Origin of the sequence: Actinopolyspora alba, assembly GCF_900112765.1 — a bacterium.
GTDB classification, from domain to species: Bacteria; Actinomycetota; Actinomycetes; order Mycobacteriales; family Pseudonocardiaceae; genus Actinopolyspora; species Actinopolyspora alba.
This window is the reverse complement of record NZ_FOMZ01000007.1, coordinates 173,015-229,797: the sequence shown is the minus strand read 5'-3', so window position 1 is coordinate 229,797 and position 56,783 is coordinate 173,015. Positions and strand designations below refer to the sequence as shown.

Below are 56,783 nucleotides of genomic sequence, written 5' to 3'. Positions count from 1 at the left end.
TCGACGGTGTCCACGGGGTCGCCGACTTCGTCGAACAGCGCGTCCTCCGGAACTCCCAGCCGCAACCGATCCGCGGTGACTCCGCTGTCGGCGAGGATACTCCGGAAATCGTTCACCAGGTCGGGATCGCGGAAGTACCTGCCGGACAGATCGACGGCGACGACGGGAGCGCGCTCGCCCAACCCGCGTAGCCAGCCACGGGCGTGTTCACATACCTGTCGCAACAACCAATCACTCAACCGTGTGATCATCCCGGTGTTCTCGGCCAGCTCGACGAAGCGTTCCGGGGCGAGCTCGCCCAGATCGGGGTGATCCCAGCGCGGTTCGGCGTGCACGGCCACGACGTGATCGTCGTCGAGACTGCGCACCGGGTGGTACTCCACGAAGAACTCGTTGTTGTCCAGCGCGGCGGGCATGGTGGCCGAGAGTTCGAACCTGCGACGCGCGGCGCTGTTGCGCTCCGCGTCGTAGAGCACCCACTGCGCCTTGCCCTCCTCCTTTGCGCGGTACAGCGTGATGTCGGCCTCACGCAGCAGCAGTTGCGCGTCGGTGCCCGCGACCGGCTGTTCCACGACTCCGGCACTGGCGGATGCCTTCAACTCGTGTCCGCCGATCCGCACCGGCCTGCGGACCTCCTCCAACGTCCGCTCGACGAGCGGCACCATTCCGCCCGGCCCGTCGGTGTCCGGAACGAGCAGCACGAACTCGTCGCCACCCATCCGGGCGGCCAGCGCACCACGCTGCTCGGCGACCTCCTTCATGCGCAGCGCCACGCTGCGCAGCAGCTCGTCGCCGATCGGATGCCCGAGACTGTCGTTGATCGTCTTGAAACCGTCCAGATCGAAGTAGCAGATCCCGACGCGACGGCCGCCCGCCCCGGGAGCCAGGGCCTTGTCCATTCCCGTGTTCAGCCGGGTCCGGTTGGCCAGCCCGGTCAACGGATCGGTGGTCGCCTGCGTGTTGAGCCGTTCGTTGAGCAGTCGCAGGTCGGTGATGTCGGCGTAGAGCACCACCTGGTACTCCGGTTCACCGTCGGCGTCCCGCACCAGCGCACCGGACACCTGGGTCCACACCAGCGTCTCGTCGTCGGTGGTGAACGGAACCTCCACCATGAACCGCTCGTACACCTCCGCCAGGAGCGCGTCCTGCTCGTCCCGGAAACTCTCCCGATACTCGGGATCGCACAGCTCCAGGACGTGACACCCGAGCAGTTCCGAGGCGTCGGTGCGGAAGATCGTCCCCATCGACTCGTTGACTTCCTGCACCAGGCCGTCCAGCCCCACGATGGCGATCCCCAGCGCGGAGGAGTTGAACACGGCCCGGAAACGTGCCTCGCTGGCCCGCAGTGCTTCCTCGGCACCGTCCCGCGCGTCACGCACGGCCCGCTGCACGAGATCCTGATCGGCGAGCACACGCCGCTTGACGGCAGCGGCGAATCCCTCACCGAACGAAGCCAGCAGTTCGTTCATCCGCTCGGCGGTGTCGCCGTGAACGAGTCCCAGCTCCCTAGCCAACCCCGGCAGCCGCGAGCCGAGCAGTTCGAGCGTGCGACGCAGCGCGAGGGGGTCGACGAGGTGAACCCGGACCAGATCGGCGGCCAGCTCGTTCACGTTGCCGGCGTCGAACGAATCCGCTGCCAGCGCTCGCAGCAATCGTTCGGTGCGCTCTTCCAGGAATTCCCACAGTTCGGGGCGCCCCATCGGCACGTAACTCGTGCCGATCACCACGCGTGCCCACCCTCGGGCGAACTCGGCCACCCGAGAGTCCCGCTCGGGCACGACCGCGGATTCTTCGGGGGTGGAACCACGCGCTTCCGAAGAAGTGTCGTTCATCGGGCTACACCTTGTGTCCGAGCGCGCCGTAGACCAGCGAGCGCGCCGGGTCCTGCCAACGGTCCTCCTCGGTGTCCGGACGCCACTCCGGCACGTAGACCAGGCCCGGGTCCACCAGTTCGAAGTCCGCCAGCAGCTCCCGGATCTCGTCGTGGCTCCGCGAAGTTACCGGATTGCTGCTGTCGGCGTAGAGATCGATGATGCTCTGCAGTAACTCGGGGTGGTGGTCACTGGTGACGTGCGAGAAGCCGAGGAAACTGCCCGGAGCCATCCACTCGTGGTAGCTCCGAAGGATCTCGGCCGGACGCGCGGAGTGGGGCACGAAGTGGAACAGGGCGACCATCATCACGGCTATCGGCTGTTCCGGATCCAACAGCCGCGCGGCCTGCTCCGATCCGAGGATCCCGTCGATCTCGGCCAGGTCGGCCTGGACCACGTCGGCACGGTCGTTGCCCTCCAGGATCGTGCGACTGTGCGCCACGGCCACCGGCTCGTTGTCGACGTAGAGCACACGGGCCTCCGGGTCGAGCTCCTGGGCGATCTCGTGCACGTTGCCGACGGTGGGGATGCCGGAGCCGATGTCGAGGAACTGCCTGATCCCCTGCCGCAGGCAGTACCGAACGGCCCTGCGCAGGAAGGCCCTGTTGTCCTGCGCCAGCGGTTTGACGTGCGGGACGCGGGACTCCACCTTCCGGGCCAGTTCGCGATCCACTTCGAAGTTGTGCGAGCCGCCCAGGTAGTAGTCGTAGCATCGCGCCGCGCTGGCCTTCTCGAGATCCACGTCCGAGGGCAACCGACTCGGGTCGGTCATGGAAGCTCCTTTGGTCGTGGGCCACCAATGGCACCCCCCGATACCTCGGCCCGTTCGTGATTGGTCCGTTCGGTTCACGGTGCGTCCACCCCGCCCCGGCTTCACCGGAAACACCACCGAGAGATCAACACGAATCCTATCCCTCACCTACCGCGCCTGATCACTCACGGTCGGTACTAGCTCCCCGTTCGATATGCCACTACTCCGATCGGGGGTGTAACCAGCGTCACCCGTCCACATCGCGGGCCAGGCGCTTAGGTATGCCTAAGCTGTTTCGGGAGGGTCGTATTCGCCGGGCGACCGACCGCGAGCCGAGGTTCTCGGCGAGTCGGAACGGGCGCCGGACAGGCCCCGCCCACGAACCGACCTCAGTCAGCAACGCGAGGGCACCGCGCCCAGGAGGACCGCCGTGAGCCATCCGCTTCGAGTAGCCGTGATCGGAGCCGGCCCCGCCGGCGTGTACGCCTCGGACATCCTGACCAAATCGGAAACACCGGTCGAGATCGACCTGTTCGACAGAATGCCCGCCCCGTACGGACTGGTCAGGTACGGAGTCGCACCCGACCATCCCCGCATCAAGGGCATCGTCAGCGCCCTGCACAAGGTGATGGACAAACCGGAGATCCGGTTCTTCGGCAACGTGGAGTACGGCGTGGACTGCAAGCTGGCGGACCTGCGGCAGCACTACGACGCCGTCGTGTTCTCCACCGGAGCCGCCGACGACCGGGAACTCGACATTCCGGGGATCGACCTGCCGCACAGCCACGGCGCTTCCGAGTTCATCTCGTTCTACGACGGGCACCCGGAAGCACCCCGCGACTGGAACCTCGACGCGAACGGTGTGGCCGTGCTCGGCGCGGGCAACGTGGCCCTGGACATCGCGCGCGTGCTCGCCAAGCAGGCGGACGACCTGCTGAGCACGGAGATCCCGGACAACGTGTACCGGGCGCTGCGCGACTCCTCGGTGACCGACGTGCACCTGTTCGCACGGCGCGGTCCCGCCCAGACCAAGTTCACTCCGCTGGAACTGCGCGAGCTCGATCACCAGTCGGAGATGGAACTGATCGTGCATCCCGAGGGATTCGAGCTCGACGAGGCCAGCGAAGAGGCCATCAGGACCAACAACCAGGTCAAGTCCGTGGTCAAAACGCTGCAGGACTGGGCGCTGCGGGATCCGAAGGGCAACACCCGGCGGCGGTTGCACTTCCACTTCCTCCGGCGACCGGTCGAGGTACTCGGAACGGACCGGGTCGAGGGACTGCGCACCGAGATCATGGAACTGGACGGCAACGGCTCGGTGAACGGTACCGGCGAGTTCGAGACCGTCGAGGTGCAGTCGGTCTACCGCGCGGTCGGCTACCTCAGCTCCGCGCTGCCCGACGTCCCCTTCGACAACCGCTCCGGCACCATCCCGCACGACGGGGGACGGGTGCTGGACATCGACGGGGAGCACATCCCCGGCGTCTACACGACCGGCTGGATCAAGCGCGGCCCGGTGGGACTCATCGGACACACCAAGGGTGACGCGCTGGAGACCGTGAACAACATGCTGGCCGACGTCAGCGAGGGTGCGGGCCACGACGGGGATGCCGTCCCGCGCATGCTGTCGGAGCGCGGGATCGCCTACACGACCTGGCAGGGCTGGAACCTGCTGGACGAGCACGAACGCGCCCTCGGGGAACAACGGGGGCGGGAGCGGATGAAGGTCGTCGAACGCGACGAGATGGTGCGCGTCAGCCGCGACGGCGACAGCTGACGAAAACACCACCTGACGCGGTGACACGCCGCGCCACCGTGCGCCGGGAGCTCGACCGGAGTCGGTAACGCTCCTACCGTCCGACCGGAAGGTACGCCCGCGCCGTTCCCACACGTGCGCGGGCCGGTCGGATCGTGGAGCGGAGCGGCGATGGGCTGGGACTGGTTCTGGGCACCGGAGTACGGCCCGGCACGGTTCGTGGCACAGCGGTTGCTCGCGCTGTGCTACGCCATGGGCTTCCTGTGCGTGATCAACCAGTTTCCCGCCCTGCTCGGTTCACGGGGACTGACCCCTACCCCGCGGTTCCTGCGCCATGTGGGTTTCCGTCGCACCCCCAGCCTGTTCCACCTGTACTACTCCGACCGGTTCGTGCTGTGCTGCGGCTGGTTCGGGCTGTCGCTGAGCGTGGCCGCGTTCTGCGGGCTGGCCGACCCGCTCCCGCTCTGGGGCTCGATGGCGGTGTGGTTCGTGCTGTGGGCGCTGTATCTGTCCATAGTCAACATCGGCCGGATCTGGTACGCCTTCGGCTGGGAATCGCTGCTGCTGGAAACCGGTTTTCTCGCGGTGTTCCTCGGACCGGCCCACACCGAACCACCCGTGTTGGTGATCTGGTTGCTGTGCTGGTTGCTGTTCCGGGTCGAGTTCGGTGCCGGGCTGATCAAAATGCGGGGCGACCCGGCCTGGCGTGACCTGAGCGCGCTGCACCACCATCACGAGACCCAGCCGATGCCCGGCCCGTTGAGCCGGGTTTTCCACCGGCTGCCCGGTGGACTGCACAAGGTGGAGGTGCTGGCCAACCACTTCACCCAGCTGGTGGTGCCGTTCGGGCTGTTGGCACCGCAGCCGGTGGCCACGATCGCCGCGCTGATCATGATCGTGACGCAGTGCTGGCTGATGCTCAGCGGCAACTTCGCCTGGCTGAACCTGATCACCATCACGCTGGCGTTCGCGGCGATGGACACCACGCTGCTCGGTTGGATACCGGTGGACGCGCTCACACCGGGTTCAGCACTCGGAACCGCCGGTCCGATGTGGTATCGGGCGACGGTGCTGTCCCTGACCGTGCTGGTCGTCGTGCTCAGCTACTGGCCGATCCGCAACATGATCGGACGCGGCCAGGTGATGAACCGCAGCTTCAACAAGCTGCACCTGGCCAACACCTACGGCGCCTTCGGCAGTGTTACCCGGGCTCGGTTCGAGGTGGTACTGGAGGGCCGCGGCGAGGACGACGAGTGGCGGGAGTACGGTTTCCGGGGCAAGCCGGGGGACGTGACGAAGCGTTCGCCGCAGGTGGCGCCGTATCACCTGCGGCTGGACTGGCTGATGTGGTTCGTGGCGATCTCGCCGTCCTACGGGAGAGGATGGCTGGAACGGCTGCTGGTGGCGATGCTGCGCGACGAACGTCGGATCCTCTCGCTGCTGCGGCACAACCCGTTCCGGGAGACCGCCCCGCGCCACGTTCGCGCCCGACTGTTCCGCTACCGGTTCAGCACCGCGGCCGAGAAGCGCGAGTCCGGCGTCTGGTGGGTGCGCGACCCGGTCTCCGAACTGATCCCCGCGGTATCACTGGACGACGTTTCACCGAACGACTGATCGAAGCGCTCAGAGATCCCGCACATCGGCCACCACCCCAACCGGCCACCACCTCACCCGACAGCGGCCTCATCCGACAGCGGTGAACGGGAGAGTCGTATCGGGTGATCGGCGCGAGATCGCTGCCCTACCGCAGGATCCCGCGACGCCGAACTCCGGTCCATCACCGGACCGGGCGTCGTTGTTCGTTCGGTGTCCGGAAAGGACACCACGAACCGCTCCCGATCGGTGCGGGAAGAACCGGGAACAGCGGAACCAGTGCTTCTACCCGCTCGGGCCGGGCCACTCGGGATCGGACCGCCGGGCCGGCGCGTCCACCGTCGCACACGGAATCCCCGAGAATCCGGGAAAGCTCGGGGAATTCCGGTGGCCGATCGGTCACTCCCGAGCGAGCCAGGAGTCGGGTTCGAAGACCTCGTAGTGGATGTCCGTCTCGGCGACCCCGGCGGAGACCAGCTGCCGATGTGCCTCGCGCATGAAGGTGGACGGGCCGCACAGGTAGGCGTCGGTGCCCGGCGGGATCCGCAGGCCCGCCAGATCGGGCAATCCCGTCCGTTCTTCCGGCCAAGGTCCTTCGGGGACCTCGTACCAGACGTGCGCCTCGGCGTTGTCGAGCTCGGCGACCAACCGCTCGAACTCGGCGCGGAAGGCGTGCCTGCTCGGGGATCGGTCGGCGTGCACGGCGATCACCCGCCGGGCGGAATCGGTGGCGACGAGGTGGCGCAACATCGCGATCACGGGGGTGCACCCGATCCCGGCGGAAGCCAGCAGCACCGGGTCACTGCTCTCCTCCAGGACCACATCGCCGAACGGAGCGCTGAGCCGCAGGACGTCTCCTTCGCGGATGTGATCGTGCAGTCGGTTCGAGACCTCACCGTCCGGTTCACCATCGACTCTCCTGACCGTGATGCTGAGCGCGTCGGCCCGCGTGTCACCCGTCAGGCTGTACTGCCGGATCTGCCGCGCACCGTCCGGCAGTCGGACTCGGACCGAGACGTACTGCCCGGGCCGCCATTCGGGCACCGGCCCACCGTCCACCGGGCGCACCAGGAACGTCACCACCTCCGGGGTCTCGAAGCGACGAGCGTCGACGCGGTAATCGCGCCAGGTGTCGCCGTCCGGAGCTCCGGCTGCCGCGTACAGCTTTTCCTCGCGGGCTACCAGGGACTCGGCCATCAGCCAGTAGACCTCGTCCCAGGCCCTTACGACCTCGTCGGTCGCGGCGTCGCCCAGTACTTCGGCGATGGCGGCGAAGAGATTCGCATGCACGACGTCGTACTGGTCCCGGGTGACGCCCAGCGAAGCGTGCTTGTGCGCGATGCGCGAGAGCATCCCTTCGGGCGAGGTGCCCGGTCCGTCGACCAGTGCGGAGGCGAAGACGGTGATCGAACCGGCAAGCGCCTCACGCTGCGTGCCGTTCGCCTGGTTTCCCCGGTTGAACAGCTCGCGCAACAGTTCCGGATGGGCGGCGAAGAGTTTGCTGTAGAAACGAGCGGCGATCTCGCTGATGGCGCCGCGCACGACTGGCAGAGTGGCGCGGACGGTCTCGGCTGACCTCTCGGACAACATCGCGAACCTCGAATTTTCATCTCAGATTCGTATTTGACTGCATGCGAAGCCGCACCCCGGTACGTATCAGCACCGGGCTCGTTCACGGGGCGATCAGTCGGTCGACCGCGCGGACAGGCTCAACAGGACCGGACCCGCCGGGGCGGTGACGAGATCCTCGACGGCGATCGGGTCCAAAGAGGCGAAAAAGGCTTCCTGCGCGTCCCGCAACGCTGTGCGCAACCGACACGCATCCCGCAACGGACAGGGCGGGTCCTCCTCGCAACCGACCACGTCCCCCGCCCCCTCCAGCTCCCGCAGGAGCCACCCGACCGAGGCGGACCGACCTGTCACTGTGAGCCACAGCCCTCCACCTCGGCCACGACGCGCCTCCACCAAACCGAGACGCTGCAGCCGAGTGACAACCTTCGCCGCGTGACTGTACGGAACGGCGACGGCGGCGGCCACCTCACGAGTGGTCGGCGTCGTCTCCTCCAGCACCGCCAGCCGCATCACGACGCGCAATGCGAGGTCGGTGCTCTTGGTCAGTCGCATGGCTGGAGACTAACCAAATACGAATCCTGGATTCCACTTCGAGTGAGCGGAACCACGCGAGAGCGATCGGCACTTCCAGCACCACCCCCCCCTTCCGAGCGATCCGGCCGTCCGAAACTCGTCTCACGAGGAACCGGGGCGCGGACTGCTCCGCCGTACCTTCTCAGCCTCGGCGTTGGGAGCCGGTGGGGTCCGTCGAGCGAACCCGGCAGAGCGAACCCAGTCGAGCGAGAACCCGGCTCACCAGTCCGGACGCAGCGGCATGGGGCTGATCCCGCCCTCCGAACGCACTCCCAGCATCTGGTGCAGCTGGATCTCGTTGCTCTCGAAGGCCAGCCGGGAGGCCGCCATGTACAGCCGCCACACCCTGGCTCGGGCGTGCCCCACCTCGGCCACGGCCTTACGCCAGTTGCGCTCCAGGTTCGCGCACCAACCCGCCAGCGTCAGCGCGTAGTGCTCGCGCAGGTTCTCCTCGTGCCGCACCTCCAGACCGTGGTCGTGCATCCGGGACATGAGCTCGCCCGGCGGCTCCAGCTCACCGTCGGGGAAGACGTAGCGGCTGATGAACTTGCCCGCCTTGGCCGGGTAGGAACCGTCGGGACGGGTGATGCAGTGGTTGAGCAGCCTCCCACCGGGGCGCAGTTTCTCCCGCAGAAAGCTGAAGTAGTCCGGCAGCTGCTCCCGCCCGATGTGCTCGGTTAGCCCGATCGAGCTCACCGCGTCGAAGCCGGATTCCGGCACGTCTCGGTAGTCCTGGTAGCGGACCTCGGCCAACTCGCCCAGTCCCCGGTCGGCGATGAGCCGCTGCGCCCACTCGGCCTGGGAACGCGAGAGCGTGACCCCGATGGCGCGCACCCCGTAGTGCTCGGCCGCGTGCAGCACCATTCCGCCCCAGCCCGCGCCGATGTCCAGCAGCCGCATGCCCGGTTCGAGTCCGAGCTTGCGGGCGACGAGATCGTGCTTGGTGTACTGCGCCCGCTCCAGACTCGCGTCGGCTCGCTCGAACACCGCGCAGGTGTAGGTCATCGAGGAGCCGAGCACCCACTCGTAGAACAGGTTCGACACGTCGTAGTGGTACGAGACGCTTTCGCTGTCCCTGCGTTTGGAGTGTCTCCTGCCGCCGCGAGCACGGTTCTCCTGCTCCGGCGGCCGAACGGGCCACCAGAAGCGGTAGCCCGCGAGCCTCACCGCCAGCTCGGCACGCAGCTTCCAGGGAACGTCGGACATCACGACGGACGGAAACGCGGCCAGGGCGGTGTACATGTCGCCCTGCACTTCGATGTGGCCGTTGATGTAGGCCCGCGCCAGTCCCAGTTCCCCCGGGGCCGTGGCCAGGTGTGCCAGTGCCAGCGGAGAATTGACGACTATGGCCGATGAGCAGCCGGAAGGGCCGCTCCGGCTGCCGTCGTAGGCGCGGAACTCGATCGGCAGATCCTCACCGAACAGACGTGCGAACACGGCTGCCAATGCCATTGTCGAACCCTCCATATCGACCTGACAACGACGACCGGCCCCCGGACCGGTAGTCGTGGGGGAAACCGAGCGCGCTCAGGTTCCCAGCACACACTTGTCGTAGAGATCGGGCAATTTGCCCGCCTCGTCGTAGCGCTGTTTCAACCGCTGGTACGTGGCTCCGTCGTAACGGCGCCAGAACTCCTCGGGCTCGTAGTACGCGGTCGAGTACAGCGACTTGTGCCCGTCGAGCTCACTCACCTCGGCCTCGATGGCCCGGTTGTGCGTGCCGACGGATTGCCCCTCCCCCAGCGGCACCGTGGCCCAGAACCCGACGTTGACGTAGAGCGTCGCCGGGTCCATGGGGTAGAGCGGCCAGCCCTGGCTGTCGCGCAGCCGCACCGGACACAACCACACCGGACTGATGCCGATCTCGCGGTGGAAGAACTCCAGGAACTCGGCCAACCGGTCGAGCGGGATCTCGACGTCCTGAATCACCGGTTCACGGCTGGGGCGGCCGCGCAGCCGGTAGAACCGTTCGGACAGCCCGTGGCGCTGGTCGAGGGACACGAGCCTGCGGTAGACGTCCGACCGCAGCAACCGGCGTGGCCAGAACGGGCGGATCGCGGGGTGTTGCGCGCCGAACGCGCGGGAGCACCAGAACCAGTCGGTGTCCCAGCGCCACAGGTAGTCGTGCGTACGCAGGTGATCCACCTCGCGGGCGCGAATCGAGCGGTAGTAGATCCGGTTACCGGTGTAGTCGCTGGTGTAGGGCGCTCGCGAGGTGAAGGTGCCCAGCGTCAGATACAGCTCGTTCGCGCCGAACACGGTGCCGTCCAGAAAGTCCACCCGCTGCTCGTTCCAGTTTCCCGAACGGCCGATGCGCTCGATCGCCTCGGCGCAGGCCGCTGTGGAGTCGAAAGGTACGTGCCGCAGCCGCACGTAGTCCCGCACCGGCTGGAGTTCGATCAGCAGCCGCAGCGCGTAGCCGAGCGAGCCGTAGGAGTTCGGAAAACCGCGGAACAGCTCGGCGTGCTCGTTGTCGGGCCGCGCCAGCACGACGCTGCCGTCACCGGTGAGGATCTCCATCTCCAGCACGGATTCGTGCGGCAGCCCGTTGCGGAACGACGACGCCTCGATCCCCAGCCCCGCCACGGCACCGCCGATGGTGATCGTCTTCAACTGCGGCACGACCAGCGGCATCAGCCCGTACGGCAGCGTCGCGGCGACCAGGTCCTCGAAGGTGGTCATGCCCTGGACGTCGGCGACCCGCCGGTGCGGATCCACCCGAAGCACCCTGTCCAGGCCGGTGACGTCGAGCCCGCCGCCACTGACCGGCGCGCGGAACCGGAACAGATTCGAGGTGGACTTGGCCAGTCGGACCCGTTCGGACGCGGGGATGCGGCCGTAGCGCGCGGCCAGCGCGGCGACTTCGTCGGAGTGTTCGACACGATCGGATGCGGCGGGCGGATCGCTCTCCATGATCTACGACTCTAAGCCGCACCGCCGGTACGGGCATCCCGATTCGCGAGAAACGTCCGAGAATACGCAAACCGTCCATGCGGTACTACTCCGGGGGCACCAGGCCCTGTCCCGACATCACTCGGAACGACGCAGCGCCCAGGCCCGCAGGCCACGGAAACCGGAGACCTTGTTCGGCCCGAGCGAGGTCAGCACGAAATCCGACTCGGAGCGCAATCCCGCCGCGCACTCGCGGTCCACCAGCACCGACGAGGGCCTGGCCAACGTGGTCAGCCTGCTCGCGATGTTGACGGTGGAGCCGTAGACGTCACCGAACCGGGCCAGCACCGTGCCGTGAGCCAGGCCGATCCGCAACGGCGGCAGGTCGGGTTCCCGCGCGACGTTCTCGTTGAGCGAGAGCGCTATCTCCGCCCCGTCACGAACCGTGTCCGCCACGAACAGCACCTCGTCGCCCACGGTCTTGACGATTCGACCGTGGTTCTCGGCGATCACCCTGGTGACCAGGTCCTCGAAGTCGTCGATCAGCCGCGCCAGTTCGCGTTCGCTGTAGTCGCGCACCAACCGGGTGTAGCCCACGATGTCGGCGAAGCCCACCACCACGGTCGGTTCTTCCGGCCCGGTGTCTGCCTCGTCGAGTTCCCGTGCGGCGATGGCGGAGAGGTGCCTGCGCCAGACGTAGCCCTGCAGGTTCTCCATCACCGGAAGGATCGCCTCGGCGACCTCGGCGGTGGTTTCGATGTCGGTGGCGAAGGTGTCGCCGAGCACGGCCTTGAAGATCCCCAGCTGCCACTCGGCCAACCGCGACATGGTCTGGGCCAGTGAACGCGCGACCGCGGTCTCCAGCTCCGGCGGAATCACCTCGGCCGATACGAGCTTGTCCACCGTTCGCATGGCGTCGACGTCGAAATCGGTGAACACCACGGCTTCGGGAGCGACGTGCGCGAAGCCCATCGCCTGCCAGAGCCGCTCGGCCCTGGCGAGTTCGACGCCGGCCAACCGGGCCACGTCGGCCTTGCGGTAGCGGGGCTCACCGCCGAGCAACGCCCGCTCAACCGGATTGTCCGGCGCCACCAAATCATCGTGTGGTTCGAACGACGAGCACATCGCACTCCGAACGTCGGGATACCTCCGAGGGCACCGATCCCAGGATTCGTCCTTTCAGCGTGTTCAGACCGCGACTGCCGACCACCAGCAGATCGGCCGAGTGACTTTCGGCGGTCTCGATCAGCGAGTCGATGGGCGGTCCCAACACGGACACGGTATCGACACTGCCCGCTCCGGCGGAACGGGCGTGATCGGTGGCATCACGCAGACTGTCCTCGGCGGGCGCGGAACCGACCACCTGGAAGGCCTCCTGCCCCATCTCGTCCTGCGCGCGCTCCACGTCGCGCCTGCTGTTGGGATAGTACGCGCAGACGATCACCAGTTCGGCGGAGTCACCCGCCAACCGCGCCGCGCGCCGGACGGCGTGCATCGAAGGGGACGATCCGTCGGTTCCGACGACCACCTTGCGGTAATCAGTCATCGATCTCTCACTCTCCGCCCCACCAGGACTGCTCGGACGTTCGAAGAGGTTCGCCGATCGGCTCACCGGACGGGTCGCGCGGCGGATACGACCGCACGAGCGGTCGGTGCGGCACCGGACGCGCCCGGGGAGCACACGCCCGGTCAACGTTTCGATCGGGAAACATCAATAGCTCAACGACCGCGCCCCGGAATCGTCACGGTGGTTTCGCGCCGTGGCCACCTCACCCATCACCGACCGGGAACTCGGAACGCCGAGCGGGGCGGGCGCGGCCCGCTCAGCCCCGTGGCCGGGACTCGGTTTGCCGGAACAGCGACAGTTGCAGCTGAACACTCAGCCGTTCCGCGGCATCGTCGAGGTCGATGCCGCTGATCTCGGCGGCCCGTCGGACACGGTGGCGCAACGTGTTCGGGTGCACGTGCAGCGACAGACTGGCACCTCGGACATCGCCGAAGAACTCCAGGTAGCACAGCAGCGAGCGGGCGAACTCGGTGCCGTTGTCCGCGTCGTGGGCGCGCAGGGTCGCCAGCCTGGGATCGCGTACCCGCTCGTTGTCCCGCAGCATCGTCAGCACCTCGCTGAGCAGCACCCGGGAACGGACGTCGTCGATGGTGGCGACCTCGGCGGTGTGGTCGTGCCCGAGCGCGTCGAGGATGCGGTCGGCCTCGATGCGGGAGACCGGAACGTCGTCCAGCGTGGCGACGACCGAACCGATGCCGGCCTGGACACCGGAGCGGAGCTGGCCCCGCGCCGCGGTGACGATCTCCTGGGCCAGTCCGGAAACCGCCGATTCGGCGTGCCGGTCCGGCAGATCGGGCAGCAGTACGTACACCCGGGAACCGATCGTGGTCACCAGCGCGCTGCGCCGGTAGGAAGCGGCGTGCACCGAGATCAGACTGGTCATCTCGGCGCGTTCCAGCTCGATCTCGGAGCGGTTGGACACCCCGGTGTGCTCCCTGGGGCGCAGGGTCAGTACCACCACCACGGCGGATTTTCGGGGATCGGCACCGATGTTGGCCGCGGCCGAGTTCCCGTCGATGCGGCTCTCCAGCAAACCGGTCAGCAGGTTCTCCCGGAACCGGGGAGCCATGGTCGACTCGCTGCGCTGGCGGATCAACTGCAGCGCGGCCACCCGTGCCGCACCGATCAGCGACCGGTCGCTGTGCTCGCTCAGCCCGCGAGCACCCTCCTGCACCCAGATGGTTCCCAGCGGCTGCGCACCGGCGTGGATGCCCACTGCCATCCGTCGCCGAATCCCCAGGTCGGGGCGCGGCTCGATCCGGACGACCTCCTCCCCACCGCGCAGCCGTTGGTAGATCCCCCACTCCCGCAGCATGGCCAGGTAGGACTCGGGACCGCGTCTGCCGAGAATGGACAGCCTGCGCAGTTCGTCGACCTCGTCGTCGGAGCGCGAATAGGCGAGCACGCGGTTGGCGGTGTCCTCGATGCTGACGATGCCCTCGGTCAGCGCCGCCACGGTCTGGGCCAGTGAGAACAGGTCCCCCAGCGCCTCCCCGACGTCGGCCTCACCGGTCAGCCGGGCGTTCTCCACCGCCGACCGGGCGAACGACTCCAGCTGCTCCCACCGCACATCGGGACGCACCCCGAGCAGCGCGATACCGCCGCCGATGGCCGCCTCCCGCAGCGCACGGGCGTCCTGATCCGCGTCGACCTTGACCGCCACGGCCGCGGCACCGGAACGGGCCACCCGCCGCACCAGTGGCACCGCCGAGCGGCCACGGGTACCGATCACCAGCACGAGATCCCCGGCTCCCGTTCCCGGTGCCTCCTCCGGATCGAGGATGACCACGTCGTGGACGGCGACGTCGAACCCGCCCGGGGCCGCCAGCACGTCGACCAGCGGTTCGCCCACCGCGATCAACAGCTGCCGCAGCGCCACCCCGGTGGTACCCGGCTGCTCGTCGTTGCCACCCGCACTCGCCGAGTACCACCCATCGGCAACCGGTTGTTCGATCGACCAATCCATCACCGTCAACGATAGCCGCTCGTACAAGCCGACCGGGCGCTCGAACTTCTATCCTCGGCAATTGGAGGGGCCGGTAGCGACACGTCCGGCCCACGATCGACACCGACGTCGCGCGAGGAGGCGTAAGGTCATGGATGCCATCACTTCGGTCCCGGTGCCGGCCAATGAGCCGGTCAAGTCCTACGCCAGGGGAAGCGCCGAACGGGAGTCGCTGCAGCGGCGTCTCGCCGAGCTGCAGGCAGCGCCGATCGAGTTGACCACGACCATCGCGGGCAAACAGCGGATGGCGAGTGGTGAACGGTTCAACGTTGTCCAACCGCACAATCATTCCCGCGTTCTGGGCGTTTGTGCGCAAGCGACCAACGCCGATGTCGCCGAGGCGGTGCAGGCGGCCAAGGACGCGGCCGCGGACTGGGCGGCGATGCCCTTCGACGAGCGCGCCGCCGTGATGCTGCGCGCGGCGGACCTGCTCTCGGGCCCGTGGCGGGACACCATCAACGCCGCCACCATGCTGGGGCAGTCCAAGTCGGTGCACCAGGCCGAGATCGAGGCGGTCTGCGAAATGGCGGACTTCCTGCGGTTCAACGTGCACTTCGCACGCCGCATCCTCGCCGAGCAGCCCAACTCGGTACCCGGCGAGTGGAACCGGATGGAGTACCGCCCGCTGGACGGGTTCGTCACGGCGATCACCCCCTTCAACTTCACCGCGATCGCGGCCAACCTCCCGACCGCGCCCGCGCTGATGGGAAACACGGTGGTCTGGAAGCCGACCCCGACCCAGCAGTTCGCCGCGCACTTCACCATGCGCATGCTGGAGGCAGCCGGGCTGCCGCCGGGAGTGATCAACATGGTCACCGGCGACGGACAGGCGGTCGGCGAGGTCGCGCTCACCGACCCCGACCTGGCGGGACTGCACTTCACCGGGTCCACGGCCACGTTCAAGAAGCTCTGGAAGACCATCGGCGAGAACCTGGACGGCTACCGGAGCTACCCGCGCATCGTCGGGGAGACGGGGGGCAAGGACTTCGTCGTCGCGCACCCATCGGCGGATTCCGACAAGGTGGTCACGGCCCTGGTTCGCGGCGCCTTCGAGTACCAGGGGCAGAAGTGCTCGGCGGCCTCGCGGGCCTACGTCCCGCGCTCGCTCTGGGAATCCGGCATGCGGGAGAACCTGGTCGAAGCCACCCGACGTGTCACCTACGGTGACCCGACCGACTTCTCGCACTTCGGTGCGGCGGTCATCGACCACCGCGCTTTCGCCAAGCACAAGGCCGCGATCGACCGGGTGGCGGACGAGCCGTCGCTGGAGATCCTCGCGGGCGGCGAGTACGACGACTCGGTGGGCTACTTCGTGCAACCGACCGTCATGGTGGGAACCGACCCCTACGACGAGGCGTTCACGACCGAGTACTTCGGACCGATCATGGCGGTGCACGTCTACGAGGACAACGACTACGAGCGGATCCTGGGAATCGTGGACGAGACCAGCCCCTACGCCCTGACCGGAGCGGTCTTCGCCGACGACCGGAGCGCGATCGGGCAGGCCCACGAACAACTGCGCCACGCGGCGGGCAACTTCTACGTCAACGACAAGCCCACCGGCTCGATCGTGGGAAGGCAGCCGTTCGGCGGCGGACGCGCCTCCGGGACCAACGACAAGGCCGGCTCGATGTTCAACCTGCAGCGCTGGGTCAACCCCCGCGCCGTCAAGGAGACCTTCGACGCCCCCACCGAGCACACCTACCCGCACCAGGGCTGAGCCCGGCCACGATCCGCGAGGAGATGAAAGATGCTGCGCAGTGTGATGCTGACCGCGGCCCGGTCCGGTGCGATGCGTGGGCTCGTGGAGGCCAATCCACTCACCCGGACGGTGGTGGACCGGTTCGTGGCCGGGTCGGACTCCCGCGAGGCGATCGGGGTGACCGCTCGGCTGGCCGAGGAAGGGCTGCAGGTCACCCTGGACCACCTCGGTGAGGACACCACCGACGCCACGCGGGCCGACGACACGGTGCGGGCTTACCAGGGGCTGCTCTCGGAGCTGCACCACGCCGGGCTGGCCGACCGCGCGGAGGTCTCGGTCAAGCTCTCGGCGGTGGGGCAGCAGCTCTCCCCGGACGGGGAGAAGATCGCGCTGGACAACGCCCGGCGGATCTGCGAGTCCGCGGCCGCCGTGGGCACCACGGTCACCCTGGACATGGAGGACCACACGACCACGGACATGACGTTGCGGACGCTGTCCGACCTGCGCGTGGACTTCCCCTGGGTGGGAGCGGTCCTGCAGGCCTACCTGCACCGCACCGAGCAGGACTGCCGGGACCTGGCCACGGCGGGTTCCAGGGTCCGGCTGTGCAAGGGGGCCTACTCCGAGCCCGCATCGGTGGCCTTCCAGGACAAGCAGGAAGTGGACCGGTCCTACGTGCGCTGCATGCGGGCACTCATGGCGGGCGGGGGGCACCCGATGATCGCCACCCACGACCCCCGCATGATCGCCATCGCCACCGAGCTGGCCCAGCGTCACGGGCGTGGTGCCGACAGCTACGAGTTCCAGATGCTCTACGGCATCCGGCCCGCCGAGCAGCGCCGCATCGCCGCGGCGGGACACAATCTGCGGGTTTACGTGCCCTACGGCGAGGAGTGGTACGGCTACTTCATGCGCAGGCTGGCCGAACGCCCGGCCAACATCGGGTTCTTCCTGCGCTCCCTGCTGACGCGCTGACCCCGCACTCCCGTCCGGCCGTCGCCCGGTCACCGTCGCCCGAGGGACGGCCGGACGGGTTCTTGGCAAGCGGCTACCGCCAACGGGGCGGCGCGCGCCCCCTGGGACGAACGAGCGCTGGAGGGAACGGTGCGGGCACGGCACCGCGTTCCGCGCGAACTCATCCCCGCCCGAGACCTCCCGCCGCGGATCGGCCGATCGAACGCGTGTCCCTCACCGTTCGTTCGGCTGATCCGCCGTCTGCCCGGCCGCCGGGGTACTCGGTGCGGGTCGGCCGAGGATCGAGTGAGCGCTGAGTCCCGTGATCAGCCCCCAGAAAACCGAAGCGATACCGAGGATCGACACCCCTGAGGCGGTGACGAGGAAGGCGATCAGCGCGGCGTTCCTGGTCGCGGGCTCGGCGGTCGCGGTCGCCAGCGACCCCCCGATGGTGTCCAGCAGGCCGATACCGGCGATCGCGGTGATGAGCGCGCCGGGCAACGCGGCGATGAGGCTTCCGAGCGTGGCGCCGAAAATCCCGAGCACCAAGTAAAGCACCCCCGAGACGATGCCGGCTCGGTAGCGCTGGGCCGGATCCTCGTGCGCGTCGGGCCCCATGCACAGAGCGGCCGTGATCGCGGCAAGGTTGATACCGAAACAGCCGAACGGGGCGAGTACCGAGTTCGCGAGGCCGGACCAGGACAGGATCGGTGATACCGGTGTCCGGTACCCGTGAGCCCGCAGCGTCACCACACCTGGCAGGTTCTGCGAGGTCATCGTGATGACGAACAGCGGGATCGCGAGGCTTATGGTCGTGGCAGGCGACCAGGAGGGCCACACGAAAACCGGCGTTGCGAGGGCCAGGCGCACGGTATCGGGCTGGAACGAGCCCTGGACGACCGTAAGCAGCGCCCCCGTCGCCAGCGCGATGAGCACCGCGTAGCGCGGTAGCAGCCTCTTGCAGAGCAGATAGCTCACCAGCATCGCGAGAATCAGCCAGAGGTGGGCGCGCATCGCGGTGAACAGGTCGATGCCGAACCGCAGCAGTATGCCTGCCAGCAGCGCCGAGGCGATCGGTGCCGGGATGAGGTTCACAGCGCGCTCGAACCATCCCGTGACTCCGACGAGCACCGTAAGGACCGAGGCGATCAGGAAGGCCCCGACGGCCTCGGACAGCGGGGCGTCTCGTGCGCTTGTGGCGAGCATGGCGGCGCCGGGGGTCGACCAGGCCATGACCACCGGTGCTCGATAGCGTAAGGAAAACGTGATCGAGGTGACGCCGATGCCGACACCGAGCGCGAGGATCCACGAGGAGATCTGGGCCGGGCTCGCGCCGACAGTTCTGGCCGCTTGGAAGACGATGGCCACCGAGCTCGTCACACCGACCAGTGTCGTCACACCTCCTGAGGCCACCGCGGTCATCGGAAGCGTGTCGGGCAGACGCTGACGCAAGCGCACGGGCGATCAGTCCGATCGTCGAAAGCAATTCGTTCTGTTTATAGAACGCAGTCATGCTAGGAGGGCGCGATGGAGATGGTCAAGGTCGTCGGGGCGAACCTGCGTGCGGCGCGCGATCATCGCGGCCTGTCGCTGTCCGAGGTCGCCCGTCGTGCCGATCTCGGCAAGGGGACCCTGTCCGAACTCGAGGCCGGGCAGCGCAACCCGACACTGGAAACCCTCTACGCCCTGGCCACGGTGCTCGGTGTCCCGCTGGGCCTGCTGCTGATCGCGGAAACCGAATCCCCGACCGCGACGACGCTGGTCGCACGAGGGACCGAGCACGCCGAGCTCTCCGGACAGGCGGTCGACGTACGACTGGTCGACCGCACAAGCAGCGGTGGTCAGGTCCTCGAGATCTACCGAATCCACGTGCGAGCCGGGAAGCGGTACGCGTCCCCCGCCCACCGTCCCAGGGTTGTCGAACAGCTCCTGGTGCACTCCGGAACACTGACGACCGGCCCGGCGTCGGCCCCCGAAACACTCGGGCCCGGCGACTACATCCGCTTCGACGGGGGCGTGGACCACGTCTACGCGGCACCTCACGTCGATGTGCACGGCACACTCGTCATGCGCTACGGGGAAGGCTGAATGACGTCCCACCCCGCCCGACCATTCGGACGGGGCCCGATCAAGAGCAGCCACACCACCCGGAACACAATGAGGCCGCGACCCCCGAAACGGAGGTCGCGGCCTCGTGACAACCGCTGAGTTCCGTGATGGAACCGGTGCGCGATACTGGGATCGAACCAGTGACCTCTACCGTGTCAAGGTAGCGCTCTCCCGCTGAGCTAATCGCGCGAGGCGGAGGCGGGAATCGAACCCGCGTACAGGGCTTTGCAGGCCCTTGCCTGAGCCACTCGGCCACTCCGCCGAAGCCACCGGCGACAACGTCGATCGGACGAGCCGCTCGGCCACAGAGCGGATGACGGGATTCGAACCCGCGACCCTCACCTTGGCAAGGTGATGCGCTACCGCTGCGCTACATCCGCACTCACGACGAGACCGAAATCCTCCGCTCGGCGCCTCCGCCGTGTTCGGTCAAAACTCTAGACCACGCCGTGAACGGCGATCGAACCGGGGGGTCCGTGCCGACAATCAGCACGACAGCGGGCCGGAGCCCGCCGTCACCACCACGGGTCGTCACAACGCGGAATCACGGGCGACGCACGATCACGAGAGGTCGTGCGGCAGCAACCTCGTGATCGCCTCGTCGATACTGACCCAGAGGCCCTCGTTGCCCGGCACCACCACGTCGTAGGTGCGATCCAGGAAGTCCGCCAGCTCCTGGGCGGACGCCTCGAACACGGCGTGTCCCGAGGGCGAGCTCAGCTCGATCACCACGACCTCGGGGTCGTCGGCGGCGGGCCTGATCGCCACATCACCTTCGCCCGCGTGCGCGATCAACCCGTCGGCCAGCAGATCACGCGCGAACACCCACTCGACCCAGCCGGCACGGCCGGTGCGGAACGCCGCGACGACGGCGTAGGGGTCCCGAGTGTCGTACCGCAGCTCCACCTGAACCGGAACGGCGGGCGTCTGCGGGGCAAGCAGATCGAACACCGCTGTCGAACGAAGGGTCACATGATCGTTACGCATCGTCCTCGCCTTCCTAACTCCCTCCCGGTCGCAGCGAAGTCGACCGAGCTACACAGTTGTGACGGTTATCCGGGTCCGTTCGCTCGCGACCAACGAATAGATCACCCGTACGGGGGAGAATTAATTCGCTGAGCTACTGCAGAACTCCGTAGCGTAGCCAACAACTCCGGGTGGCGGAGAAATTCCGCGATTCATCAACACGAGTCTCACCACCTCGAAGAAAACCACCGATCCCACCGATCCGCAATCGGCGTCCCGGCCGGTTCCGCGGCAACCCGAAATAATGCTTCCGAACCCTCTCGCGCGGCCCACCCGCACCACCCCCGGTCGGGCGCGTGTACGAACCCGTCGACGACGTCCCCGGACGGCCACCACAACGCTCAAGGACTGAACCGCTCGATGCCTCGCGGCCACCACGGGACGCTGTTTTCAGGATAGTCGATAGTTGTACGACAAGCCGTTTCACACAAGAGCCCCGGGAGAGGCGCACCACAAATGTTCACCGAAACGGGCTAATATCAAATACTCCACACTCGGGTTTTCACGCCTGCGCCCGAAACCCAAAAGCGAGACCGGCGTCACAGTGTGATATACACGATCACATCATCGTCGCACCCGGGACGGAACACCCGGAACGAAAATATGCGCCGCACGAGCCACTCTACAGGCACTGCCGCACCACGTAGGCTGAGACACTGACGGGGAGCCCCATGTGGCGCCGGTAGAACGACACGGGGCCGAGAGCACCCGGGAAGCAGGATCGGTCAGCAGGCAGGTGTGTTCTGAGTAAGACAGCAGAGCCCGGTTCACGACACCACGAGAACGAACCGCCGCACGCACACCTCTCGGGCTGGCGCGCACGTGTGCACCGCTTACGGGAGCACTTCCGCGCGCGCCGGGAGCGAATACGCGCCAGACCGGCGCTGAACACCCTCTACCGTTTCGGTCTCGGACTGCTCGGCGGGATGGTGCTCCTGCTGGGCATAGTGTTGATTCCCTATCCGGGACCCGGCTGGCTGTGCGTATTCGCGGGCCTCGGACTGCTCGCAACGGAGTTCGCCTGGGCACGGCACGTGAACATGTTCGCCAAGCACCACTACCAACGCTGGGTCCGCTGGCTGTCCCGGCAGCATCCGGCGGCAAGACTGGCGGTGATGACGGCCACCGGCCTCATAGTGGTGGCCACCCTCTGGCTCATCGGTGCTTTTGACCTGGTCGGAGACTTCCTCGGTCTGCAGTGGAGCTGGCTGGCCTCCCCCCTGTTCCAGGCGTGAAAAGGATCGTGTAAGCTTCTTGTTGTCGCTGCGGCAGGCGGCAACGGGCGATTAGCTCAGCGGGAGAGCGCTTCGTTCACACCGAAGAGGTCGCTGGTTCGAACCCAGCATCGCCCACCGAAGTCGGCCCGGGATGGGATCATCCCGGGCCCTCCACTTTCCGAAGATTCCCTCTCATTCTTTCGGGTAACTTGCGGCACCGCACTGTAATGTGCGTGTTTTATTCGTCTTCCGCGACTCGGACGAGTGTTGACAACTCGCACCGTTCCCGGTCCGTGAGTGATATCGGACGGAACGTGGTCACGCACCCGTGAAGTCAATCTTCAACCGGTCTCCGGCAACGAGTGGCCGCCGACTCGTGATTCCTCCGACACCGGGGTTGTTCCCGATTTTCACACAAGTCGTTTCGGATGAGGATTTCCGACATCGGTACGGGGTCGATCGACGAGAGTTCGGATCATCCCCTCCGAGTCCCGTTCGATGACGTGCTTCGAATCATCACTTTACGACTCTTCGTGTTCACCCAAGAACCGAACGTGACTTTAAGATTTCGCGGGATCACCCGTCCCCCGATGCGAACGGATCGGTTCCACCGATGTCAGTGTCGCCGACCGTGCCGGTGACGAGTCGATTGACGATTGGACCGCGAACGAGCATTCCGGCACGAATCCGAGAACAGGAAGGGTTTCACTCCGGGCTCACGAAGCCACGAAGCCTCCCGCTGTGCGGCCCTCCGAAAGTCACCGCGGGGCCGCTTCGGTATCACCACGTCGAGCGATCCGGCCGGCTGTCCCGGCGCGGGACAGCCGGCAAAGCGCTTGCGGTCAGTCGCCGAGCGAGGTGGCCCGGCGCACCAGTCCGTGCAGCGCACTGCTGACAACGGTGACGATGATCGCCCCCCAGAAGGCGGGCCAGAAACCGTCGACGTGGAACGGGAGATCGAGGTTCCCGGCGATCCAGCTGGTCAACCAGAACAACAGCGCGTTGACCACCAGCCCGAACAGCCCGAGAGTGAGGATGTAGAGCAGACACCCCAATGTCTTGGCGACCGGCTTGAGCACCACGTTGACGATGCCGAACACCACGGCCACGACGAGCAGTGTCAGCGCCTGGGTGGCCACACCATCGGTTCCTCCTCCCTGGTCGCCGAGCGCGATCCCTGGCAGTGCCGTGGTCACCCAGACCGCCACGGCGGTGATCAGTATGTGCACTACGAGCGCCACGATGTCCCTCCCGTGGTTGCTGCCGTTCGCACCGCACACGCTACGCGGAGAGATCACGATGTCCCGAGGCACCAGGGCGATTCCCTCGGTCGTGCTAACCACCCAGCACGCCGGGCACGCGGACATCCTGCGCGAAGCGATCGACGGACGAACCTCGACCTGACGGGTGGCGTGACGTTCCGAGCGGGATGTCCGCCCGCGGCGTCGGAGCGGCTCTGCCGAATGCTCCCGGCTCCGCGTGCCGGGAAAGTGGACTCGATGCGCGGGGCGCACGGCTCCGCGGTGGGTATTCCGGGCGGGGACTGCCGAATCGCCGTACTCGTCGGTAACCTGTGTGCGATTCGGTGGTCCGACACATCCGTTCCGAGTGTCGAGCGCGGGTGCGCGAACCCCACGGGCAACACAACCGGCAGGAAGCGAGCAGTATGCGGATCGGGATGCCGCTGAACTACAGCGGGGGATTCAAGGAGACGGTCGACGAGCTGGTCGACTACGAAAAGGCCGGACTGGACATCGTCTATGTTCCGGAGGCGTACTCGTTCGACGCGGTCAGCCAGTTGGGATTCATCGCGGCGCGCACCGAACGCCTGGAGATCGCTTCCGGCATTCTGCAGGTCTACACCAGGACACCGACGCTGACCGCCATGACCGCGGCCGGACTGGACTTCGTCTCGGGCGGACGGTTCACGCTGGGCATCGGCGCCTCCGGGCCACAGGTGATCGAGGGCTTCCACGGGCTGCCCTACAAGGCACCGCTGGGACGCACCCGGGAACTGGTCGAGATCTGCCGCAAGGTGTGGCGGCGGGAGAAGCTCACCCACGAGGGCAAGCACTACAACATTCCGCTGCCCGCCGAAGAGGGCACCGGTCTCGGCAAACCCCTCAAGCTGGTCAACCACCCGGTCCGGGAACGGATCCCGATCATGATCGCGGCGATCGGACCCAAGAACGTGGCGATGACCGCGGAGATCGCCGAGGCGTGGGAACCGATCTTCTACGTCCCGGAGAAGGCCGCCGAGGTGTGGGGGGACTCGCTGGCCGAGGGCCGCGCGAAGCGGGACGCCACGCTGCCGGAGCTGGACACGGTGGTACAGGCACCGCTGGCCATCGGTGACGACCTGGACGAGCTGCTCGACTCGATGCGCCCGATGCTGGCGCTCTACATCGGCGGCATGGGCGCCAAGGGTAAGAACTTCTACAACAACCTGGCCCGGCGCTACGGCTACGAGGCCGAGGCGGAACGAATCCAGGACCTCTACCTGGACGGCAAGAAGGACGAGGCGGCAGCGGCGGTGCCCCGCGAGCTGCTGACCAAGACCTCGCTGATCGGACCGGAGAGCCATGTGCGCGAGCGCATCGCCGCGTTCCGCGAGTCGGGCGTGACCACCCTGAACGTGACGCCGTTGGCGGGCAGCGCCGCCGAGCGCACCGCGCTGATCGAGCGGGTGCGCCACCTCGCGGACGAGGCCTGAACGACCTTCCTCCCGCGCTTGTCGGCTCCGACAGGCGCGGGAGGCGGTTCGGCCCGCTCAGTCCGCGTTGAGCACCCGTACCGGTGTGCCCGCCAGAAACTGCCGGATGTCCTCGACCGTTTCGGTGAAGAACGCCCGATAGGTGTTCTCCGAGACGTAACCGATGTGTGGAGTCAGCACCGTGCGAGGCGCGTGGCGCCACGGATCGTCCTCGGGGAGCGGCTCGCGCTCGAAGACATCGATCCCGGCCCCGCCGATACGCCCCTCGTGCAACGCGGCAAGCAGCTCCCGCTCGTCGACGATCGGGCCGCGGGAGGTGTTGATCAGTATGGAGTCCGGCCCCAGCAGGTCGAGCTCGGCACGCCCCACGAGTCCGCGGGTTCGCTCGCCGAGTTTGGTGTGCACGGTGACCACATCGGAAGCGGCGAACAGCTCCCGCTTGTCCACGGCCCTGGCACCCGCCTGCCGAGCACGCTCCGCGGTGAGGTTCTCGCTGAAGGCGAGTACCTCCATGCCGAACGCACGTCCCACCGTGGCGACCTGCGCACCGACACGTCCGAGCCCGAGGACTCCGAGCGTGCCGCCCGCGAGGTCCTTGCCGACGGTGTGCTGCCAGCCGCCGGTACGCACGGCCCGGTCCTCCCGCGGGATCGCTCTGGCCACCGCCAGGATCAGACCCCACGTGAGTTCCGAGGTGGTGCTCCAGTCGGCTCCGGCCCGCATCCCGTTACCGGTGCCGCACACCGTCACACCCAGTTCGGCCGCTGCCGCCGTGTCGATGGCCGCGTTTCCCATACCGGTGGTGACCAGCAGCTTCAGATTCGGCAACGCTCGCAGCACTTCCGAGGGGAAGGCGGTCCGTTCCCGCATCGCCGCGATCACGTGGAACGGTTCGAGCCCGCGTACCAGTTCCGCCGGGTCGGCGATGTGCTCGTCGAACACGGTCACCTCGGTGTTCGCGGGCAGGGTGTGCCAGTCGCCGAACTCGCGGGCGACGTGCTGGTAGTCGTCGAGGACGGCGATCCTGACAGTGGTGTCCGCACTCGCTGTGAGGTCCTCGACTGCGGAAACGTCGCGGTCGGGTGTGCTGTCGGCTCGCATGTGGCTCCCGGTTGGTGATCGGAGTTCCGCGGGTGTCCGGTTGCTCGTTCGCTCGATCGGCCACACTACCGCCCGCCGTCGGGCGCGAAGTTCTCGGAACGGTCACCGATCTCGGAATCATCACCGGCACGCGACGATCTCCGGGACTCGACGATCTCCGGGGCTCGACGATCTCCGGGGCTCGACGATCTCCGGGGCTCGACGATCTCCGGGACGGGCGCACCGCACGGGACCGTCCGTCGATGCCGGGGCACGCCCCGGGAGACTGGTCCTCGTGAATACGTCGACCTTGTTCCACCTGCTTCCCTCGGAGTCCTACCACTCGTGCCCGGAGGAGGCCATCGGCGCGGACTCACTGGAGCGGGAGGGGTTCGTGCACTGCTCACCGGATCCGGAGACGACGTTGGCCGTGGCCAACACGCTCTACCGTTCCGCCGAGGAGCAGCTGGTGCTGCTCGAACTCGATGCCAAGGCGTTGTCCGCGCCCGTACGCTGGGAACCTCCCACACCGGCACCCCCGGAGGGCGTGACCTCGGAAACCCTGTTCCCCCACGTCTACGGCCCACTGGACCGGGCGGCGGTTCGTGGAGTGCGCTACGCGCGGCGGGACACCGACGGACGTTTCGTCTCGTTCGAAGCCAGGGGTGCCACCGCCGAACTGCTGGATCTGCTGCCGCACCCGGAGGGCGGCTGGTACCGGCGCACCTGGACCTGCGCCACGACCGCTCATCCGCCGGATCGTGGTCCGCGCCCCAGCGCGACGGCTATCCACTACCTGCTGCCCGCCGGTGAGTGCTCGCGGTGGCACCGGGTCGAGTCGGACGAGTTGTGGATGTGGCACTCGGGGCCTGCGCTGCTGTTGCACGGCGCGGGCGGCGGTGCGGAACCGGCGGACCGGACGGAGACGGTCACGCTGGGTGCCGACCTGGCGGTGGGCCAGCTGCCGCAGTCACTTGTTCCCGCCGGCAGCTGGCAGTGTGCCGAGAACACCGGGGACTCCGACGTCCTGCTCAGTTGCGTGGTCTCGCCCGGCTTCGACTTCGCGGACTTCCGGATGATCTGACTCGGCCGTCGACGGAGTTCGGGGTTCCGGAAGCGATCGGCTCGATGTCCGGTGTCCCGACGTGGCGCCGAGTCGGGTGGGTCTGAAGGGTTCGGTGCCTACGAACCGTTGCTCGACCCAGCTCATCGCCAGCAGGGCGAGCACGATCGTTCCGGTGCCCGTGGTGGCCGTGACCGCGAAGACCGCAAGAGAGTTCACCAGCAACCACCCCCGAGGATGCTTCGGCTCGTGTGTCCGCGCTCGCGCAGCGACTCCCGCGAGGGCTGACGCGGGAATTCCGGTCGGAAGAATTGACCGTTTCGAGCGTGTCGACTCCTCGACAACGGTAACGGCTCACGCGGAACACCGCTGGCCGAGAAACGGGACTCTCCTGATCAGGTGAGTAGCGGATCATCGCGGCTCTCGGGGGCACGCTGTCACGGGGGCGTTGGCACCGGGCAGCGCCCCTGTCCGGGTCACCGAGTGGCTCCCGCGACTCCCGGCGGCTCGACGACGAGCGCGCCGGGACTCGTGGCGGTAACATCTTCCCGGCGAATCGCGAGTGAGCTCCCGAGTCGTTCGCCACCGCCGAACACCTCGCCGGAGAGGGGTGACACGGTGCGGAATTACGCGGTCCACCTGATCTGCCATCTGCTCGTCGTGCTGGCCGGGCTCGCCGGTGGGATCGCGACCGGGCTGTGGTTGTTCGACGGCAACGCCGCCGCGGGATGGTTGGCACCGCTGGCACTGGTGGTGGCGCTGGGAGTGCTGGCACTGCAGGCGGGCCACCTCCGGCGCGAACGAGCGTCCCCCGCGCCGCGTGGCTCACGTGACTCACGTGGCGGCCGCACCCTGCCGGAACCGGGAACGCGCTGAAAAACCGCGAACCTCGGTGGACCGGTGCCCAGGCAGACGGCGCCCGTGGCAGGCACCGCCGCGCCCGATCACCCCGAAACGGGCGAAACTCAACGTGCCCGCTGAAGTGGGACCACCGAGCCCTCATCGGCCGAACGGCGTGCCGCCTCGATCACTTCGAGTCCCCGCAGTGCGTCGGCCGGATCGACCGGCGGGGCGACCCCCGAGTCCAGTGTTCGCACGACTCCGGCGTAGAAATCCTGATAACGGCCGGGCCTGCTGGGCCAGGGACGGGTCTCGGCCCCCACACCGATCGAGCCCCAGTTCTCCCTCGGTTCCTCGCCCCACCCCGGCTCGTCGGGAAGACTCCCCTGCCGCAGTGCCGCTTCCTGCGGATCCAGCCCGTACTTGGTGAACGCCGCGCGATCTCCCAGGACCCGAAACCGTGGCCCCTGCTGGGCGGCGAGTTTGCTCACCCAGAGGTGGCTGTGCTGACCACCGGTGTGCCGCAGCGCCACGAAGGTGTCGTCATCGGCGGCCACCCCGGAACGAATGGTGTCCATCTCCGCGTAGACGGATTCGACGTCGCCGAACAGGCACAGTGCCTGATCTATGAGGTGGCTGCCCAGGTCGTAGAGCACTCCCCCGGCCTCGCCCGGACCTCCCTGGTCGCGCCAGGAGTCCTTGGCCTCGGGAACCCAGCGTTCGAACCGGGACTCGAACCGGTGCACCCGTCCCAGCGAGTCGGAGTCGAGGAGTTCCCGAACGGTGAGCATGTCGTTGTCCCAGCGGCGGTTCTGGAAGACGGTCAGGGGAACCCCGCGGTCCTCGGCACGCGAGAGCAGTTCCCTGGCCTCTTCCGTCGTGGGGGTGAACGGCTTGTCGACCACCACCGGAACTCCGGCGTCGAGCGCACGCGCGGCCAGTTCCGCGTGGCTGCTGTTGGGAGTGGCGATCACGACGAGATCCAGTTCCTCCGCCCGCCGGAACAGCTCCGTGGCATCGGAATGCACGTGGGTGTCCGGGTACCGCGACGCCACCTGCTCCGCCCGTTGCCCGCTGGAAGTGACCACGGCATCCAGCCGCAATCGCGGCTGCGCCGCGATGAGCGGAGCATGAAAGGCGGAGCCCGCCAGACCGTAACCGAACAGACCGACCCGAAATCGTCCCTCCGAATCCATGTCCCCATTACATCAAGCGGGCCACCGGTCCCCGCTGTACCCGTCTCGGACGGAGTCGCCGCTCGCACGGCGGACGGGGATTTCCGGGTCGAGGGCGGTTCCCGGCATCGACAGGTCGCGTCCGGGGCGGACCAGCCCGGTTTCGTAGGCCAGGATGACGAGCTGGGTGCGCGAACTCAGGTTGAGTTTCTGCATCACGTGGTAGACGTGCGACTTGACGGTCAACTCGGCCAGTCCGAGGCTCTCGGCGATCTCGGCGTTGGAACCCCCGCGCGCCACCTGGAGCAGCACGTCTCGTTCCCGATCGGTCAGCGGCGCCAGTTCGAGCGAGGCGTCGCGCATCTCCAGCGCGGCGAACCGGTGCAACAACCTGCGCGTGACGCTCGGTGCGAGCAGGGCGTCACCGGATGCCACGGTGCGAACGGCGCGGAGCAGTTCCTCCGGCGGCGCGTCCTTGAGCAGGAAACCGCTGACTCCGGCCCGCAGCGCGGAGTAGACGTACTCGTCCAGGTCGTGGACCGTCAGCATGATCACGGCTGTACGTCCGTGCGTGGCTCGGACGATCTCGTCCGCCGCGACGATGCCGTCGGTACCGGGCATCCGTATGTCCATCAGCACCACATCCGGCATGCGGCGCCGAACGGCGGCCACGGCACTGCGGCCGTCATCCGCCTCGGCTGTCACCCGAAGATCCGGCTCGGCCGACAGCAGGGCCACCAACCCACCACGAATCATCGCCTGGTCATCGGCGACCAGCACGTCCGTGACCGACTGCGTCACCACCTACGGACCTCCTCGGATCACCCCGGGTCCGAAATTTCCGGGCACGGTAGCACGGCGGACAAGTGAAACCCGTTCGAAACAGGATGCGCCGTCAAGGTCCCGCCGAGCAACGACACCCGCTCACGAAGTCCGATCAAACCGTGCCCGGTGGAACCGGAATCGCCCTGCGCCACCGGCCCCGCACCGTTGTCCGTCGAACGAACCCGCCCGAGGAAATCGGTGGTGTGATTGTTCACCTCGATGTCCAGTCCGGATGCCCGGTAGCTCAACGACACGCGCGCGTACCCCCGCCCGGCGTGCTTGAGCACATTGGTCACCGCCTCCTGGACCACCCGATAAGCCGTCATCTCCACCCCCGGATCCAGTTCACGCACCCGGCCGATGCGCTGCAGTCGCCAGGTGACGCCGGTCCCGCGCACCGAATCGATCAACTCGTCCAACTGCGCCAGCCGCGGCGCGGGGGTGCGATCGGCGCCACCCCCGGAGAGATCTCCTTCGCCGGAGCCGGACTCGTCCTCGGAACCGCCCCTGCCGTCGGCAGCGCCACCGTCCTCGGTTTCTTCGCCGGGAACCGCGCGCAACGCGCTGACCAGCTGGCGCATCTGCTCCAATGAGGAACGTGAGGTCTTCTCGAGCTCCCGGAGCGTGTCCCTGGCGTGGTCGGGATCGCGATCCACCAACGAGCGGGCCACTCCGGCACGCAGCGCCACCACCGAGAGATTGTGCGAGACGATGTCGTGGAACTCGCGGGCGATGCGGGCCCGTTCCACGGCCGCCGCTTCCCTGGCGAGCTGGTCCCGTGCCCGATCGAGCAGATTCACCGCCTGTTCGAGCTGTGCGGCCTGCCTGCGTTTGATCCGCATGGCCCTTCCCCAGCCGAGCACCATGACCACGTTGACCAGTGCGCCGAGCAGCATCACCGTGGCGGGGTACGGCGACATCGAGGGCAGCCTGCTGAGGGGCCAGATCATCGCCACCGCCCCGGCGGCGACCGTGGTGGGGAGCTCGCCCCGTACGCACACCGAGTAGACGCTGATCAGGATGGCAAGATTCAGCGGCCCCACCGGCTCTTCGAGCCGGGTGAGCACGATGGTAACCGTAACCAGCAGCACCAGGCTCACCCATGGCAGGAACCGCCGTAACAGCAGTACGGCCAACGCGGGCAGCCCGAGCGACAACGACCAGCGAAACGTCTCGCCCTGGTGAGCGGGCAGAAAGACCACGAGCAGGTGACAGCAGACGAAAACGGCGACCAGTCCGATCTCCAGCAGTGCTCTGCGCCACCGCTTCGGAATCAGGACCGGTAAGGAGACCGCCTCGGAATTCCCGTTGCGCAACAGGGAGCCCTTTCGGAGTACCGGCGTGGGGATGCACAACAGTACTTGCCCGCACGGTTCCGATCACCCGGGCGAAACGATTTCTGCTGCCGGGTCCGAGTCAGGGGGCGATGTCCGGGGCAGGAGGCGATACCCACGGAGATCCGGCCGAGGAAGTCCCGCTAATAGCCCCGGTCCTTCCACTCACTCAGATGTGGCCGCTCGGTGGCGATCGTGGTGCTGGGGCCGTGGCCGGGACGGACGATGGTGTCGTCCGGCAGCGTGAACAACCGGTTCGCGATCGACTCGATGATCACGTCGAAGTCCGAATAGGAACGCCCCGTGGCTCCCGGTCCCCCCGCGAAGAGGGTGTCGCCGGTGAACACCGTGTTCAGTTCCACCGAGTACAGACTCACCGCACCGGGGGCGTGCCCCGGGGTGTGCAACACCCGCAGACCGGTCCCGGCCGCTACACCGAGCACCTCGCCATCGGCCAGCATCCGGTCCGGTTCCCGGTTAGGATGCGTCATCCGCCAAAGCACCGAGTCGTCGGGATGCAGCAGAATCGGCGCTCCCACGGCGTCGGCCAGTTCGGGAGCGAACCGGACGTGGTCGTCGTGGCCGTGGGTGGCGATGATCGCCGACACGTCACGGTCCCCGACGATTTCCAGGATCGCGTTCACGTCGTGCGGGGCGTCCACGACCACGCACTCGTGGTCGTCACCGATCACCCAGACGTTGTTGTCGACCTCGTGGGTCTGTCCATCCAGCGAGAACGTGCCGGAAGTGGTGGTGTGGTCGATACGCGCGTTCACAACACCACCACCGAACGGAGGACATCGCCACTGCGCATCCTGTCGAAGGCGGCTTCCACCTCGCCCAGCTCGATCTGCTCGGTGACGAACTTCTCCAGCGGCAGTCTGCCCTGCAGTGACATCTCGATCAACGCGGGAAAGTCCCTCGTGGGCAAGCAGTCGCCGTACCAGCTCGACTTCAACGCACCACCTCTGGCGAACACGTCCAGCAGCGGTAGATCCAGCCGCATGTCGGGCGTGGGGACCCCGACCAGCACGACAGTGCCCGCCAGGTCTCGGGCGTAGAAGGCCTGCTCGTAGGTGCGCGGACTGCCAACGGCCTCGACCACCAGATCCGCGCCGAAGCCGTCGGTGACTTCGCGGATCGCCGCGACCGGATCGGTCCGGCCCGCGTCCACGGTGTGCGTGGCGCCGAACTCACGGGCCCACTCCAACTTGCGTGGGTCGGTGTCGACGGCGATCACCCGACGTGCTCCGGCCATGACGGCACCTGTCACCGCACCGTCGCCCACACCGCCACAGCCGATCACGGCCACCGAGTCCCCGGGCCCCGCGGCCCCCGTGTTGACGGCAGCGCCGATACCGGCCATCACACCGCAGCCGAGCAGACCGGCCACCGCGGGACGCGCGGACGGGTCGACCTTGGTGCACTGTCCCGCTGCCACCAGGGTCTTCTCCGCGAACGCACCGATTCCCAGGGCAGGGGACAGCGGGGTACCGTCGCGCAGCGTCATCGGCTGGGTCGCGTTGTGGGTGTCGAAGCAGTACTGCGGACGTCCCCGGCGACACGCCCGGCACCGACCGCAGACGGCACGCCAGTTGAGCACCACGAAATCGCCGACCGCCGGATCGGTGACGTCGGAACCCACCGCTTCCACCACACCGGCGGCCTCGTGCCCCAGCAGGAAGGGGAATTCGTCACTCACCCCGCCGTCGCGGTACTGCATATCGGTGTGGCAGACCCCGCACGCCTGCACGCGCACCAGCGCCTCCCCAGGTCCGGGTTCCGGAACCCGGACAGTGGTGACCTCCACCGGCCGCTCCGCGCCGGTCGCGACCACCCCACGAACCTCAGTCGCCACCAACAACCTCCGGTAATCGAGCGAAACCTCGCTACCTGATCATCGTCGTACGGCAGGGCCACGAGCACAACCGTGACGCCGGGACCGTCGCTCGATCGAATTGTCGAGGGCCGACAGGCATACTGCCGACGCCATCAGCGGCCGATCACACGGGTAAGCACGTTGAGTAAACGTGATAACACACTGCGATTACGGCGTTCGTCTCGGCCGGACCCGGCACGCAGCCCGAACTCGCGGTGAACATTTCGACAGGTGGTGCTGTAACGCCGCGCCCCCGGAGGAGACAAACAGGATGTGGGGATGATCTGGGACGATTCCCGATACCGACGGCAACTGGACCTGACGCGCCCCTGCGGCGCACGAATCACCGACGCCTTCCTCGGGGGCTGCCACAACTTCGGCGTCGAGCGAGAGTTCGTGGAACGTGCCGAGCGGAGGATACCCGGCATCACCGCCACGATGCGGGAGAGCCGGGCGTTCCTGCGTCGCGCGGTCGACCACTCCCTCGCATCGGGGATCAGGCAGTTCATCGACCTCGGTTCGGGACTGCCGACCGTGGGCCACATCCACGAGATAGCGGGCAGGCTCACTTCCGACTACCGGGTCGTCTACGTGGACAACGAGCCGTTGACCGCGGCGCACGGTGCTCGACTCCTGACGGACGAACCGAACACGGCGCTGCTGCACGAGGACTGCCGCGAGATCGACTCGGTGCTCGCCGCGCCGGAACTACGACGACTGATAGACCTGAGCGAGCCGGTGGCGCTGGTACTGACCGGTGTGGTGCACTCCCTGCCGGAGAGTTCGGACCCGCGATCACTGGTGAGTTCCTACCGGCGGACACTGGCGTCCGGCAGCCACTTGGTGCTGGCCCACTTGACCGACAGCGTCCAACCGGAGCGGGCCCGAACCCTGCAGCGGCTGTACGCGGAGAGTTCGGATCCGGTGTTCGCCCGCGGTACCGGTTGGATCGACACGCTGTTCGGCGACTTCGAGATACTGGATCCCGGGACGGGGCCGCTCGCGGCCTGGCGCCCCGATCCCCGGGAGACAGCGGAGACCGAACGCTGCCGGGTGTTCTACGGCGGAATCGGCCGCAAACGCGAGCCCGCGGAAGGCGTTTCGGCGACCGCCGGATCAGTGGGCACGTTGCACGGTGGTGCGGCGCCACACGATCCACAGCGAAACGGCGGCGAGCAGGGCCACCACTCCAGCGGCGGACCACGCCTCGGCCAGTCCGGCGTGCGAGGCCACCACCCCGAATAGCAGCGGCCCGGCGCTACCGCCGATGTAGACGCCGGTCTGGCTGACCGAGGTCGCGCCGGCGACCCGTCGCGGGTACAACCCGGCCACCGCGAAATTGAGCAGTCCCGGCCACGACCAGCCCGCCCCGAAACCGACGACGGCTCCGATCAGGAATGCCACGGGGAGCGGCAGCGCCATCAGCACGAATCCCGCGGATCCGATCAACAGCAGCAGCGTGATCACGACTATGGGGTTCGGATTCCTGCGGTCCGCCAGCACCCCCATCGCCAACCGCATGCACAGCCCGGCGACCGACCCCACAGCCAGCACCAGCCCGGCGGCACCGGGGCCGAACCCGACCTGCACTCCGGTGGTGGTCACGAAGGAGCCCAGGGAGTTCGCCGCCGCCGAGGCGAGCCCCGCTGCCAGAGTTATCAGCAGCAGCACGCCCCTGCCCGGCTCGACCGACTCCCGCCCAGCGGCGATGGCGGAACCGCCGTGTCCGATTACGCTCCTCGGCACGGACAACGCGGCACACATTCCGACCAGCGCCGCACCCGCGAAGGCCCAACGCCAGCTGAACGTCAGCGCCACGGCCGGAACCGCCAACCCCGCCAGCAGGGTGGACGCCGGAATGGCGGACTGCTTGATGCCGAAGGCGGTGGCGCGGCGGTTCGCGGGCACGCACCGCGCGATCAGCAGATTGGAGGCGGGCTGCCCCAGGGCATTGGGAAGCCCGGCCAGCCACAACATCGCCAGCAGCCACCCCAGGTTCCGAGAGGTAGCGATTCCCCCGGCACAAACCGCGCTGCCCACCGCGGCCAGCCGCATCGCCGGAACGGGCCCGATCCGCTCGGAGAGCCACCCCATCAACCGGGAGGAGAGCGCCGCCACCGCGAAGAATCCGGCGGCGCCGGCACCGAGCACAGCGGGGCCGAATCCGAAGTCCTGCTGCAGCTGAACCCCGAGACCGCCGACGAGGAACGCGGGCAGGATTCCCACCGTCACCACGACAGCGACCGAGGACATCGCCCGTTTGGGCAGTCGGACCACGGGGTCACGTGTCAGCGGCATCGCTTCCGGCATCACGGCACCAGTCCCTCGTCGGCTCCGGTAACGGGCACCCGAGCGTCATAGCACTCCGCGCCGTTGCACCGAACGGACTAGTGACCGATCCCTCGCCCCACGACCCCGATTCGCTCGCACACATCCCGGTGCACATTTCGCCAGAAATCGCCGCCACCCCTGTTCTCCAGGCGCACCGGCGCGGCGATTTCGCGAGAAATCGCCGCCGCCCCGGTCAGTCCCGGAAGGCCTGCACCCCCGTCATCGCGGCGCCGATCGTCAGCGCGTGCATCTCGGAGGTTCCCTCGTAGGTCAGCACCGACTCGAGATTGGTCATGTGTCGCATCACCGGGTACTCCAGCGAGATGCCGTTGGCACCCAACACGGTCCGCGCGGTACGCGCCACCTCCAGCGCGCCGCGCACGTTGTCCAGCTTCCCGAAGCTGACCTGCTGCGGCAGCAGCCTGCCCTCGTCCTTGCGCCTGCCGAGGTGCAGTGCGAGCAACCGCCCGTTGTGCACCCGCACCGCCATGTCGGCGAGCTTGGACTGGGTGAGCTGGTGCCCGGCCAGGGGTTTGCCGAACTGCTCGCGCGAGGTGGAGTAGTCCAGCGCCGCGCGCAGACAGCTGTGCGCGGCCCCGGTGGCTCCCCAGACGATGCCGTACCTGGCCTCGTTCAAACAGCTCAACGGACCACGCAGCCCGGTCACCTCCGGCAATACGGCATCCTGCGGCAAGCGGACGTCGTCGAGGACGAGTTCACTGGTCACGGAAGCGCGCAGCGAGAGCTTGTGCCGCATCTCCGGCGCGGCGAATCCCGGCGTGTCGGTGGGCACGACGAAGCCGCGGATGCCCTCGTCGGTGCTCGCCCAGACGACCGCGACATCGGCGATCGTGCCGTTGGTGATCCACATCTTGCGACCGTTGATGACCCAGTCGGTACCGTCCCGACGTGCCGAGGTGCGCATCGAGGCAGGATCCGAGCCGTGGTCGGGTTCGGTCAGTCCGAAACAGCCGATGGCCTCACCGGCCGCCATGCTCGGCAGCCAGTGCTGCTTCTGCTCCTCGGAGCCCCAACGCCAGAGGGCGAACATCGCCAGCGAGCCCTGCACCGACACCAGCGAGCGCAGACCGGAGTCACACGCTTCCAGCTCCTCGCAGGCCACGCCGTAGTCCACAGCCGACATCCCGGCACAGCCGTAACCGTCCAGATGCATGCCCAGCACGCCGAGCCCACCGAGTTCACGTGCCAGCTCGCGCGCGGCGGGCAGCTCACCGTTCTCGAACCACTCCCCCACGTAGGGCTGCACCCGGTCGCGACACAGCGCCCGGACGCTGTCCCGGATGGCCAGTTGTTCGGTGCTGAGCTCGTCGTCGATACCCAGCGGGTCGCGGGGATCGAAGTCCGGGCGGGATCCGGCGTTCATCTGCTCATGCCTCCAAGGACGCGTCAGATCGGGTGAATGTCCATCCCCGAACCGGTGAGATCGCGAGCGCGCGATCCCGGCTCGGGCGCGGCCGGCGGCTCCCCGCGGCCGAGCAGCCAGTCGAGGATCTCGGTGTTGTGTTCGCCCAACCGCGGTGGCGGGGTTGGGTCGGCGTGGCCGGACTCGGACAGTCCTATCGGGTTGCGCACCGACGGGGCTTCCCCAGTGCCGGGGGAAATGGTGGGGTCCAGCCCCAGGGACTCCGCGTAGCGCACCGCATCGGCCAGGTCGTTGACCTGCCCACAGGCGATTCCCATCCGCTGCAGCCGGTGCTGCCAGGCGGCTGCCGGACGTGCCCCGAGCACGTTCTCCAGCTCGACCACGAGCTCCTCGCGGTTGTGCACCCGGTCCGCGTTGGTGGCGAACCGCGGGTCGTCGGCCATTCCGACGAGCCCGAGGGTTTCGGTGAACCTGCGGAACTGCTCGTCGTTGCCCACCGCCACGGCGAGCGACGCGTCCTCACAACGCAGTGTCTCGTAGGGGGCGATGCTGGGATGCCGGTTGCCCATGCGTCCCGGGCTCTCACCGGTCGCCAGGAAACCGCCGACCTGGTTGACCAACCCGGAAAGCAGGCTGGAGAGCAGATTGACCTCGATGTGCTGGCCTCGGCCGGTGGACTCGCGCTGCCGCAGCGCGGCCAGGACACCGAGCGCCGCGTCCTTGCCGGTGAGCACGTCGACCACGGCCACGCCCACCTTGTTGGGCGGCCCGTCCGGCTCACCTGTGATGCTCATCAGTCCGCCGACGGCCTGCACCACGAAGTCGTACCCGGCCAGCTCCGCTCCTTCCGCGCTGCCGAAACCGGATACGGAGACGTAGAGCAGGCCGGGGTTGTCCGTTCGGAGACTCTCGTAGTCGAGCCCGAACCGCCGCAGCGAGCCCGGCTTGTGGTTCTCCACCAGCACGTCGGCGCGGCGCGCGAGCTCGATCGCGGCAGCACGGTCGCGCTCCGCGGCCAGGTCGAGGGTGACGCTGTGCTTCCCCCGATTCAGCGATTCGAAGTAGGCGGAGCCCGATTCGGTCCACGGCGGCCCCCAGGACCGGGTGTCGTCCCCGGTGTCGGGGCGTTCGACCTTGACGACGGTGGCGCCGAGATCGGCGAGCAGCATAGTCGCGTAGGGCCCCGCGAGCACCCGGCTGAAGTCCGCGACGAGCACCCCCTCCAGCGGCAGAGTCCGCGTCATTCGGGTCTCACCTTTTCTCGCGTTCGCGGCGCGTACCGCGTCCTGTCGGTGTCCTCCGCCACCGCCGTACGACGGCCTTTCGGCTGGCCGAGTGTGATCACCTCAACGGCTTCGGTGGTACGGAAGTCTTGCGGCGGCGTAAGGTTGGATCCAATATACAGTTGAGCGGGCGCCGGTCAAGCCGAACCGAACGTGAGAGGGACTACCCCTCCGACCGCATCGGTCCAGTAACGGCTTTCCCGGAGACCACGGGCCCGTCGGGCGCACGAAGAGGTTCCACGGACACTCGACTCCGACAGCGGATAACGGGAGTGAGATGCCACGACCGCCGACAACCCAGCAGTTCGTGCTCGACGAGCTGCGCAGGGCGATCCTGTCCCGTCAGCTTGCGCCGAACCAGCCGATACGGCAGGACAGCGTGGCGCACGAACTGGGGGTCAGCCGAGTACCGCTCCGGGAGGCACTCAAAACGCTGGAGGCGGAGGGACAGGTGGTCTACCGCCCGCACCGGGGCTACACGGTCGCCGAGCTGTCGCTGGCGGACCTGCTCGAGGTCTACCGGTTACGCGAACTGCTGGAGACCGAGGCCGCCCTGGTTTCGGCCACCAAGGCCGGTGAGGCGGACTCCGCGGCGGTGCGGGCGGAGCTGCGTGCCGTCGTCGAGGCCGCGGCGAACGACGACCTGGTGGAGATGATCGCGGCCAACCGTCGGTTCCACTTCGCGATACTGGAGCCGGCGGACATGCCGTGGCTGATGCGCATGGTGCGCACGCTGTGGGACACCACCGACGCCTACCGGGCGGTGTACTACAACGCCCCCGACAACCGGAGTCGCGTGCTCGAGGAACACGAGGCGATAGTGCGCGCCTTCGAGGCGCGCGACGGCGCGGAACTGGCCGAGCTGCTGCGACGACACCGGGAACACGCCGTGGCGGCGTTGCGGGCGACGCTGGACGAGACCGCTAACGGTTGACCGGGCACCACCGGCCGAGGGCATGCGGTGCGGGTCCGCGCCGCATGCCCTCGGCCGAGCTCCGGTGGCAGCCGGACCTCAGTAGTCGTAGAACCCCCGCCCCGACTTCTTGCCGTTCAGTCCGGCGTCGACCATGCGCCGCAGCAACGGCGGGGCCGCGTAACCGGGATCGCCGTACTCGGCGTGCATCGAGTCGGCGATGGCGACGATCGTGTCCAGCCCGACCATGTCGGCCAGCGTCAACGGTCCCATCGGGTGAGCACAGCCGAGCACCATCCCGTTGTCGATGTCCTCGGCAGCGGCGAAGCCGCCCTCGTACATCCGCACCGCGGAGAGCAGGTACGGCACCAGCAGCGCGTTGACCACGAAACCGGCCCTGTCCTGCGCCCTGATGGGTTGCTTACCGAGCTGTTCGGTGGCGAACGCCGAGGCCACCCGCACTGTTTCCTCCGAGGTGACCAGCGCGGGTACCAGTTCGACGAGTTTGAGCACCGGAACCGGATTGAAGAAGTGGACACCGATGACGCTGCCGGGTCGCTCGGTGGCCCCCGCAAGCTTGGCGATCGGAATGGACGAGGTGTTGGAGGCCAGTACCGCGTCCCGGTCGGTGACCACCCTGTCGAGCTCGGCGAACACGCCGGTCTTGATGTCCGGGTTCTCGGCCACGGCCTCGACCACCAGCTGCCGGTCGGCCTGCTCGGCCAGTTCGTTGGTGATGCGCAACCGGCCCAGTGCCGCGTCCCGGTCCTCCTCGGCGAGCTTGCCGCTGCCGACCGCGCGGTCCATGGACTTCCGGATCCGCGCCCGGGCCGCCTCCGCCGCGCTCTCGTCGATCTCGGAAAGCACCACGTCGAGACCTGCCCGGATACTCACCTCGGCGATACCCGAGCCCATCAGACCGCCACCCACGACACCGACACGTTGGATCTGCCCCACCACTGACGTCCTTTCGCGCAACGACCGGGCGTCGAGCCCACGCTCGACGCCCGGGAAGTACTCGACCGAGAATTACCGAACAGTAACCCCGGTTACCCTAGTAGTTCGACAACGGCACGAAAACAGCCCGCGCCGCGCGGCGAACGGCTCCGCTCCGCGGCGTGGCGAATCCCGGGGGTCACGAATCCACGGTCGGGCTGACACCCCGGACTCAGGCGGTGGCCGTGGTGGACAGATAACGCGAGAACCAGGCACCGGCGGCCTCGGCAACCTGTCGCAGCGCACCGTTCTCCTCGAACAGGTGAGTGGCACCGGGCACCCGGTGCACCTCGTGCTCGACCGGGAGGTGTCGAGCCACGTTCTCGTTGAGCCGCAGCACCTCGCTGTCGCGCTCGCCCACGATCAACAGCGTCGGTGCCCGCAGGGCGGCGACCCGCTCGGGGGTCAGATCGGGACGTCCGCCGCGCGACACCACCGCGCGCACGTCGTGCGGTCTGCGGACGGCCGCTCCCAGGGCGGCGGCCGCCCCGGTGCTGGCACCGAACAACCCCAACGGGCGTTGCCGCAGTTCGGCACGCTCGGAGATCCAGTCGAGCACCCCCAGCACCCTGGCGGTCAGCAACTCGACGTCGAACCGGATCCTGCCGTCGCGCTCGTCCTGGAGCCGTTCTCGGGGAGTCAACAGGTCCAACAGCAACGTGGTCAGCCCCATCTCGTTCAGCCGTTCGGCCACGGCGATGTTGCGCGGACTGTGCCGCGAGGAACCACTGCCGTGCACGAAAACCACGAGTCCACCCGGGTTGTCGACTCCGGCCAGATCACCGGTCAACTCCTCGTCACCGCTGGTCTCCCTCGCGGGCAACGACACTTCTCGCCCGGCGGGGGTCGCGGCTGTGGTGTCCCGCTCAGCTTCCATCGTCCTCCACCCGTTCGGCGTCCTCCTCCGGTGCCCGTTGCACGACTCCGGGATCGGTGGCCTCGATGCCCTCGGTTGACGAGGCGCTGCGCCCGGTGCTCTCCACCTGTTCCGCTTCCAGCACGTCGGCGTGGAAGGTCCGGATCGGACGCTCATCCTCGGCGATCCCTTCCCCACCGGTCTCACCGGGCTCACCGGGCTCGTCACGGGAGTCCGTCGAGCCGGTGACCGACGAGGCGTCGAGCACGTCCGCACCACCCGCGTCGAAATCGGGGCGTTGCTCCGCCAGTCTGCTCTCCAAGTCGGCCCCCTCCGCCTGTTCGCTCGGTGTCGGGCGCTGCCGACTCACGCGGGACCAGTCATCGGGGGGTTCGAGCCCCTCCTCCAACGGGTCCGCGGCGAGTTCGTCCTCGTCCAGATCGGCGGCCGACTGCAGTTGGGCGGGGTCTCTGGCCCGGTCCCCCTCGGAGACCGTCTCGTCCGCCGAAGGAGTCTCACCGTCGAACGGATCCGACATGGTCGCCTCCCTCTCACTTCCACTGCTTCACCCGAACCGGCGGGAACGGCTGCCAGCACGGCTACCCGCGAGCGCGTCGCACGCAAACCACGCGGAACGCGCCCTCGGCCGAACGGGCGAGAACGACACACTCGGATCGTCGCTGTCGCGACGGGGCGGGATGTATCAGAATGCGGTGGGACCGTGGTTTTCCGGCGTTTCGGGACGACACCGTTCCACCGTGAATCCTCGGCGGCGTCAACCATCGGCGGTGTGAATCGTCGGCGGACGGGGTCGAAGCAACGCGGAGCCGAAGCGACGGGGCGGATGCGGAGAGGAGTTCGGCGTGGGGCAACTGCAAACCGAGGTCGAGCCCACCGATGTGGGGCTCTGCCCGACGCGGCTGGAACGGATCGAACAGCATTTCGCCGACTACGTCACCGACGGCAGGCTGCCCGGCTGGCTGGTGTTGATCGCGCGGCACGGCAAGATCGCATACCTGCGCACCCACGGGATGCGTGACCTGGAAGCAGGACTCCCGGTGGAGACGGACACGATCTTTCGCATCTACTCGATGAGCAAACCGGTCACCTCGGTGGCCGCGATGATGCTCTACGAACGGGGGCTGCTGGAACTCACCGACCCGGTGGCCGAGTACCTTCCGGAGTTCGACCAGCCCCGCGTCTACACCGGGGGCTCGGCCGCCGCCGCACAGACGCGCCCCGCCACCGAACCGATCAGGATCTGGCACCTGCTCACCCACACCGCCGGACTCACCTACGGCTTCCACCGGATCCACCCGGTGGACCAGATTTATCGCGAGCAGGGGTTCGAGAACGGTTACCCTGCCGAACTCGATCTGGCCGGGGCGTGTGCCGCGTGGGCACGGCTGCCACTGCTGTTCGACCCCGGTACGGCCTGGAACTACTCGGTGGCGACCGACGTGCTCGGACGCGTGATCGAGGTGATCTCCGGCAGCACGCTCGACGAATTCTTCCGAGCGAACGTCTTCGAACCACTGGACATGCGCGACACCGATTTCGCGGTGGCGGAGTCGGAGCTGGACCGGCTGGCCGCGCTCTACAGCGTGGACCGCACGCGCCGCGCCGTACGCAACGAGCGGTTGAACCGGGTGAGCACCAGCCGCCCCCGGGTACTTTCCGGAGGTGGCGGCCTGGTCTCGTCCGCACGCGACTACCACCGCTTCACGCAGATGCTGCTCGGCGGCGGGGTACTCGACGGCAACCGGCTGCTGAGCAACCGCACGGTCGGCTTCATGACCCGCAACCACCTGCCGGGCGGAGCTGATCTGGCCGAGACGGCGATGGGCTCGTTCTCCGAGTCCACCAACGCGGGGAAGGGATTCGGGCTGGGATTCTCGGTAACCGACCGCCCGCAGGCCTCGAAGGTGCTGTCCTCGCAGGGCCAGTACGCCTGGGGCGGAATGGCGAGCACCGCGTTCTGGGTGGATCCCGGCGAGGACCTGACCGTGCTCTTCCTGACCCAGCTGATGCCCTCCAGCGCTCACCCGATCAGGACACGGCTGCAGGCGCTGGTGTACCAGGCGCTGGTCGACTGACTCCACACGGTCCGGTGCCAACCGGGACGGATGAGGCAGCGCCGGAAGCGGCTACCCACCGACCCTCGCGGAGGGCCGAAGTAGGGTGTTGGCTGTCCGATGTCGGCCCCTGAACGCGAGAGCGCAAACGTGGAACCGCGCTCAACTACCGCGGTTCTCCCCCAGTTCCTCCACGATGGGGTTGCTCGTCGTCTCGGTCTCGTGCTCGGCCAATCCGTCCGCGGTACGGCGGGTGTTCTGGTCGGCCTTGTCGGCATCGGTCTGCCCCTGCTGGGAAGCCGGATCGAGTTGGAGCGAACGCCCCACCTCGGTGAGGTTCTCGTACTCGTCGGCACGCGGCATGGCACGCAACGCGGCGAGTAGTTCCGCGTCGGCACCGTTGTTCTCCGCGTACTCGACGATCCGGTCCTTGCCCGCCGGGAAGTCCAGTCCGGACAGACTCGTTCTCAGATCGGCTCGGTCCACAGCCACGGTAGGCTCCTTCTCTTTCGGGTGTTGGGGTTGTTCTCGGGTGATGGCCCCTGTGCGAGGGCCCCTGTGCGGGAGAATCAGTCGCCACCGCCCACGTCGCTGCAGCGCAGCAGAGGCTCGCTTCGGAAGCGTTGTGGCAGCGGACCGACCCGCGCCGGTTCGTCGTCGGAGAACTCGGTGAGTGGCAGGGGCAGTTCCTCGAAGACGACCCTTCCCTCCGCTGCAACGAGAACCCGGCCCCGCTCCCCGTTCGCGTGGGTCCGACCCCGCAGTTCATCCGGTTCCGGAGCTGGGAGCGCCGCGGGCCTGGGAACGATGTCTGCCTTCGGCCATCTCCTCGACCGTCTTGGCGCAGAAGGCATCGAGATCATCGGGATTACGGCTGGTGACCAGGCCGGAATCGACGACGACCGGCTCGTCGGTCCACTCGGCTCCGGCGTTGCGCAGGTCCGTGGCCAGGCTCGGATACGAGGTCATTCGCCGACCACGCACCACGTCGGCCTCGATGAGCGTCCACGGGGCGTGACAGATCGCGGCGACCGGTTTCTGGTCGGCGAAGAACTCGGCGACGAAACGAACGGCTTCCGGCACCCTGCGCAGGGCGTCCGGGTTCGCCACACCACCGGGCAGGACCAGTCCCGCGTAATCGGCCACATCGGCGTCGGTGACTATCCGGTCCACCGGGAAGGTGTCCGCCTTGTCGAGATGGTGGAACGCCCGAACGGAACCGGAGGAAACCGAAACCAGCTCCGGTCGGCCACCGGCCTGCTCGACCGCTTGCCAGGGACGTGTCAACTCCACCTGCTCGACTCCTTCACCGGCGACCAGGAAAGCCACGCGCAGTCCGCTCAGGCTTCCGGCCATTCGTCGAACACCTCCACTCGGGCATCGAGCGATCCGTTCGGCCTCGCGTTACCCCGTGGCAGGAGGGCTCAAACCTCACCGACCAACGGGAGCGTCCGGACGGGTAGGTTCGGTAGGGGCCGAAGCCGATCATCGGAGACATCGGGAGTTCGTGGTGGAACGACTCGCTCCGATCGATCCGGGTACGCGAGCCGAAACGGCATCTCGAAAGGAGTCCTGGTGCAGTCTGGCGAACTCGTCCCGGATTTCGAACTGACCGATCAGCGCGGAGCGCAGCGCACGCTGTCCGAGCTGCTGACCGGCGGCATCGTGGTGCTGTTCTTCTACCCGTCCGCCATGACCTCCGGATGCACCACGGAGAGCTGTCACTTCCGGGACCTGGCGACCGAGTTCGCCGTGCTGGACGCCCAGCCGGTCGGTATCAGCCCGGACCCGGTGGACAAACAGGCCCGGTTCGCGGAGCGGAACTCACTGGGATTCCCCCTGCTCTCCGACGAGGGCGGTACGGTGGCGCGTTCCTTCGGCGTCCGTCGCGGTTTCGGTCCGCTGCCGGTGAAACGGCACACCTTCCTGATCGACCGTGACAGCCGTGTCCTGCGGGTGATCCGCAGCGAGTTCCGCATGGCGGTCCACGCGGACAGGGCGGTCGAGTTCCTGCGGCAACGCGGCTGACATCCGGTCGTGGCTCGCACGCTCCCGGGGAGCGCCGTCTCCCACGCGCGAGACCACCGGGACGGTCGTGCTCCGGGAGGCACACGGAACGTCCCTTCCCAGGACGTCGAGCAACTCGCGAGAGGACGTGACGCACGTGACCGAACGGACCGTCGGCATCGTCGGGGGCGGCATCGTGGGCCTGGCGGTGGGGCGCGAGCTCACTCGACGTCACGAGAGCACCCGGGTAGTCGTGTTCGAGAAGGAGAACCGGCTCGGTGCGCATCAGACCGGGCACAATTCCGGTGTCGTGCACGCGGGCCTGTACTACGAACCCGGCAGCCTCAAGGCGGAACTGTGCGCTCGCGGTCGGTCGATGCTGCGCGAGTACTGCTCCGAGCGGGGACTCCCCTATGTGGAGTGCGGCAAGCTCGTGGTGGCTGTCGACGGTTCCGAACTCGCCCGCTTCGACGCGCTCGAGGCGAACGCGCGGCGCAACGGTGTTCCGGGACTGCGACGTGTGGCCGGTTCGGGGATCACCGAGATCGAGCCCCATGCCGCCGGAGTGGCCGCGCTGCACTCCCCCGAAACCGCGATCACCGACTACGCGGCGGTGGCCCGAGCGTTGGGCGAGGACATCGAGCGGGCAGGTGGCAGCGTCCTGCTTTCCACGGCCGTGACCGGAGTGCGGCGGCGGGTCGGGGGTGTGGACGTCGAGACCGCGGACGGGATCCACTCGGTGGATCGGCTCGTGGTGTGCGCCGGTCTGCGGGCGGACCGGGTGTCCCGCTGGGCCGACGGTGCCGACGAACCGCGAATCGTGCCGTTCCGGGGCGAGTACATGCGGCTCGCTCCGTCGGTGCGCGAGCTGGTTCGCGGCATGATCTATCCCGTTCCGGACCCGCGTTACCCGTTTCTGGGGGTGCACTTCACCCGCCGCGTTTCCGGGGAGGTCGAGGTCGGGCCGAACGCGGTCCTGTCCCCGCACCGGGAGGGCTACCGTCGTCGTGACGTGTCCCTTGAGGAACTGCGCGGCATGGCCGGTTGGCCGGGATTCTGGCGGATGGCCCGCCAACACTGGCGCACCGGTGCGCTGGAGCTGCTGGGCAGCCTCTCGGTAAGGGCCTACATGCGCACCGCACGCCGTTACGTGCCCGAGGTGGGCGTCACCGATGTGCGGCGCGCGGGTGCCGGAATCCGGGCACAGGCCGTGGACCGGGACGGTTCACTGGTGGACGATTTCCGGATCAACCACGAGGACGGCATCACCACGGTGCGCAACGCGCCGTCTCCCGCCGCCACCTCCAGCCTGGCGATAGCCGAGCACGTGGTCGACCGCGTGGCGGCGAGCTGAGAACGAGCTGGAACAACCGAGTCCCGCGGCAGAGCCGAGGACAACCCACCCGGCCGTCACCAGCCCCTGAAGGGCAACCTCGGCACGAGACCGCACGTCCACCGGTTCGGACCACGCGCCCGTCCCGAACCATTAGGCTTGTGACCGAGACGGTGAAGGGGGAACTCAGTGCAGCCGCTGCTGACCAGCGAGCCGAGCAAGGTCGGCGACTATCGGCTTTTCGCCAGAATCGGCAAGGGGGCGATGGGCGCGGTATACCTCGGGTGTTCCAGAGGGGGACGTCCGGTGGCGGTGAAAGTGGCCAAGCCGGAACTGGCCGAGGACGCCGACTTCCGGGAACGGTTCCGCCGCGAGGCCAGCATGTCGGCGTCCGTCGGGGGGTTCTGGACCGCGACCGTGGTGGACGCGGATCCCGAGGCGGAGCACCCCTGGTTGGCCACCGAGTACGTGCCCGGCCCCACGCTGCACCAGGCGGTGAACGAGCACGGGCCGTTCCCGGAACACACCGTGCGCAGGCTCGGAGCCGGTCTGGCCGAAGCGTTGCAAGCGGTTCACCGTGCGGGGCTGGTCCACCGCGACCTCAAACCCGCCAACGTGCTGCTCGGTCCGGACGGCCCTCGTGTGATCGACTTCGGCATCTCCCGGGCGATGGCCGCCACCGGCATGACGGCCACCGGGATGTTCTTCGGCACCCCCGGCTTCTTCTCCCCGGAACAGACCACCGGTGGTGAGGTCGCCCCTCCCAGCGACGTGTTCTCACTGGGGGCGGTGCTGGTGTTCGCCGCGACGGGGAACGCTCCGTTCGGCAACGAGAACAGTGCCGCCATGCTCTACCGGGTCGTGCACGCCGAACCGGACCTGGGAACGGTCCCGGAGACGTTGCGTCCGCTGATCGCCTCCTGCCTGGCCAAGGACCCCAACGTCCGCCCGAGCACCGGCGAACTGCTCGATCACCTCGGCCATTCGGGCTCGCCCACCGGCGAGTGGCTCCCGCGACGCGTGACGACGCTGATCTCGGCGCACACCGCGGAGCTGGACCGGGTGTTCCGGGGCGAACCGCTCTCGGCGAGCAACGGCGGCACCCGAGTGGAAGAGCGGGGTGGCTCGGTCGCGGCCGGGGCTACACCCGCCGCTGCCGGCGCCGCCGCTGCCGGACCTTCGAGCACGCGACGGGACGATTCCCGACCCGCCGAGGGCTCGCGCGCCGCCACCGCGAACGAACGTCCCGGAGCCGTGACCGGCGACCCGGAACGGGACCGGACGGAACGGCCGCTGGTGCGGCCCGACCTGGCGGGACCGGTGTTCCGGAGCGGCAGGCGGATCAACGCGCTGCTGTGGGCGGCGTTCTCGGGAGCGCTGGCCTACGGCACGGTGATGATCGGCGCGAATGCAGTAACCCACGGGCCCAGCCGGGCCCTGCTGGCGCTCGGGGTGTTCCTGCTCGTGCTCAGCTGCGTGCTGTGCCTGGCGCAGGCACTGACACCGGGGATCAGCCTGAAGATCAACAGCGATGGCCTGCGGATATCCCGCATGGGGTTGCACCGCGAGATCCCCTGGAGCCGGGTCGGCAGAGTGGGCCTGGTGGGCAGCGGCAAGAAACAGGCGCTGACGGTGTGGGCGCACCAGGAGTTCACCCCGCACTCCAAGTGGTGGCACCGCACCCGCGAGTACTACGGCGGCAACAAGATCTTCCTCGTCGGGGCGACCGGAGGGTGGTGGGCCAGGCGGCGCGAGGCCCGCAGGCTTCGCACCGCCCTGCGGCAGTACGCGCCGCGCAGTTACGACGCGAGACTGCTCTGAGCTCCCCGGACCGGAGTTCCCGGAACGGGATCGCCGGTCCGGGAACTCCGAACGCTCAGCTCGCCAACTGGCTCTGCGTGGCGACGAAACCGGAAACATCGGGCAAGAAGCCCTGCTCGTGGCCGGTGGCGTTGGGGTGGAAGGACTCCTCGACCGGATAGGAGAGCCCGTTGATCCAGGGTTGCGCACCACACACGCCGTGTCCGGAGAAGTCGTCGCGCACGTCGAGGAACGAGAAACCGGCGGCCGCCGCCTGCTCGGCGATCACGCTGTCGAGCGTGTCGGCGGCGTCGTTGAGCCTGCCCCGCTCGAACTCGCTCAGCAGGGAAAGGCAGGGGCCGAGCTCGAACAACCTCGGATACCCCACGACGGCCACTCGGGCTTGCGGAGCCGCGGCGGCGATCGCGTCGTAGGTCTCGGCCAACTCGGCGGGAAGCTGTTGGGTGGCGTAGTTCTCCGCCTCGGTGACCGCGTCGTCACAGGTCTGGTCGCTGCCGGTGTTGCAGGTGGTGATCACATCGACGAATCCGGCGTCGTTGCCGCCGATCGAGACGGTGACCACATCGGTGCTCGCGCTCAGCGCGTTGACCTGCTCGTTCAGCACGTCCGGGGTCTGCGCCCCCGCGCACGCGGCGAAGTCCAGGGAATCGACCGTTCCCCGATCCGCCATCAGTCGCGGATAGGCCTGCGGGCTCCGCAGGCAGTCACCGCTCTCCGATGTGTAGTTTCCGATTCCCACGCCGGACGCGTAGGAGTCGCCGAGGGCCGCGTACTCGACCGGATCGGCGAGCTCGGTCGCGGCGCTCGCGGCGGGGGCCAGCAGTGGGAGCAGGGCGGCAGCCAGGACGGCGGAACAGCTGTTCGACAGCACGGATTTGCGCACGGATACCTCCGGTGGCCTTGATCGACCGTTCGTGATTATCAACACACCGAAGGTCACGAAAGGCGAACACGGGAAATCCGCCGGAATTGGCTGCGATCGTGTGAGAACCCCTCACCGGAAAGCCGGAACGGCCCGGAGCCCGTACGGAGCAGACCCGCGGCGAGGGAGGTACGGGAGGACAGGAGGCGGGACCTCCCCACTCCAGCGGGTGAAAGCGCGCAACGAAGACGTGCACACCGGAACCACGACGCAACGAACAACCAAAGGAAGCAATGTGTCGCGGCTGAAAGTGTTGCCGTGACGACATAGCCTGTTGCCATGACCGCGGCCGTACCGAGCGTGCGTGGCACGCCTACCGAGACATCCGAGTTCCTGGCACTGGACGAGACCTACTCCGCGCACAACTACCACCCGCTTCCGGTGGTGCTCTCGAAGGGCACCGGAGCGTGGGTGACGGACGTGGACGGTAACGACTACCTCGACTTCCTGGCAGGCTATTCGGCGCTGAACTTCGGGCACCGCCACCCGGACCTGATCGCTGCCGCGACGGAACAACTCGAGCGTGTGACGTTGACCAGCAGAGCGTTCCACCACGACCAGTTCGGGCCGTTCTGTCGGGAGCTGGCCGAACTGACCGGCACGGAAATGGTGCTGCCCATGAACTCCGGGGCCGAGGCCGTGGAGTCGGCGATCAAGGTCGCCCGCAAGTGGGCCTACCGGGTCAAGGGGGTCGCCGAGGACCGTGCGGAGATCGTCGTGGCTGGATCCAACTTCCACGGCCGCACCACCACGATCGTCTCGTTCTCCACCGACCCCGAGGCGCGCGCCGACTACGGCCCCTACACCCCCGGCTTCGTCGTCACCGATTACGGCGACGCCGCCGCGGTCGAGTCGGCGATCACCCCCAATACGGCTGCCGTACTCGTCGAACCCATCCAGGGCGAGGCGGGGGTGATCGTGCCCGAGCAGGGCTACCTGCGCGAACTGCGGAGGCTGTGCGACGACAACGACGTGCTGCTGATCGCGGACGAGATCCAATCGGGGCTGGCCCGCACCGGCGAGCTGCTGGCGACCTCGCACGAGGGGGTACACGCGGACCTCTACACCCTGGGCAAGGCTCTCGGCGGGGGGATCCTCCCCGTTTCCGCGGTGGTGGGAAGCCGCGCGGTACTCGGTGTGCTGCGTCCCGGGGAGCACGGCTCGACGTTCGGCGGCAATCCGCTGGCCTGTGCGGTGGGTCGGGCGGTGGTGAACCTGCTCTCCAGCGGATACTTCCAGGATCGGGCGCGCGAGCTCGGTGACCGGCTGCACGCCCGCTTGAACCAGCTGGTCGGTAACGGTGTTTCCGAGGTCCGAGGCCGGGGCCTGTGGGCGGGCGTCGACATCTCGCCGGGCGGTCCCGAGGGGCTCACCGCGGCCACGGAACTGATGCGGCGCGGTGTGCTCTGCAAGCAGACCCAGGAGAACACGCTGCGGATAGCCCCACCGCTGGTCATCACCCCGGAGGAGCTGGACTCCGGCCTGGACGCCGTGGCACACGTGCTCACCACCGAACGCTGACCGGACAGGCCGGACAGGGCGGACAGGGCGGACAGGGCGGACAGGGCAGGGCAGGCTACCGGTGAACCGGAGCCGCCCCGACCGGCTCAGGAGGTGGCCAGCTCCCTGGAGAGCGCGGTGAGCCTGCTCAGCGCACGCAGGTACTTCTTGCGGTAGCCGCCCGCCAGCATCTCCTCGCCGAACAGCACGGACAACGGCTCGCCGGAGACGCGCACCGGTACCGCGCGGTCGTAGAGCCGATCGGCGAGCGCCACCACCCGCAGCGCCACCCCCTGGTTCGGCACGGTGTGCACCCCGCTCAGGTGAACCGCGGTGACATCGTCGACCATTCGGCCGTACTTGGAGGGATGCACCCGCTGCAGGTGGGCGCACAGCTGTTCGAAGTCGTCGAAGGTGGCAGCGGGGGTGGCACGCGCCCGCTCGGCGAGTTCGGTCTCGTCGAGCGGTTCCGGTGGTTCGGGCTGATCGCGGTGCCGGTAGTCGGGGCCGTCGACGCGCACGACGCGGAACCGCTCGGCCATCGCGTGGATCTCCCGCAGGAAGTCCACTGCGGCGAACCTGCCCTCGCCCAGCTTGTCGGGCAGTGTGTTCGAGGTCGCGGCCACCCGCACGCCTGCGTCGGTGAGTCTGCTCAGCAGCTGGGTGACCAGCATCGTGTCCCCGGGGTCGTCGAGCTCGAACTCGTCGACGGCCAACAGTCGATGATCGGAGAGCCTGCGCACGGCCTCGTTGAAACCGAGCACACCCACGAGATTGGTCAGCTCGACGAACGTGGCGTAAGCCTTCGGCCGCTCGACCTCGTGCCAGAGCGAGGCGAGCAGGTGCGTCTTGCCCACCCCGAAGCCGCCGTCCAGGTAGAGCCCGGGCAGGCCACCGGAGCGGCCGTTCCTACCGCCCCGGCCGAACAGCGAGCGCAACCAGGAGCCTCCGCCGGAAGCGGAGCGTCCGGCATCGGCGGCGAACTCCCTGCAGGCGGCTACCGCCGCGGCCTGACTGGGCTCCGCCGGGTTGGGCAGGTAGTTGTCGAACCGTACTTCGTCGAAGCGCGGTGGAGGAGTCAGCGCGGCGACCAGTTCGTCTGAACCCAGCTCGGGATGGCGGTCGACCAGGCGCGGCATGCTCATGCTGGAACTGTAACCGGAGGCTCGTGGCTGCCCGTGGCCGTGCTGTGATGGAACCATGCAGCAGCTGTGGCCCGTTCCAGAGACGAAACAGGTGGACAGCGAGCCGGAAACGGCCGACGAGCTGGAAAGTTTCTACGAGTACCCATCGGAACTGAGCCGCCCGTGGGTGAGGGTGAACTTCGTCTCCAGCCTGGACGGCGCCGTGGCGGTGAACGGCGGTTCACGCGGGTTGTCCAGCCCCGTGGACCGACGCGTGCTCTCGCTGATCCGGGATCTCTCGGACGTCGTGCTGGTCGGGGCCGGAACCGCAGCGGCCGAGGGGTACCGGGGGTTGCGGCGCACCGAGGCGCGCACCAGACGACGCACCGAGCGCGGCCTGGGCGAAGTTCCCCCGATAGCGGTGGTCACCGGCAGCGGTTCGATCGACCCCGGCTCGCCGCTGCTCACCGACACGGTCGCCGCCCCGATCGTGCTCACCAGCGAGGCGGCGCCCGCTGAGCGCGTCGCCGCGCTGACCGAGGCGGGCGCCGACGTGGTGACGGCAGGGCGGAACGAGGTCGATCTCCCGACGGCCCTGCGGGAGCTGGCACGGCGCGGGCTGTACCGCATCGGTTGCGAGGGTGGTCCCGGCCTGTTCGGAGCACTGATCGCCGCTGACGTGGTCGACGAACTCTGCCTCACCGTGTCACCACTGCTGACCAGCGGGGACACCAGTAGGATCGCTACAGGCCCGGCGGCCGGAACACCGCGTGGCATGCGGCTGCTCTCGGCGCTGTACGCCGACGAATCGATGCTTCTGCTCCGCTACGGGAGACTGGCCGAGTGACCGACGGGGTCGATGCCGACCGACAGCTCGACGAGCGCGTCCGCGACGACAGCGCACTGCTCATGGCGGCCAGGAACGGCGACACCTCGGCGTTCGACTCCCTCGTTCGCACGCACACCGGCAAGCTCTACCGCGTGGCACTGCGGATCGTGGGCGATCCGGCTGAGGCGGAGGACGCCGTGCAGGACGCCTGGGTCTCGGCCTGGCGCTCGCTGGCCACGTTTCGCGGTGACTCCGCCGCGTCGACGTGGCTCTACCGGGTGGTCACCAACGCGGCACTGAGCCAGGTCCGCAAACGACGCCCCACGGTTCCGCTGGACCCGACCGACGAATCCATGACCCCGGTGGGGAATACGGGAAACCCGGAGGGGACGGCGTTACGCGAGGAGGAGACCAGACGAGTGCACGCGGCGATATCCCGCCTCGAACCCTCCCAACGACTGCCACTGGTGCTGCGTGAGCTCGAGGGGATGAACTACGAGGAGGTCGCCGAAGTGCTGGAGGTGAACGTCACCGCGCTGCGGTCTCGGCTCCACCGGGCACGTCTGGCACTGTTGGCCGAATTGAAGGAGGTGCCTTGAACGAAGAGAGCTTCGCTTCGGATCGGCGCCTGCCCTGCGGTCAGCGTGTCGGCGCGCTGATCGGATATCACCTGGACGGTGTACCCCCAGAATTCGAGGAGCACCTGCGGGACTGTCCGCACTGTCGGGCGGAGCTGGCGGAGATATCCCGGCGCTGGCGACCCGTGCGACGACTGGCACGGAGTCACGCGGTTGCCTCGAACGACCTGGTGGACCGAACGCTGACCACCCTGCGCGGACTGCGCGACAGGCACGGTGGCCAACCGCTGGAACTGTCACAGGAGCACGGCAAACTGCTCATCCAGGCAGCGGCCACGCTGAGCCTGACGCGACGACTGAGCGCGGAGGTCCTGGATGACTTCTCCGGCATGGCGGTGCGCTCGTGCCTGATGGCGGACGAGGCGGTGCGCGTCGATCTGGTGGCCGCCTACCCGACGGCCGCTCACGAGTTACTGGCCGAGATCCGGCGCAGGCTGGTGGCCGCGCTGCACGGCTATCTCGGCGCGGGCACCCCGGATGTCTCCGTACGGCTGGCCGATGTCGTTCCACCGTGGGACGGAACCGGAGAAGAAACCGACAGTCCCCCAATCGGGTGATAACGCGTGTCGGGCCGGAAGACCGGGGCACGAATTAGCATCTGATCGGGTACCAGTCCACACCGACGAGCCCCGTCATCAGCTCGGAGACGGGGCGACCGGTGTTTCCGAAAGGAGTCGGCATGACACAGTCGGGCAGCAGCTCCACCCGTTCGAGCAAGTCGGAGTCCACGCAGTCGGAACAGCCGGGCGGCAGGGACGTGACCGGTATCCCGGAGTCCCGTTCGCCGGACACACCCGCGCGCCTGGCGGACGACACCTCGCAGGGCAGGACCAGCATCTCCTCCTCGGTGGTGCAGAAGATCGCCGGAATCGCCGCACGGGAGATCTCCGGGGTGTACTCGATGGGTGGCGGCGTGTCACGCGCTTTCGGTGCCCTGCGGGAACGCATCCCCGGCGGCACCGGGAGTTCGAACGTTTCGGGCGTGCAGGTGGAGGTCGGGGAACGCCAGGCCGCTATCGACCTGGACATCGTCGTGGAGTACGGTGCCGCGATCGTGGATCTCGCCCGTGCGGTACGTCGCAATGTGATCCAAAGTGTGGAACGCATGTGCGGCTTGGAGGTGACCGAGGTCAACATCTCGGTCAACGACATCCACCTCCCCTCCGATGAGGATGAGGAGACCACCCAACAGAACGGGACGGGATCACGAGTGCAGTGACCGGCTGAGCGATGGCTCTGCCCGGTGTCCCCGTCCGAGGACGTTGTGCGTCCCGAACCACGTCACAACAGCACGGGAGCACGAGGATGACCACGGAAAACGAGACCGCACGGGAGCACGAGCACGTCGCCGAGCGGATAGCGGCAGCGGCCCTCGAGCACCCCTGCGTGGTTCGGCTGGACGGCGGGGAGCACGGAATCGTCGCCACCCACCTGCCCGGGCGACGGGTGACCGGCGTCCGAACCACCTCGGACACCGGCGAGGCGACCGAGGTGTGTGTCGTGCTGCTGCTGCGACGTCCCGTTCCCGAGCTCGTGGCCGAGATCCGGGAGAGGATACGCGAAGTGACCGGTGAAACGAGGATCGACGTGACCGTCGCGGACGTGCTCGCACCGGAACACGAACCGGAGTCGAACCGCGGTGCGGGTGAGACGAGGTGATCGGTTCGCGCCGGGGTTCGGATTCGCATCGGGGTTCGGACTCGCGCGGCACCCCGGACGACGCCAGGGAAGCGCGGGTCCGACTGCGGGAGTTCGTACGTGCGAACCATCCCGACGTCGGTGGTGATCCCGAAGTCTTCGCCGCCGGTGTCGCGGAACTACAGTCGGCACGGGACGGAGTGCGCTCGCCGAGCGAAACACCGAATACCCTGCCCGGCGAACGGGGAGACGGACCGGTGGTGCTCGTGCGTCGACACGGTCTGCGCGGGCTGCTGGCCCGAATACGGGAATGGCGAGCACGCCGCGGGCGCGGTCCGCGAGTCGTATGACCGCGGCGGTCACGTACCGACCGAACACACGCCGGCTCGAGGGACTAATAGGAAGGTTGTGCCATGAACGCGACACAGACCGGCTTGATCGCCGGGCTGATTCTCGGCGTAGCGGTTACCACTGGTGGTTTCACCGCCTTTCTGATCACGTTGGCGGTCGGTCTGATCGGCTTCGCGGTGGGCCGGTTCGTGGACGGCGACATGGAGTTCGGTGACCTGCTCGGACGGGGCAAGGACCGGTGACCGGGACAGTGGGCACCGCCGAGAGCACCGCGACGACACGTTCCGAGCGCGGCAGTGTCACCGAGCCGGCGGAACGCGGTGGACTGCGGATCGACCGGGGAGTGCTGCGCAGGATCGCCGAACACGCGGCGGACTCCGTGCCGAACTGTGTCCGGCTGCGACGGCGCGTGGCGGGGCTCGGTACGGGCGAGCACGGAGCGACGGCACGGTTGGCCGGTCCGGAGCGACAGTTGCGGATACGTCTGGAACTCGCGCTGCGTTATCCGGCACCGATCGCCGAGACCGTGAGCGCCGTTCGCGAACGGGTACGCACCGAGCTGGAACGCATGGCGGACTGCCGGGTCGCCACGGTGGACGTCACGGTCACCGCGCTGGTGCCGCACCCCACCGCCCCACGAGTGGAGTAGCCGCTCACACTGGAAGGACTGCCGATCGATGCGTGCGTTCGTTCGAATCCTCACCACGCTGTTGGGACTGCTGTTCCTGGCCGCTGGTCTGCTGCTGGTGGTCGAAGCGGTACGCGCCGCCGTCTCCACCGGAGCGGACCCGCTGCTGGTGGACCGTGCCACCCTGCGAGACGAACTGGCCGGAGTCTCCTGGCGGGACACCCTGGTGCGAACGGGGGCGGCCGTCACCGTCGTGCTCGGCCTGTTGCTGATTTTCGTGGCCTCCCGGGCGGGCAGGGGAGACATCAGACTGCACGATCCCGCGCCGGAGGTGGTGGTGGTCACCCGTCCTCGGTCACTCGCACGGCTGGTCGGCCACCGGATCAGGGAACAGGACGGGGTGGCACGCGCGTCCGTGGTCGCGCGCCGCAAAGCGGTGCGGGTGAACGCGGTCAGCCAATTCACCGAGGTCGGTGACCTCGAACCCAGACTGCGGGAGACCGCTCGTGCCGCGACGGAGGAACTGCCGCTGGTCACGCCCCCGAAGGTCTCGGTCGCGGTCAAACCGACGAAACAGCGATGACCACAAGGCTGTCGAGGAGCGATCATGGCGGTTGAGCAGTCGAGCGCACCGCGACACACCGAGCGGACCGCGAACCGGCTGGGACGCTCGCTGACCTTCGAGCGGGCGATCGTTCACGTGGTCGGGACGCTGGCGGTGCTGGCGGGTGCGCTGACACTGCTGGTGGGCTCGGGTGTTCTCGGGGTGTACCGGGCGGGCCGCCCGGTGCTGGACCCGCTGCTGGAACAATGGATCCGGGACAATCCCCGGTTGAGTCTCACGGCGGTGGCCGTGCTGGGCGTGCTGCTGGTGCTGCTGGGACTCTGGTGGCTGATCCACGCGTTGCGTCCGGAGAACCGCCCGGACATCCACATCGGCGGCGGCGCCACGGGAACCACCTCGCTCACCGGGACGGCGTTCACGGACGCGGTGCGAACCGACGCGCGCGAGGTCAGCGGTGTGACCCGAGCACGGGTGCGTACCACCGGCACCGCCGAGAACCCCGGACTGCGGATGGTGCTGTCGTTGCAGCACGGCACCGATGTCCGTCAGGTCTGGGAGGAACTGGACGAGAAGGTGCTCTCCCGAGCCCGCGAGGCGCTCCGTGTCGAGACGCTGCCGACCGTTGTCCGGCTGAACCTGGACAGCTCACCGGCGCAACGCGTGCGGTGAGAAGTCCCGACGCTCAAGCTCGTGCACCACCGCGAGTCGCTCCGATCGAGGCGAGCACCACGCACAGCACCGCGAGCCACTGTCCCGCGCCGAGCGCCTCCCGCAGCACCACCAGCCCGGCCAGGGCTGCCACGGCGGGCTCCAGACTCATCAGCACCCCGAAGACCCGCGGTGGGATGCGGCGCAGCGCCTCCAGCTCCAGCGAGTAGGGCACGACGGAGGACATCAGGGCGACCACCAGTCCCACGGCCAGCACGTGCGGATCGAGCAGTGCGGTGTTCGACTCGACCACCCCGAACGGGAGCACCAGCACCGCGCCGACCGCCATCCCGACGGCGAGCCCACCCCCGCCCGTGGTGCGGTCACCGAGTTTGGCACCCATCAGGATGTAGCCCGCCCAGAACACCGCCGCCAGCAACGCGA

At 68.0% G+C, this 56,783-nt stretch carries 55 protein-coding genes, 4 tRNA genes and 1 pseudogene (2 of these 60 running past the window's edge); 28 read left to right on the top strand and 32 right to left on the bottom strand.

Annotation, left to right across the window (positions count from 1 at the left end; genetic code table 11):
* Together BM150_RS12500 and BM150_RS12495 are read right to left on the bottom strand one after the other, a co-directional pair.
* On the bottom strand, window positions 1-1,832 hold the 5' portion of the coding sequence (locus BM150_RS12500; protein ID WP_092927307.1) for a putative bifunctional diguanylate cyclase/phosphodiesterase. It extends 358 nt beyond the left edge of the window; the window shows 1,832 of its 2,190 coding nt (coding positions 1-1,832); it begins with the start codon at window positions 1,830-1,832; its stop codon lies beyond the left edge, outside the window.
* 4 nt (window positions 1,833-1,836) lie between these two features.
* On the bottom strand, window positions 1,837-2,643 hold the full coding sequence (locus BM150_RS12495) for an SAM-dependent methyltransferase (protein ID WP_092927305.1): 807 nt from the start codon (window positions 2,641-2,643) through the stop codon (window positions 1,837-1,839).
* A gap of 409 nt (window positions 2,644-3,052) precedes the next feature.
* Between BM150_RS12495 and BM150_RS12490 the strand changes: the two genes are divergently transcribed.
* Window positions 3,053-4,399 (top strand): FAD-dependent oxidoreductase, encoded by a 1,347-nt coding sequence (locus BM150_RS12490; RefSeq protein WP_092927303.1) that lies wholly within the window; start codon window positions 3,053-3,055, stop codon window positions 4,397-4,399.
* Window positions 4,400-4,549: 150 nt separating this feature from the next.
* Window positions 4,550-5,992 (top strand): lipase maturation factor family protein, encoded by a 1,443-nt coding sequence (locus BM150_RS12485; RefSeq protein WP_092927301.1) that lies wholly within the window; start codon window positions 4,550-4,552, stop codon window positions 5,990-5,992.
* Between the two features lie 378 nt (window positions 5,993-6,370).
* Here the strand turns inward: BM150_RS12485 and BM150_RS12480 are convergent, their stop codons facing one another.
* The 7 genes from BM150_RS12480 to BM150_RS12450 all read right to left on the bottom strand — a co-directional run bounded on the left by BM150_RS12480 (window position 6,371) and on the right by BM150_RS12450 (window position 14,454).
* Window positions 6,371-7,561: a globin domain-containing protein gene (locus BM150_RS12480; protein WP_092927299.1), complete on the bottom strand. Its 1,191-nt coding sequence runs from the start codon at window positions 7,559-7,561 to the stop codon at window positions 6,371-6,373.
* A gap of 93 nt (window positions 7,562-7,654) precedes the next feature.
* Window positions 7,655-8,095, bottom strand: coding sequence for an RrF2 family transcriptional regulator (locus BM150_RS12475; protein WP_092927297.1), 441 nt, complete (start codon window positions 8,093-8,095; stop codon window positions 7,655-7,657).
* 240 nt (window positions 8,096-8,335) lie between these two features.
* Window positions 8,336-9,568 (bottom strand): SAM-dependent methyltransferase, encoded by a 1,233-nt coding sequence (locus BM150_RS12470; RefSeq protein WP_092927295.1) that lies wholly within the window; start codon window positions 9,566-9,568, stop codon window positions 8,336-8,338.
* A 75-nt stretch (window positions 9,569-9,643) separates the two neighbouring features.
* Window positions 9,644-11,029, bottom strand: coding sequence for an FAD-binding oxidoreductase (locus BM150_RS12465; protein ID WP_092927293.1), 1,386 nt, complete (start codon window positions 11,027-11,029; stop codon window positions 9,644-9,646).
* Window positions 11,030-11,146: 117 nt separating this feature from the next.
* A complete protein-coding gene (locus BM150_RS12460; protein ID WP_245755459.1) occupies window positions 11,147-12,100 on the bottom strand; it encodes an adenylate/guanylate cyclase domain-containing protein in 954 nt (317 codons plus the stop codon).
* Window positions 12,101-12,104: 4 nt separating this feature from the next.
* Complete coding sequence (locus tag BM150_RS12455; RefSeq protein ID WP_092927289.1) at window positions 12,105-12,554, bottom strand: universal stress protein; 450 nt, start codon at window positions 12,552-12,554, stop codon at window positions 12,105-12,107.
* A 277-nt stretch (window positions 12,555-12,831) separates the two neighbouring features.
* Window positions 12,832-14,454: a PucR family transcriptional regulator gene (locus BM150_RS12450; RefSeq protein WP_342752572.1), complete on the bottom strand. Its 1,623-nt coding sequence runs from the start codon at window positions 14,452-14,454 to the stop codon at window positions 12,832-12,834.
* 217 nt (window positions 14,455-14,671) lie between these two features.
* Between BM150_RS12450 and pruA the strand changes: the two genes are divergently transcribed.
* Together pruA and BM150_RS12440 are read left to right on the top strand one after the other, a co-directional pair.
* Complete coding sequence (gene pruA / locus BM150_RS12445) at window positions 14,672-16,300, top strand: L-glutamate gamma-semialdehyde dehydrogenase (protein WP_092927287.1); 1,629 nt, start codon at window positions 14,672-14,674, stop codon at window positions 16,298-16,300.
* Window positions 16,301-16,330: 30 nt separating this feature from the next.
* A complete protein-coding gene (locus BM150_RS12440) occupies window positions 16,331-17,257 on the top strand; it encodes a proline dehydrogenase family protein (protein ID WP_092927285.1) in 927 nt (308 codons plus the stop codon).
* A 213-nt stretch (window positions 17,258-17,470) separates the two neighbouring features.
* On the opposite strand, the gene BM150_RS12435 is transcribed toward BM150_RS12440, so the two are convergent.
* Window positions 17,471-18,694, bottom strand: a complete 1,224-nt coding sequence (locus tag BM150_RS12435) for a benzoate/H(+) symporter BenE family transporter (RefSeq protein ID WP_092927283.1) — start codon at window positions 18,692-18,694, stop codon at window positions 17,471-17,473.
* Window positions 18,695-18,763: 69 nt separating this feature from the next.
* Here BM150_RS12435 and BM150_RS12430 point away from each other — a divergent pair, with 69 nt between their 5' ends.
* On the top strand, window positions 18,764-19,324 hold the full coding sequence (locus tag BM150_RS12430) for a helix-turn-helix domain-containing protein (protein WP_092927281.1): 561 nt from the start codon (window positions 18,764-18,766) through the stop codon (window positions 19,322-19,324).
* A gap of 138 nt (window positions 19,325-19,462) precedes the next feature.
* On the opposite strand, the gene BM150_RS12425 is transcribed toward BM150_RS12430, so the two are convergent.
* The 4 genes from BM150_RS12425 to BM150_RS12410 all read right to left on the bottom strand — a co-directional run bounded on the left by BM150_RS12425 (window position 19,463) and on the right by BM150_RS12410 (window position 20,332).
* A tRNA-Val gene (locus tag BM150_RS12425) sits at window positions 19,463-19,534 on the bottom strand.
* 1 nt (window position 19,535) lies between these two features.
* A tRNA-Cys gene (locus BM150_RS12420) sits at window positions 19,536-19,607 on the bottom strand.
* 46 nt (window positions 19,608-19,653) lie between these two features.
* Window positions 19,654-19,725: transfer RNA gene (locus BM150_RS12415), tRNA-Gly, on the bottom strand.
* 181 nt (window positions 19,726-19,906) lie between these two features.
* Entirely contained in the window at window positions 19,907-20,332 is a 426-nt protein-coding gene (locus tag BM150_RS12410) for an SsgA family sporulation/cell division regulator (protein ID WP_092628535.1), read from the bottom strand.
* 863 nt (window positions 20,333-21,195) lie between these two features.
* Here BM150_RS12410 and BM150_RS12405 point away from each other — a divergent pair.
* Both BM150_RS12405 and BM150_RS12400 read left to right on the top strand, forming a co-directional pair.
* Window positions 21,196-21,606, top strand: a complete 411-nt coding sequence (locus tag BM150_RS12405; protein WP_092927279.1) for a TIGR02611 family protein — start codon at window positions 21,196-21,198, stop codon at window positions 21,604-21,606.
* Window positions 21,607-21,651: 45 nt separating this feature from the next.
* Window positions 21,652-21,723, top strand: a tRNA-Val gene (locus BM150_RS12400).
* A gap of 707 nt (window positions 21,724-22,430) precedes the next feature.
* On the opposite strand, the gene BM150_RS12395 is transcribed toward BM150_RS12400, so the two are convergent.
* Window positions 22,431-22,829 carry a phage holin family protein gene (locus BM150_RS12395; RefSeq protein ID WP_092927532.1) on the bottom strand — a complete coding sequence of 133 codons (399 nt, stop codon included), beginning with the start codon at window positions 22,827-22,829 and terminating at the stop codon, window positions 22,431-22,433.
* 1 nt (window position 22,830) lies between these two features.
* Here BM150_RS12395 and BM150_RS12390 point away from each other — a divergent pair, with 1 nt between their 5' ends.
* Both BM150_RS12390 and BM150_RS12385 read left to right on the top strand, forming a co-directional pair.
* Window positions 22,831-22,992, top strand: a complete 162-nt coding sequence (locus BM150_RS12390) for a DUF664 domain-containing protein (protein WP_139219519.1) — start codon at window positions 22,831-22,833, stop codon at window positions 22,990-22,992.
* A gap of 262 nt (window positions 22,993-23,254) precedes the next feature.
* A complete protein-coding gene (locus BM150_RS12385; protein ID WP_092927531.1) occupies window positions 23,255-24,301 on the top strand; it encodes an LLM class F420-dependent oxidoreductase in 1,047 nt (348 codons plus the stop codon).
* 57 nt (window positions 24,302-24,358) lie between these two features.
* Here the strand turns inward: BM150_RS12385 and BM150_RS12380 are convergent, their stop codons facing one another.
* Window positions 24,359-25,402 carry a D-2-hydroxyacid dehydrogenase family protein gene (locus BM150_RS12380; protein WP_092927277.1) on the bottom strand — a complete coding sequence of 348 codons (1,044 nt, stop codon included), beginning with the start codon at window positions 25,400-25,402 and terminating at the stop codon, window positions 24,359-24,361.
* Between the two features lie 274 nt (window positions 25,403-25,676).
* Here BM150_RS12380 and BM150_RS12375 point away from each other — a divergent pair, with 274 nt between their 5' ends.
* Both BM150_RS12375 and BM150_RS12370 read left to right on the top strand, forming a co-directional pair.
* Complete coding sequence (locus BM150_RS12375; protein WP_217641601.1) at window positions 25,677-26,465, top strand: cupin domain-containing protein; 789 nt, start codon at window positions 25,677-25,679, stop codon at window positions 26,463-26,465.
* A gap of 597 nt (window positions 26,466-27,062) precedes the next feature.
* Window positions 27,063-27,320, top strand: coding sequence for a hypothetical protein (locus tag BM150_RS12370; RefSeq protein ID WP_092927273.1), 258 nt, complete (start codon window positions 27,063-27,065; stop codon window positions 27,318-27,320).
* Between the two features lie 89 nt (window positions 27,321-27,409).
* Here the strand turns inward: BM150_RS12370 and BM150_RS12365 are convergent, their stop codons facing one another.
* The 5 genes from BM150_RS12365 to BM150_RS12345 form a co-directional block, all read right to left on the bottom strand.
* On the bottom strand, window positions 27,410-28,480 hold the full coding sequence (locus BM150_RS12365; protein WP_092927270.1) for a Gfo/Idh/MocA family oxidoreductase: 1,071 nt from the start codon (window positions 28,478-28,480) through the stop codon (window positions 27,410-27,412).
* A 12-nt stretch (window positions 28,481-28,492) separates the two neighbouring features.
* Window positions 28,493-29,260: a response regulator gene (locus BM150_RS12360; protein WP_092927530.1), complete on the bottom strand. Its 768-nt coding sequence runs from the start codon at window positions 29,258-29,260 to the stop codon at window positions 28,493-28,495.
* A 20-nt stretch (window positions 29,261-29,280) separates the two neighbouring features.
* On the bottom strand, window positions 29,281-30,600 hold the full coding sequence (locus BM150_RS12355; RefSeq protein WP_245755458.1) for a sensor histidine kinase: 1,320 nt from the start codon (window positions 30,598-30,600) through the stop codon (window positions 29,281-29,283).
* 161 nt (window positions 30,601-30,761) lie between these two features.
* Window positions 30,762-31,394, bottom strand: a complete 633-nt coding sequence (locus BM150_RS12350) for an MBL fold metallo-hydrolase (protein WP_092927268.1) — start codon at window positions 31,392-31,394, stop codon at window positions 30,762-30,764.
* The gene (locus BM150_RS12345; protein WP_245755457.1) at window positions 31,391-32,476 is read right to left on the bottom strand and encodes an S-(hydroxymethyl)mycothiol dehydrogenase; all 1,086 of its coding nucleotides are present in this window, start codon (window positions 32,474-32,476) and stop codon (window positions 31,391-31,393) included. The genes BM150_RS12350 and BM150_RS12345 overlap by 4 nt, the downstream gene beginning before the upstream one ends.
* Before the next feature lie 300 nt (window positions 32,477-32,776).
* Between BM150_RS12345 and BM150_RS12340 the strand changes: the two are divergent.
* A pseudogene (locus tag BM150_RS12340) lies at window positions 32,777-33,565 on the top strand (SAM-dependent methyltransferase); the annotation flags it as partial.
* A gap of 48 nt (window positions 33,566-33,613) precedes the next feature.
* Here the strand turns inward: BM150_RS12340 and BM150_RS12335 are convergent.
* The 3 genes from BM150_RS12335 to BM150_RS12325 form a co-directional block, all read right to left on the bottom strand.
* Window positions 33,614-34,807 (bottom strand): MFS transporter, encoded by a 1,194-nt coding sequence (locus tag BM150_RS12335; RefSeq protein WP_092927264.1) that lies wholly within the window; start codon window positions 34,805-34,807, stop codon window positions 33,614-33,616.
* A gap of 214 nt (window positions 34,808-35,021) precedes the next feature.
* On the bottom strand, window positions 35,022-36,212 hold the full coding sequence (locus tag BM150_RS12330; RefSeq protein ID WP_092927262.1) for an acyl-CoA dehydrogenase family protein: 1,191 nt from the start codon (window positions 36,210-36,212) through the stop codon (window positions 35,022-35,024).
* 23 nt (window positions 36,213-36,235) lie between these two features.
* On the bottom strand, window positions 36,236-37,456 hold the full coding sequence (locus tag BM150_RS12325) for a CaiB/BaiF CoA transferase family protein (protein ID WP_092927260.1): 1,221 nt from the start codon (window positions 37,454-37,456) through the stop codon (window positions 36,236-36,238).
* A gap of 316 nt (window positions 37,457-37,772) precedes the next feature.
* On the opposite strand from BM150_RS12325, the gene BM150_RS12320 reads away from it, so the two are divergent.
* On the top strand, window positions 37,773-38,429 hold the full coding sequence (locus BM150_RS12320) for a GntR family transcriptional regulator (protein WP_092927258.1): 657 nt from the start codon (window positions 37,773-37,775) through the stop codon (window positions 38,427-38,429).
* 78 nt (window positions 38,430-38,507) lie between these two features.
* Here BM150_RS12320 and BM150_RS12315 read toward each other — a convergent pair whose 3' ends face one another.
* The 3 genes from BM150_RS12315 to BM150_RS12305 form a co-directional block, all read right to left on the bottom strand.
* Entirely contained in the window at window positions 38,508-39,365 is an 858-nt protein-coding gene (locus BM150_RS12315) for a 3-hydroxybutyryl-CoA dehydrogenase (RefSeq protein WP_092927256.1), read from the bottom strand.
* 211 nt (window positions 39,366-39,576) lie between these two features.
* On the bottom strand, window positions 39,577-40,281 hold the full coding sequence (locus BM150_RS12310; protein ID WP_092927254.1) for a dienelactone hydrolase family protein: 705 nt from the start codon (window positions 40,279-40,281) through the stop codon (window positions 39,577-39,579).
* A complete protein-coding gene (locus BM150_RS12305) occupies window positions 40,271-40,798 on the bottom strand; it encodes a hypothetical protein (RefSeq protein ID WP_092927252.1) in 528 nt (175 codons plus the stop codon). The genes BM150_RS12310 and BM150_RS12305 overlap by 11 nt, the downstream gene beginning before the upstream one ends.
* Window positions 40,799-41,123: 325 nt before the next feature.
* On the opposite strand from BM150_RS12305, the gene BM150_RS12300 reads away from it, so the two are divergent.
* Entirely contained in the window at window positions 41,124-42,356 is a 1,233-nt protein-coding gene (locus BM150_RS12300) for a serine hydrolase domain-containing protein (protein ID WP_092927250.1), read from the top strand.
* A gap of 141 nt (window positions 42,357-42,497) precedes the next feature.
* On the opposite strand, the gene BM150_RS12295 is transcribed toward BM150_RS12300, so the two are convergent.
* Window positions 42,498-42,827: a DUF2795 domain-containing protein gene (locus BM150_RS12295; RefSeq protein ID WP_092927248.1), complete on the bottom strand. Its 330-nt coding sequence runs from the start codon at window positions 42,825-42,827 to the stop codon at window positions 42,498-42,500.
* 273 nt (window positions 42,828-43,100) lie between these two features.
* Complete coding sequence (locus tag BM150_RS12285; protein ID WP_092927243.1) at window positions 43,101-43,691, bottom strand: type 1 glutamine amidotransferase domain-containing protein; 591 nt, start codon at window positions 43,689-43,691, stop codon at window positions 43,101-43,103.
* A 219-nt stretch (window positions 43,692-43,910) separates the two neighbouring features.
* Here BM150_RS12285 and BM150_RS12280 point away from each other — a divergent pair, with 219 nt between their 5' ends.
* From BM150_RS12280 to BM150_RS12270, 3 genes are all read left to right on the top strand, one after another.
* A complete protein-coding gene (locus BM150_RS12280) occupies window positions 43,911-44,363 on the top strand; it encodes a peroxiredoxin (protein ID WP_092927241.1) in 453 nt (150 codons plus the stop codon).
* Between the two features lie 136 nt (window positions 44,364-44,499).
* Window positions 44,500-45,696 carry an L-2-hydroxyglutarate oxidase gene (gene lhgO / locus BM150_RS12275; RefSeq protein ID WP_092927528.1) on the top strand — a complete coding sequence of 399 codons (1,197 nt, stop codon included), beginning with the start codon at window positions 44,500-44,502 and terminating at the stop codon, window positions 45,694-45,696.
* 168 nt (window positions 45,697-45,864) lie between these two features.
* Entirely contained in the window at window positions 45,865-47,496 is a 1,632-nt protein-coding gene (locus tag BM150_RS12270; protein WP_092927239.1) for a serine/threonine-protein kinase, read from the top strand.
* A 55-nt stretch (window positions 47,497-47,551) separates the two neighbouring features.
* On the opposite strand, the gene BM150_RS12265 is transcribed toward BM150_RS12270, so the two are convergent.
* Window positions 47,552-48,379 carry an SGNH/GDSL hydrolase family protein gene (locus BM150_RS12265; protein ID WP_092927237.1) on the bottom strand — a complete coding sequence of 276 codons (828 nt, stop codon included), beginning with the start codon at window positions 48,377-48,379 and terminating at the stop codon, window positions 47,552-47,554.
* A 318-nt stretch (window positions 48,380-48,697) separates the two neighbouring features.
* Between BM150_RS12265 and rocD the strand changes: the two genes are divergently transcribed.
* Window positions 48,698-49,939 carry an ornithine--oxo-acid transaminase gene (gene rocD, locus BM150_RS12260; RefSeq protein ID WP_092927235.1) on the top strand — a complete coding sequence of 414 codons (1,242 nt, stop codon included), beginning with the start codon at window positions 48,698-48,700 and terminating at the stop codon, window positions 49,937-49,939.
* 86 nt (window positions 49,940-50,025) lie between these two features.
* On the opposite strand, the gene zapE is transcribed toward rocD, so the two are convergent.
* Window positions 50,026-51,063 carry a cell division protein ZapE gene (zapE, locus tag BM150_RS12255; protein WP_092927232.1) on the bottom strand — a complete coding sequence of 346 codons (1,038 nt, stop codon included), beginning with the start codon at window positions 51,061-51,063 and terminating at the stop codon, window positions 50,026-50,028.
* Window positions 51,064-51,118: 55 nt separating this feature from the next.
* On the opposite strand from zapE, the gene BM150_RS12250 reads away from it, so the two are divergent.
* The 10 genes from BM150_RS12250 (at window position 51,119) to BM150_RS12205 (ending at window position 56,360) form a co-directional block, all read left to right on the top strand.
* On the top strand, window positions 51,119-51,889 hold the full coding sequence (locus tag BM150_RS12250) for a pyrimidine reductase family protein (RefSeq protein WP_092927230.1): 771 nt from the start codon (window positions 51,119-51,121) through the stop codon (window positions 51,887-51,889).
* Window positions 51,890-51,951: 62 nt separating this feature from the next.
* Complete coding sequence (locus tag BM150_RS12245; RefSeq protein WP_175496805.1) at window positions 51,952-52,470, top strand: sigma-70 family RNA polymerase sigma factor; 519 nt, start codon at window positions 51,952-51,954, stop codon at window positions 52,468-52,470.
* Window positions 52,467-53,066: an anti-sigma factor family protein gene (locus BM150_RS12240; protein WP_092927226.1), complete on the top strand. Its 600-nt coding sequence runs from the start codon at window positions 52,467-52,469 to the stop codon at window positions 53,064-53,066. Before BM150_RS12245 ends, BM150_RS12240 begins: the two co-directional genes overlap by 4 nt.
* A 122-nt stretch (window positions 53,067-53,188) precedes the next feature.
* Window positions 53,189-53,728, top strand: coding sequence for an Asp23/Gls24 family envelope stress response protein (locus tag BM150_RS12235; RefSeq protein ID WP_092927224.1), 540 nt, complete (start codon window positions 53,189-53,191; stop codon window positions 53,726-53,728).
* Between the two features lie 86 nt (window positions 53,729-53,814).
* A complete protein-coding gene (locus tag BM150_RS12230; protein ID WP_092927222.1) occupies window positions 53,815-54,168 on the top strand; it encodes a hypothetical protein in 354 nt (117 codons plus the stop codon).
* Window positions 54,165-54,497, top strand: a complete 333-nt coding sequence (locus tag BM150_RS12225) for a hypothetical protein (RefSeq protein WP_245755456.1) — start codon at window positions 54,165-54,167, stop codon at window positions 54,495-54,497. The genes BM150_RS12230 and BM150_RS12225 overlap by 4 nt, the downstream gene beginning before the upstream one ends.
* Before the next feature lie 63 nt (window positions 54,498-54,560).
* Complete coding sequence (locus BM150_RS12220) at window positions 54,561-54,740, top strand: DUF2273 domain-containing protein (protein ID WP_092927220.1); 180 nt, start codon at window positions 54,561-54,563, stop codon at window positions 54,738-54,740.
* The gene (locus tag BM150_RS12215; protein ID WP_245755455.1) at window positions 54,737-55,147 is read left to right on the top strand and encodes an Asp23/Gls24 family envelope stress response protein; all 411 of its coding nucleotides are present in this window, start codon (window positions 54,737-54,739) and stop codon (window positions 55,145-55,147) included. The genes BM150_RS12220 and BM150_RS12215 overlap by 4 nt, the downstream gene beginning before the upstream one ends.
* Window positions 55,148-55,175: 28 nt before the next feature.
* Complete coding sequence (locus BM150_RS12210; protein WP_092927218.1) at window positions 55,176-55,709, top strand: DUF6286 domain-containing protein; 534 nt, start codon at window positions 55,176-55,178, stop codon at window positions 55,707-55,709.
* 24 nt (window positions 55,710-55,733) lie between these two features.
* Window positions 55,734-56,360: an alkaline shock response membrane anchor protein AmaP gene (locus tag BM150_RS12205; RefSeq protein WP_092927216.1), complete on the top strand. Its 627-nt coding sequence runs from the start codon at window positions 55,734-55,736 to the stop codon at window positions 56,358-56,360.
* A gap of 13 nt (window positions 56,361-56,373) precedes the next feature.
* On the opposite strand, the gene BM150_RS12200 is transcribed toward BM150_RS12205, so the two are convergent.
* Window positions 56,374-56,783 carry the 3' portion of an EamA family transporter gene (locus tag BM150_RS12200; RefSeq protein ID WP_217641616.1) on the bottom strand. The gene runs 487 nt beyond the window's last position, so the window shows 410 of its 897 coding nt (coding positions 488-897); its start codon lies off the right edge, out of view; its stop codon occupies window positions 56,374-56,376.

Excerpts from the sequence above, each read along its gene's own strand:
- zapE (WP_092927232.1), bottom strand. The coding sequence starts at position 51,063 with ATGAGCATGCCGCGCCTGGTCGACCGCCATCCCGAGCTGGGTTCAGAC.
- BM150_RS12470 (WP_092927295.1), bottom strand. The coding sequence starts at position 9,568 with ATGGCATTGGCAGCCGTGTTCGCACGTCTGTTCGGTGAGGATCTGCCG.
- pruA (WP_092927287.1), top strand. The coding sequence starts at position 14,672 with ATGGATGCCATCACTTCGGTCCCGGTGCCGGCCAATGAGCCGGTCAAG.
- rocD (WP_092927235.1), top strand. The coding sequence starts at position 48,698 with ATGACCGCGGCCGTACCGAGCGTGCGTGGCACGCCTACCGAGACATCC.
- BM150_RS12390 (WP_139219519.1), top strand. The coding sequence starts at position 22,831 with ATGTCCCTCCCGTGGTTGCTGCCGTTCGCACCGCACACGCTACGCGGA.
- BM150_RS12335 (WP_092927264.1), bottom strand. The coding sequence starts at position 34,807 with ATGCCGGAAGCGATGCCGCTGACACGTGACCCCGTGGTCCGACTGCCC.
- BM150_RS12480 (WP_092927299.1), bottom strand. The coding sequence starts at position 7,561 with ATGTTGTCCGAGAGGTCAGCCGAGACCGTCCGCGCCACTCTGCCAGTC.
- BM150_RS12320 (WP_092927258.1), top strand. The coding sequence starts at position 37,773 with ATGCCACGACCGCCGACAACCCAGCAGTTCGTGCTCGACGAGCTGCGC.
- BM150_RS12210 (WP_092927218.1), top strand. The coding sequence starts at position 55,176 with ATGCGTGCGTTCGTTCGAATCCTCACCACGCTGTTGGGACTGCTGTTC.
- BM150_RS12455 (WP_092927289.1), bottom strand. The coding sequence starts at position 12,554 with ATGACTGATTACCGCAAGGTGGTCGTCGGAACCGACGGATCGTCCCCT.
- BM150_RS12230 (WP_092927222.1), top strand. The coding sequence starts at position 53,815 with ATGACCACGGAAAACGAGACCGCACGGGAGCACGAGCACGTCGCCGAG.
- BM150_RS12245 (WP_175496805.1), top strand. The coding sequence starts at position 51,952 with ATGGCGGCCAGGAACGGCGACACCTCGGCGTTCGACTCCCTCGTTCGC.
- BM150_RS12385 (WP_092927531.1), top strand. The coding sequence starts at position 23,255 with ATGCGGATCGGGATGCCGCTGAACTACAGCGGGGGATTCAAGGAGACG.
- BM150_RS12380 (WP_092927277.1), bottom strand. The coding sequence starts at position 25,402 with ATGCGAGCCGACAGCACACCCGACCGCGACGTTTCCGCAGTCGAGGAC.
- BM150_RS12305 (WP_092927252.1), bottom strand. The coding sequence starts at position 40,798 with ATGTCGGATCCGTTCGACGGTGAGACTCCTTCGGCGGACGAGACGGTC.
- BM150_RS12220 (WP_092927220.1), top strand. The coding sequence starts at position 54,561 with ATGAACGCGACACAGACCGGCTTGATCGCCGGGCTGATTCTCGGCGTA.
- BM150_RS12205 (WP_092927216.1), top strand. The coding sequence starts at position 55,734 with ATGGCGGTTGAGCAGTCGAGCGCACCGCGACACACCGAGCGGACCGCG.
- BM150_RS12440 (WP_092927285.1), top strand. The coding sequence starts at position 16,331 with ATGCTGCGCAGTGTGATGCTGACCGCGGCCCGGTCCGGTGCGATGCGT.
- BM150_RS12365 (WP_092927270.1), bottom strand. The coding sequence starts at position 28,480 with ATGGATTCGGAGGGACGATTTCGGGTCGGTCTGTTCGGTTACGGTCTG.
- BM150_RS12495 (WP_092927305.1), bottom strand. The coding sequence starts at position 2,643 with ATGACCGACCCGAGTCGGTTGCCCTCGGACGTGGATCTCGAGAAGGCC.
- BM150_RS12250 (WP_092927230.1), top strand. The coding sequence starts at position 51,119 with ATGCAGCAGCTGTGGCCCGTTCCAGAGACGAAACAGGTGGACAGCGAG.
- BM150_RS12485 (WP_092927301.1), top strand. The coding sequence starts at position 4,550 with ATGGGCTGGGACTGGTTCTGGGCACCGGAGTACGGCCCGGCACGGTTC.
- BM150_RS12465 (WP_092927293.1), bottom strand. The coding sequence starts at position 11,029 with ATGGAGAGCGATCCGCCCGCCGCATCCGATCGTGTCGAACACTCCGAC.
- BM150_RS12475 (WP_092927297.1), bottom strand. The coding sequence starts at position 8,095 with ATGCGACTGACCAAGAGCACCGACCTCGCATTGCGCGTCGTGATGCGG.
- BM150_RS12430 (WP_092927281.1), top strand. The coding sequence starts at position 18,764 with ATGGAGATGGTCAAGGTCGTCGGGGCGAACCTGCGTGCGGCGCGCGAT.
- BM150_RS12330 (WP_092927262.1), bottom strand. The coding sequence starts at position 36,212 with ATGAACGCCGGATCCCGCCCGGACTTCGATCCCCGCGACCCGCTGGGT.
- BM150_RS12285 (WP_092927243.1), bottom strand. The coding sequence starts at position 43,691 with ATGGCCGGAAGCCTGAGCGGACTGCGCGTGGCTTTCCTGGTCGCCGGT.
- BM150_RS12310 (WP_092927254.1), bottom strand. The coding sequence starts at position 40,281 with ATGGAAGCTGAGCGGGACACCACAGCCGCGACCCCCGCCGGGCGAGAA.
- BM150_RS12410 (WP_092628535.1), bottom strand. The coding sequence starts at position 20,332 with ATGCGTAACGATCATGTGACCCTTCGTTCGACAGCGGTGTTCGATCTG.
- BM150_RS12325 (WP_092927260.1), bottom strand. The coding sequence starts at position 37,456 with ATGACGCGGACTCTGCCGCTGGAGGGGGTGCTCGTCGCGGACTTCAGC.
- BM150_RS12235 (WP_092927224.1), top strand. The coding sequence starts at position 53,189 with ATGACACAGTCGGGCAGCAGCTCCACCCGTTCGAGCAAGTCGGAGTCC.